Annotated in this window: 59 protein-coding genes and 1 tRNA gene (2 of these 60 cut by a window edge); 38 read left to right on the top strand and 22 right to left on the bottom strand. The window is 64.8% G+C overall.

From position 1 onward, the window contains the following. The 4 genes from ribD to ribH all read left to right on the top strand — a co-directional run. Window positions 1-473 carry the end of a bifunctional diaminohydroxyphosphoribosylaminopyrimidine deaminase/5-amino-6-(5-phosphoribosylamino)uracil reductase RibD gene (gene ribD / locus HHL26_RS16025; RefSeq protein ID WP_257721819.1) on the top strand. Its footprint begins 541 nt before the window's first position, so 473 of the gene's 1014 nt are visible here — the last part of the coding sequence; its start codon lies beyond the left edge, outside the window; the stop codon is at window positions 471-473. Between the two features lie 67 nt (window positions 474-540). Next, on the top strand, window positions 541-1155 hold the full coding sequence (locus tag HHL26_RS16020; protein ID WP_066560974.1) for a riboflavin synthase: 615 nt from the start codon (window positions 541-543) through the stop codon (window positions 1153-1155). 83 nt (window positions 1156-1238) lie between these two features. After that, the gene (ribB, locus tag HHL26_RS16015) at window positions 1239-2522 is read left to right on the top strand and encodes a 3,4-dihydroxy-2-butanone-4-phosphate synthase (protein WP_066560971.1); all 1284 of its coding nucleotides are present in this window, start codon (window positions 1239-1241) and stop codon (window positions 2520-2522) included. A gap of 10 nt (window positions 2523-2532) precedes the next feature. Beyond that, the gene (ribH, locus tag HHL26_RS16010) at window positions 2533-2955 is read left to right on the top strand and encodes a 6,7-dimethyl-8-ribityllumazine synthase (RefSeq protein ID WP_066560965.1); all 423 of its coding nucleotides are present in this window, start codon (window positions 2533-2535) and stop codon (window positions 2953-2955) included. A gap of 112 nt (window positions 2956-3067) precedes the next feature. Here the strand turns inward: ribH and HHL26_RS16005 are convergent, their stop codons facing one another. Continuing rightward, the gene (locus HHL26_RS16005) at window positions 3068-4531 is read right to left on the bottom strand and encodes a PLP-dependent aminotransferase family protein (protein ID WP_066562082.1); all 1464 of its coding nucleotides are present in this window, start codon (window positions 4529-4531) and stop codon (window positions 3068-3070) included. Between the two features lie 90 nt (window positions 4532-4621). Here HHL26_RS16005 and HHL26_RS16000 point away from each other — a divergent pair, with 90 nt between their 5' ends. From HHL26_RS16000 to HHL26_RS15975, 6 genes are all read left to right on the top strand, one after another. After that, a complete protein-coding gene (locus tag HHL26_RS16000; protein ID WP_066560964.1) occupies window positions 4622-5224 on the top strand; it encodes a hypothetical protein in 603 nt (200 codons plus the stop codon). A 106-nt stretch (window positions 5225-5330) separates the two neighbouring features. After that, entirely contained in the window at window positions 5331-5837 is a 507-nt protein-coding gene (locus tag HHL26_RS15995) for a DUF1993 domain-containing protein (protein WP_066562080.1), read from the top strand. A 65-nt stretch (window positions 5838-5902) separates the two neighbouring features. Next, a complete protein-coding gene (locus HHL26_RS15990; RefSeq protein ID WP_066560961.1) occupies window positions 5903-7192 on the top strand; it encodes a transcription antitermination factor NusB in 1290 nt (429 codons plus the stop codon). 68 nt (window positions 7193-7260) lie between these two features. After that, on the top strand, window positions 7261-7746 hold the full coding sequence (locus HHL26_RS15985) for a diguanylate cyclase (RefSeq protein ID WP_066562078.1): 486 nt from the start codon (window positions 7261-7263) through the stop codon (window positions 7744-7746). Window positions 7747-7849: 103 nt separating this feature from the next. Next, complete coding sequence (rpe, locus tag HHL26_RS15980; protein WP_066560958.1) at window positions 7850-8512, top strand: ribulose-phosphate 3-epimerase; 663 nt, start codon at window positions 7850-7852, stop codon at window positions 8510-8512. Window positions 8513-8556: 44 nt separating this feature from the next. Beyond that, entirely contained in the window at window positions 8557-10305 is a 1749-nt protein-coding gene (locus tag HHL26_RS15975) for a heparinase II/III family protein (protein ID WP_145907530.1), read from the top strand. A 117-nt stretch (window positions 10306-10422) separates the two neighbouring features. Here the strand turns inward: HHL26_RS15975 and HHL26_RS15970 are convergent, their stop codons facing one another. Then, window positions 10423-11508: an alkene reductase gene (locus HHL26_RS15970; RefSeq protein ID WP_066562077.1), complete on the bottom strand. Its 1086-nt coding sequence runs from the start codon at window positions 11506-11508 to the stop codon at window positions 10423-10425. A 187-nt stretch (window positions 11509-11695) separates the two neighbouring features. Here HHL26_RS15970 and HHL26_RS15965 point away from each other — a divergent pair, with 187 nt between their 5' ends. The 5 genes from HHL26_RS15965 (at window position 11696) to ssb (ending at window position 15800) form a co-directional block, all read left to right on the top strand. Beyond that, on the top strand, window positions 11696-12361 hold the full coding sequence (locus HHL26_RS15965) for a COQ9 family protein (protein ID WP_066560952.1): 666 nt from the start codon (window positions 11696-11698) through the stop codon (window positions 12359-12361). A gap of 88 nt (window positions 12362-12449) precedes the next feature. After that, a complete protein-coding gene (locus HHL26_RS15960; protein WP_066562076.1) occupies window positions 12450-12722 on the top strand; it encodes a FeoA family protein in 273 nt (90 codons plus the stop codon). Next, window positions 12719-14581: a ferrous iron transporter B gene (locus HHL26_RS15955; protein ID WP_066560949.1), complete on the top strand. Its 1863-nt coding sequence runs from the start codon at window positions 12719-12721 to the stop codon at window positions 14579-14581. The genes HHL26_RS15960 and HHL26_RS15955 overlap by 4 nt, the downstream gene beginning before the upstream one ends. Window positions 14582-14635: 54 nt before the next feature. Beyond that, complete coding sequence (locus tag HHL26_RS15950; RefSeq protein WP_082748734.1) at window positions 14636-15187, top strand: hypothetical protein; 552 nt, start codon at window positions 14636-14638, stop codon at window positions 15185-15187. A 58-nt stretch (window positions 15188-15245) separates the two neighbouring features. Further along, the gene (gene ssb / locus HHL26_RS15945; protein ID WP_066560943.1) at window positions 15246-15800 is read left to right on the top strand and encodes a single-stranded DNA-binding protein; all 555 of its coding nucleotides are present in this window, start codon (window positions 15246-15248) and stop codon (window positions 15798-15800) included. Window positions 15801-16050: 250 nt separating this feature from the next. On the opposite strand, the gene HHL26_RS15940 is transcribed toward ssb, so the two are convergent. Further along, entirely contained in the window at window positions 16051-16497 is a 447-nt protein-coding gene (locus HHL26_RS15940; RefSeq protein WP_066560941.1) for a VOC family protein, read from the bottom strand. A gap of 61 nt (window positions 16498-16558) precedes the next feature. Then, window positions 16559-18727, bottom strand: a complete 2169-nt coding sequence (locus tag HHL26_RS15935) for an AsmA family protein (protein WP_169576170.1) — start codon at window positions 18725-18727, stop codon at window positions 16559-16561. A 157-nt stretch (window positions 18728-18884) separates the two neighbouring features. Here HHL26_RS15935 and rpmI point away from each other — a divergent pair, with 157 nt between their 5' ends. From rpmI to HHL26_RS15895, 7 genes are all read left to right on the top strand, one after another. After that, entirely contained in the window at window positions 18885-19088 is a 204-nt protein-coding gene (gene rpmI / locus HHL26_RS15930) for a 50S ribosomal protein L35 (protein ID WP_007689506.1), read from the top strand. A gap of 13 nt (window positions 19089-19101) precedes the next feature. After that, window positions 19102-19464: a 50S ribosomal protein L20 gene (gene rplT / locus HHL26_RS15925; protein ID WP_007689504.1), complete on the top strand. Its 363-nt coding sequence runs from the start codon at window positions 19102-19104 to the stop codon at window positions 19462-19464. 92 nt (window positions 19465-19556) lie between these two features. Next, window positions 19557-20177, top strand: a complete 621-nt coding sequence (locus HHL26_RS15920) for a LysE family translocator (protein ID WP_169576169.1) — start codon at window positions 19557-19559, stop codon at window positions 20175-20177. Window positions 20178-20219: 42 nt separating this feature from the next. Further along, the gene (locus tag HHL26_RS15915; protein ID WP_066560929.1) at window positions 20220-20546 is read left to right on the top strand and encodes a GIY-YIG nuclease family protein; all 327 of its coding nucleotides are present in this window, start codon (window positions 20220-20222) and stop codon (window positions 20544-20546) included. Window positions 20547-20607: 61 nt separating this feature from the next. Continuing rightward, complete coding sequence (gene pheS, locus HHL26_RS15910; protein ID WP_066560926.1) at window positions 20608-21699, top strand: phenylalanine--tRNA ligase subunit alpha; 1092 nt, start codon at window positions 20608-20610, stop codon at window positions 21697-21699. Continuing rightward, complete coding sequence (gene pheT, locus HHL26_RS15905) at window positions 21696-24110, top strand: phenylalanine--tRNA ligase subunit beta (RefSeq protein WP_087575245.1); 2415 nt, start codon at window positions 21696-21698, stop codon at window positions 24108-24110. Before pheS ends, pheT begins: the two co-directional genes overlap by 4 nt. 694 nt (window positions 24111-24804) lie before the next feature. After that, window positions 24805-25521: a DUF4386 domain-containing protein gene (locus tag HHL26_RS15895; RefSeq protein ID WP_066560919.1), complete on the top strand. Its 717-nt coding sequence runs from the start codon at window positions 24805-24807 to the stop codon at window positions 25519-25521. On the opposite strand, the gene HHL26_RS15890 is transcribed toward HHL26_RS15895, so the two are convergent. Beyond that, window positions 25466-25993, bottom strand: a complete 528-nt coding sequence (locus HHL26_RS15890; RefSeq protein ID WP_066560916.1) for a hypothetical protein — start codon at window positions 25991-25993, stop codon at window positions 25466-25468. The two genes, HHL26_RS15895 and HHL26_RS15890, sit on opposite strands and share 56 nt — an antisense overlap. Before the next feature lie 98 nt (window positions 25994-26091). Here HHL26_RS15890 and HHL26_RS15885 point away from each other — a divergent pair, with 98 nt between their 5' ends. Both HHL26_RS15885 and HHL26_RS15880 read left to right on the top strand, forming a co-directional pair. After that, a complete protein-coding gene (locus tag HHL26_RS15885; protein ID WP_066560902.1) occupies window positions 26092-26976 on the top strand; it encodes an aldose 1-epimerase family protein in 885 nt (294 codons plus the stop codon). A 113-nt stretch (window positions 26977-27089) separates the two neighbouring features. Next, on the top strand, window positions 27090-27656 hold the full coding sequence (locus HHL26_RS15880) for an NAD(P)H-dependent oxidoreductase (protein ID WP_066560900.1): 567 nt from the start codon (window positions 27090-27092) through the stop codon (window positions 27654-27656). A 187-nt stretch (window positions 27657-27843) separates the two neighbouring features. Here the strand turns inward: HHL26_RS15880 and HHL26_RS15875 are convergent, their stop codons facing one another. Next, window positions 27844-29175 carry a dicarboxylate/amino acid:cation symporter gene (locus HHL26_RS15875; RefSeq protein ID WP_066560898.1) on the bottom strand — a complete coding sequence of 444 codons (1332 nt, stop codon included), beginning with the start codon at window positions 29173-29175 and terminating at the stop codon, window positions 27844-27846. A 171-nt stretch (window positions 29176-29346) separates the two neighbouring features. Continuing rightward, on the bottom strand, window positions 29347-29922 hold the full coding sequence (gene pdxH, locus HHL26_RS15870; protein WP_066560891.1) for a pyridoxamine 5'-phosphate oxidase: 576 nt from the start codon (window positions 29920-29922) through the stop codon (window positions 29347-29349). A 125-nt stretch (window positions 29923-30047) separates the two neighbouring features. On the opposite strand from pdxH, the gene HHL26_RS15865 reads away from it, so the two are divergent. From HHL26_RS15865 to HHL26_RS15840, 6 genes are all read left to right on the top strand, one after another. After that, window positions 30048-30992 carry a DnaJ C-terminal domain-containing protein gene (locus tag HHL26_RS15865; protein WP_066560888.1) on the top strand — a complete coding sequence of 315 codons (945 nt, stop codon included), beginning with the start codon at window positions 30048-30050 and terminating at the stop codon, window positions 30990-30992. Between the two features lie 14 nt (window positions 30993-31006). Continuing rightward, window positions 31007-31978: a YihY/virulence factor BrkB family protein gene (locus tag HHL26_RS15860; RefSeq protein WP_066560885.1), complete on the top strand. Its 972-nt coding sequence runs from the start codon at window positions 31007-31009 to the stop codon at window positions 31976-31978. Then, window positions 31975-32781 (top strand): enoyl-ACP reductase FabI, encoded by an 807-nt coding sequence (fabI, locus tag HHL26_RS15855; RefSeq protein ID WP_066560878.1) that lies wholly within the window; start codon window positions 31975-31977, stop codon window positions 32779-32781. Before HHL26_RS15860 ends, fabI begins: the two co-directional genes overlap by 4 nt. 17 nt (window positions 32782-32798) lie before the next feature. Further along, on the top strand, window positions 32799-33155 hold the full coding sequence (locus HHL26_RS15850) for a hypothetical protein (protein ID WP_140404597.1): 357 nt from the start codon (window positions 32799-32801) through the stop codon (window positions 33153-33155). Continuing rightward, window positions 33155-34231 carry a chorismate synthase gene (gene aroC, locus HHL26_RS15845; RefSeq protein ID WP_066560872.1) on the top strand — a complete coding sequence of 359 codons (1077 nt, stop codon included), beginning with the start codon at window positions 33155-33157 and terminating at the stop codon, window positions 34229-34231. The genes HHL26_RS15850 and aroC overlap by 1 nt, the downstream gene beginning before the upstream one ends. Window positions 34232-34585: 354 nt before the next feature. Next, the gene (locus HHL26_RS15840) at window positions 34586-35374 is read left to right on the top strand and encodes a PhzF family phenazine biosynthesis protein (protein WP_066560869.1); all 789 of its coding nucleotides are present in this window, start codon (window positions 34586-34588) and stop codon (window positions 35372-35374) included. 58 nt (window positions 35375-35432) lie between these two features. Here the strand turns inward: HHL26_RS15840 and HHL26_RS15835 are convergent, their stop codons facing one another. Next, window positions 35433-36554 (bottom strand): serine hydrolase, encoded by a 1122-nt coding sequence (locus HHL26_RS15835; RefSeq protein WP_066560867.1) that lies wholly within the window; start codon window positions 36552-36554, stop codon window positions 35433-35435. Between the two features lie 38 nt (window positions 36555-36592). Here HHL26_RS15835 and HHL26_RS15830 point away from each other — a divergent pair, with 38 nt between their 5' ends. From HHL26_RS15830 to HHL26_RS15815, 4 genes are all read left to right on the top strand, one after another. Continuing rightward, a complete protein-coding gene (locus HHL26_RS15830; RefSeq protein ID WP_066560866.1) occupies window positions 36593-36907 on the top strand; it encodes a hypothetical protein in 315 nt (104 codons plus the stop codon). Window positions 36908-36960: 53 nt separating this feature from the next. Beyond that, window positions 36961-38733 (top strand): DNA helicase RecQ, encoded by a 1773-nt coding sequence (recQ, locus tag HHL26_RS15825; protein WP_066560863.1) that lies wholly within the window; start codon window positions 36961-36963, stop codon window positions 38731-38733. Between the two features lie 98 nt (window positions 38734-38831). After that, window positions 38832-39260, top strand: a complete 429-nt coding sequence (locus HHL26_RS15820; RefSeq protein ID WP_066560861.1) for a TIGR01244 family sulfur transferase — start codon at window positions 38832-38834, stop codon at window positions 39258-39260. Continuing rightward, window positions 39260-40444 (top strand): NAD(P)/FAD-dependent oxidoreductase, encoded by a 1185-nt coding sequence (locus HHL26_RS15815; RefSeq protein ID WP_066560859.1) that lies wholly within the window; start codon window positions 39260-39262, stop codon window positions 40442-40444. Before HHL26_RS15820 ends, HHL26_RS15815 begins: the two co-directional genes overlap by 1 nt. Window positions 40445-40712: 268 nt before the next feature. Here HHL26_RS15815 and HHL26_RS15810 read toward each other — a convergent pair whose 3' ends face one another. From HHL26_RS15810 to HHL26_RS15800, 3 genes are all read right to left on the bottom strand, one after another. Further along, window positions 40713-41021, bottom strand: coding sequence for a hypothetical protein (locus HHL26_RS15810; RefSeq protein ID WP_087574691.1), 309 nt, complete (start codon window positions 41019-41021; stop codon window positions 40713-40715). Window positions 41022-41198: 177 nt separating this feature from the next. Beyond that, window positions 41199-42188 carry a CDF family Co(II)/Ni(II) efflux transporter DmeF gene (gene dmeF / locus HHL26_RS15805; RefSeq protein ID WP_066560848.1) on the bottom strand — a complete coding sequence of 330 codons (990 nt, stop codon included), beginning with the start codon at window positions 42186-42188 and terminating at the stop codon, window positions 41199-41201. After that, window positions 42185-42457 (bottom strand): metal/formaldehyde-sensitive transcriptional repressor, encoded by a 273-nt coding sequence (locus tag HHL26_RS15800; protein WP_066560846.1) that lies wholly within the window; start codon window positions 42455-42457, stop codon window positions 42185-42187. The genes dmeF and HHL26_RS15800 overlap by 4 nt, the downstream gene beginning before the upstream one ends. Before the next feature lie 75 nt (window positions 42458-42532). Between HHL26_RS15800 and crtY the strand changes: the two genes are divergently transcribed. From crtY to HHL26_RS15780, 4 genes are all read left to right on the top strand, one after another. Beyond that, window positions 42533-43693, top strand: coding sequence for a lycopene beta-cyclase CrtY (crtY, locus tag HHL26_RS15795; RefSeq protein WP_066560844.1), 1161 nt, complete (start codon window positions 42533-42535; stop codon window positions 43691-43693). Window positions 43694-43706: 13 nt separating this feature from the next. Further along, window positions 43707-45191 carry a phytoene desaturase gene (locus tag HHL26_RS15790; RefSeq protein WP_066560843.1) on the top strand — a complete coding sequence of 495 codons (1485 nt, stop codon included), beginning with the start codon at window positions 43707-43709 and terminating at the stop codon, window positions 45189-45191. An 11-nt stretch (window positions 45192-45202) separates the two neighbouring features. Further along, a complete protein-coding gene (locus HHL26_RS15785; protein WP_066560840.1) occupies window positions 45203-45784 on the top strand; it encodes a TIGR00730 family Rossman fold protein in 582 nt (193 codons plus the stop codon). Window positions 45785-45864: 80 nt separating this feature from the next. Further along, the gene (locus HHL26_RS15780; RefSeq protein ID WP_066560838.1) at window positions 45865-46824 is read left to right on the top strand and encodes a phytoene/squalene synthase family protein; all 960 of its coding nucleotides are present in this window, start codon (window positions 45865-45867) and stop codon (window positions 46822-46824) included. A 107-nt stretch (window positions 46825-46931) separates the two neighbouring features. On the opposite strand, the gene HHL26_RS15775 is transcribed toward HHL26_RS15780, so the two are convergent. The 11 genes from HHL26_RS15775 to rpoN form a co-directional block, all read right to left on the bottom strand. Beyond that, window positions 46932-48356 (bottom strand): ammonium transporter, encoded by a 1425-nt coding sequence (locus HHL26_RS15775; RefSeq protein ID WP_066560837.1) that lies wholly within the window; start codon window positions 48354-48356, stop codon window positions 46932-46934. 13 nt (window positions 48357-48369) lie between these two features. Continuing rightward, window positions 48370-48708, bottom strand: a complete 339-nt coding sequence (locus tag HHL26_RS15770; protein ID WP_013847864.1) for a P-II family nitrogen regulator — start codon at window positions 48706-48708, stop codon at window positions 48370-48372. Between the two features lie 153 nt (window positions 48709-48861). Next, window positions 48862-49437, bottom strand: coding sequence for a DUF924 family protein (locus HHL26_RS15765; RefSeq protein WP_066560835.1), 576 nt, complete (start codon window positions 49435-49437; stop codon window positions 48862-48864). A gap of 54 nt (window positions 49438-49491) precedes the next feature. Next, a complete protein-coding gene (tldD, locus tag HHL26_RS15760) occupies window positions 49492-50934 on the bottom strand; it encodes a metalloprotease TldD (protein WP_066560833.1) in 1443 nt (480 codons plus the stop codon). A gap of 50 nt (window positions 50935-50984) precedes the next feature. Continuing rightward, window positions 50985-51212, bottom strand: a complete 228-nt coding sequence (locus HHL26_RS15755) for a zinc-finger domain-containing protein (RefSeq protein ID WP_066560832.1) — start codon at window positions 51210-51212, stop codon at window positions 50985-50987. 57 nt (window positions 51213-51269) lie between these two features. Continuing rightward, window positions 51270-51443: a hypothetical protein gene (locus tag HHL26_RS15750; RefSeq protein ID WP_169576168.1), complete on the bottom strand. Its 174-nt coding sequence runs from the start codon at window positions 51441-51443 to the stop codon at window positions 51270-51272. 86 nt (window positions 51444-51529) lie between these two features. Next, window positions 51530-51605: transfer RNA gene (locus HHL26_RS15745), tRNA-Val, on the bottom strand. An 85-nt stretch (window positions 51606-51690) separates the two neighbouring features. Further along, window positions 51691-52695 carry a MarR family transcriptional regulator gene (locus HHL26_RS15740; protein ID WP_082748730.1) on the bottom strand — a complete coding sequence of 335 codons (1005 nt, stop codon included), beginning with the start codon at window positions 52693-52695 and terminating at the stop codon, window positions 51691-51693. Window positions 52696-52742: 47 nt separating this feature from the next. Then, window positions 52743-52904 (bottom strand): hypothetical protein, encoded by a 162-nt coding sequence (locus HHL26_RS15735; RefSeq protein ID WP_169576167.1) that lies wholly within the window; start codon window positions 52902-52904, stop codon window positions 52743-52745. A 33-nt stretch (window positions 52905-52937) separates the two neighbouring features. Beyond that, on the bottom strand, window positions 52938-53789 hold the full coding sequence (locus tag HHL26_RS15730; RefSeq protein ID WP_066562073.1) for a D-amino-acid transaminase: 852 nt from the start codon (window positions 53787-53789) through the stop codon (window positions 52938-52940). Window positions 53790-53857: 68 nt separating this feature from the next. Beyond that, window positions 53858-55077 carry the 3' portion of an RNA polymerase factor sigma-54 gene (gene rpoN / locus HHL26_RS15725; protein WP_066560829.1) on the bottom strand. The gene runs 298 nt beyond the window's last position, so only the last 1220 of its 1518 coding nucleotides appear in the window; its start codon lies off the right edge, out of view; it ends in the stop codon at window positions 53858-53860.

Genomic DNA, 55077 nt, shown 5'->3' with positions numbered 1-55077 from the left:
GGTCCAGCCGCTGGATCACCGGCGATGCGGCCCGCGCCCATGCCCATATGGAACGGGCGCGGCATGACGCCATATTGGTCGGCGGCGGGACGCTACGCGCCGATGCGCCGCGCCTGGACGTGCGACTGGCCGGGCTGGAGGATCGCTCGCCGCGACGCGTGCTGCTCAGCCATGCCGCCGTGCCCAAAGGCTGGGAAAGCATCGCCGCGCCGGAGGACATCGCCACTCTGCCCCAGGTCGATCATCTGCTGGTCGAGGGTGGCGCGCAGACCGCCGCCGCCTTTCTGCGCGCCGATCTGGTCGATCGGCTGCTGCTCTATCGCGCGCCGATCGTCATCGGGGCGGGGCTGGCGGGCATAGGCGATATCGGCCTGACCGATCTTGCCGACGCCCATGGCCGCTGGCGGCTCAGCGACGAACGGCGGCTGGGCGAGGACCGGCTGGAGGTTTACGTTCGCACGCGTAGCGCCTAGATCACGGCAAAACTCAAACATAAGTTCGTCCGGCTCGGCCCGAACGGGAAAAAATGGATCAGCGATCATGTTCACCGGCATCATCACCGACATCGGCACCATCCGTACCCATGAGCAGCGCGGCGACCTGCGCCTGGTGATCGGCTGTTCCTATGACATGGAAACGGTTGCCATCGGGGCATCCATCGCCTGTTCCGGCGCCTGCCTGACGGTGGTCGAAAAGGGCGCGGACTGGTTTGCGGTGGACCTGTCGGCCGAAACCGCCGCCCGCACCGCGCCGGGCCTGTGGGAACAAGGCGGCCGCCTCAATCTCGAACGCGCGCTCAAGGTCGGGGACGAACTGGGCGGCCATATCGTGACCGGCCATGTCGACGGCGTAGGCACGCTGGTGTCCGCCACCAGCGAAGGCGATTCGACCCGCCTTCTGATCGCCGCGCCCGCGAAACTGGCGCCCGCTCTGGCCGCCAAGGGATCGATCACGGTCGACGGCATCTCGCTGACCGTCAACACGGTGGAGGACCAGGCCGATGGCTCCGTCCATTTCGGTCTGAACATCATCCCCCACACTGCCGCCGCGACGACTCTGGACAGCCTGACACCGGGCCGCGCCTTCAATCTGGAGATCGACGTGCTGGCGCGCTATCTCGACCGCATGCAGAGCCTTCGCAGCGGCACAATGTGATTATCTCTTGCCATAATCACATCATGATGTGATATGCGACACCATTCCGTTTCGGACCCCGCCTCGGGGAAGGAGTCGTTAGCATGTCGTCAGCCCTTATCGATACCGTCCGCTCGCTCGTCACCGATGGGGGCATGTCGCGATCCGGCCTTGCCCGCGCGGCGGGCCTTCACGCCAATTCCCTGCGCAAGCTGGGCGAGGCGGACTGGAACCCGACTGCCGAAACACTGGGTAAGCTGGAAAGCTATCTCATCAAGCGCGAGGGCGGCACCGCGCTCGCTTCCCCCGAAGAGATCATCAACGAAGCCCGCAACGGCCGCATGTTCATCCTGGTCGATGACGAGGACCGGGAAAATGAGGGCGACCTAGTCATCCCCGCGCAGATGGCGACGCCCGACGCGATCAACTTCATGGCCACCCATGGCCGCGGCCTCATCTGCCTGGCGCTGACCAAGGACCGGGTCGATCATCTGGGCCTGGGTTTGATGAGCCGCAACAATGGCACGCGGCATGAAACCGCCTTCACCGTGTCGATCGAGGCGCGCGAGGGCGTTACCACCGGCATCAGCGCCGCCGACCGCGCCCGCACCATTTCCGTCGCGATCGACGGGTCCAAGAGCCGCGACGATATCGTCACCCCCGGCCATGTCTTCCCGCTGGTGGCCAAGGATGGCGGCGTGCTGGTCCGCACCGGCCATACCGAAGCGGCGGTGGACGTCGCCCGCCTTGCCGGCCTCAATCCCTCCGGCGTCATCTGCGAGGTGATGAAGGATGACGGCACCATGGCGCGGCTGGACGACCTGATCCCCTTCGCCCAGAAGCACAAGATGAAGATCGGCACGATCCGCGACCTCATCGCCTATCGCCGCCGGCATGACCATATGGTCGAACGTCGCGCCGAAACCACCTTCAACAGCCAGTGGGGCGGCGACTGGAGAGCGATCAGCTTCTACAACAAGGCGACCCAGACCGAGCAGCTTGTGCTGCAAAAAGGTAATGTCTCGTCCGATGAGCCGACGCTGGTCCGCATGCACCAGCTCTCCTTGCTTGACGATGTCTACGGATCGACTGGACCGCGCAACGGCCTGCTCGCCAAGTCGATGGAGATCATCGCGGAGGAAGGGGCGGGCATCATCGTTGCCCTTACCCCCCAATCGCCGGGCGATGTCGTCACCCGCATCCTGCGCCATCATGCCGGTCAGCCCGGCACGGGCATGGACGAATTGCGCGACTATGGCGTGGGCGCGCAGATTTTGGCCGAACTCGGCGTGCATGACATGATCCTGATCAGCAACACCCATCACAGCCTGATCGCGCTTGACGGCTATGACCTGGCCGTGGTTGGGCAGCGGTCGATCGAGCTTTAAGGAACCATCCATGGCAAAATTCCTGATCGTCGAAGCGCGCTTCTACGACCATCTCAACGACCTGCTGATCGAAGGCGCCACCACGGCGCTGGAGGATGAGGGGCATAAATATGAAGTGGTGACGGTTCCCGGCGCGCTGGAAATTCCCGGCGCGGTGGCGCTGGCGGCGGAAAGCGGCCGCTATGACGGCTTCATCGCCATCGGCGTGGTGATCCGCGGCGAAACCTATCATTTCGAAGTGGTATCGAACGAAAGCGCTCGCGGCCTGATGGCGCTCAGCATGGACGGCATTCCGATCGGCAATGGCATATTGACGGTCGAAAACGAAGCCCAGGCGCTGACCCGCGCGAAAAAGGACGAGAAAGACAAGGGCGGCGAAGCGGCCAAGGCCGCCATCGCCATGCTCACCCTGCGCGAGAAATTCAGCGCCTGAGACGCTGGATATATGAATGAGCAAAAAGGGGCTGCTTGCCGGGCGGTCCCTTTCATGTGTTCCAGATATTGAGATTGGGCAAGGGCTGGAGTTAGCCAATTCCCGCCATAGCTCAGATCAGCCGGTCCGCCTCCAGCGCGGCGGCCAGTGAATCGCGGCCGCGTGGCATGCGCGCGTGAAGCCGCGCATCGGCTTCGGCCAGCCGTTCCACGCCCGCCGTCAACTGCTCCTCGGACAGGGTGAAAGGCAAGCGCAGGAAACGTTCAAATGCACCGCTCACCCCGAAGCGCGGCCCCGGTGCCACGCGCACGCCATGGCTTTCGGCAATGGCGGCCAGCGCCGTCGCCTCCCCACGCGGCAGTTCCGCCCAGAGCGACAGGCCGCCCGCTGGGGATTCCGCGCGCCAGTGAGGAAGGTGCCGTTCGATCAGCCCGAGAAGATGATCGCGACGCCCCCGCAGCATGGCCGCCCGCGCGCCCAATCCCTCATCGCCGTCGATCAGATGCGCGACGGCAAGCTGCTCCACCACCGGGCTTGCCATGTCCATCGTGGTGCGCAGGCGACCCAGCGCCGCGACGGTCTGCGGATCGGCGCGAATCCAGCCGACGCGCAGCCCGCCCCAGAAAATCTTGCTGGCGGAACCCAGGGTGATGACCTGCCGGCCCGAAGGATCATGCACCGCGACCGGCGGCGGAGGCATATTGTCCAGCCCCATCGCCACCATGGTCTCGTCGATGATCAGCGGCATGTGCGATCGGATGGCGGCGGCCACCAGCGCGCGGCGGGTGGCCGGGTCCATGCTGCGCCCGGTGGGATTGTGGAAATCAGCGATGATATAGGCGAAACGTGGGCTTGTCTGGCGGAAGGCCGCCTCCATCGCATCGATGTCCCATCCCTGCGCGGGCAGGCCGACCGGCACCGGCACGACATGGGCGCGCTGCAGAGCCTGGATCGCATTATGATAGGTCGGGTGATCGATCACTGCCCGGTCTCCCGGCCCCGCCAGCCAATGAAGCAGCAGGGAAAATCCCTGCTGCGCGCCGTTGGTGACGATGATCTGGTCCGGACTCGTCGGGCATCCCCGCCGTTCGTAATGCGCGGCGATCGCCCGGCGCAGCGGCGGCAGGCCCAGCGGATCATAGCCCAACTCGCCCAGAAAGGTGGGAAGTGCCTCCACCGCCGCCTGATAGGCCCGGCCGACTCCCGGCGCGGCGGGCAGGGCGGCATGGGTCCAGTTCAGGATATTGCCGCCGCTGACCGTGTCGATCTCCGGCGAAGTCTGTTCCATCCGGCCGGGCGGCAAACGCGTGACGCTGCCGGACCCCTGCCGGCTCTCGAGAAAACCTTCGTCGCGCAGCCGGTCGAAGGCGGCAGCGATGGTCGTGCGGCTGAGGCCCAGTGCGGCAGCCAGTTCCCGTTCCCCCGGCAGGCGGACATTGAGGCCGATGCGACCGTCCAGCACCAGCATCCGCAGCGCCTGCGCCAATTGACGATAGGCAGGCTCGGCGCTGTCCCCGGCGCGCCAGGCGCCCAGCAGGCGGAGCAGGGAAGGGGGTCGCAGCAGGGAAGTGGACATGGCGATCAGTTCCAATCCAAGGGGTGAAGGGGGCCACTTATCCAATATTGGCTGTTTTGTAAAAGGCCATTTCGGACGATTTCGACCGTCATGATGATGCACCGCCGCCTCTTTCAGCTTTTCTGGGGTCTTGGCCTCTACGGCTTTTCCATGGCGTTGATGCTGCGCGCCAATCTGGGGCTGGACCCCTGGGACGTGCTGCATCAGGGACTGGCACCGCGCCTGGGGCTCAGCTTCGGCATGACGGTCAATCTGATCGGCGCGATCGTGCTGCTGCTCTGGTGGCCGCTGCGCCAGCGGCCCGGCATCGGTACGGTCTGCAACATATTGGTGATCGGAACCGCGGTGGACCTGAGCCTCCTGATCCTGCCGACGCCGGAAAGCTATGCCATGCGCTTTGCCTGGCTGGCGGCCGGGATCGTCCTCAACGGCATTGCGGGCGGTGCCTATATCGGCGCGGGACTGGGGCCGGGGCCGCGTGACGGGTTGATGACCGGATTCTGCCGTCGCACCGGGTTGCCGGTCAAATGGGTGCGGACCGGGATCGAGATCGGTGTGCTGGCGATCGGCTGGCTGTTGGGCGGCACGGTCGGGCTTGGCACCATATTCTATGCGGCGACGATCGGCTGGATCGTGCACCACGCTTTGCCCTTCTTCACCATCGCCCCGCCAGAGCGCCCCGCTCTTGCCTGATTTGGTTGCCCCCTGACCCGCCGGCATGGAGCTTTTATTTCGGCCGGGTATCGACAGAGGCGGTCGGAGCCATATGATGCCCCCTCAAGATGATGAGGAGAGCTTGGTGGCGACCGACCTGTATGACCTGACCGTGCCTCTATTCATCCGGGGTCTGCGCAATCTGTCCGCGATTCTTGACAAGGGGGCCGCTTATGCCGCCGAAAAGGGGATCGATCCGCTGACGCTGACGCTGGCGCGGCTGATCGAGGACATGGCCCCGCTCAGCGCGCAGGTGCAATATGCCAGCGACAGCGCCAAAGGTGCGGTCATCCGCATCGGCGCGCTCGACCCGGCGCCGATGCCCGACACCGAACGGAGCTTTGCCGATTTGCAGGAGCGGATCGCCAAGACCATCGCCTTCCTGGAATCCGTGCCCCGCGAACGGATCGACGGACGGGAGGATGCCGAGGTGATCCTCAAGACCCCGCGGGGCGATTTCGCCTTCACCGGGCGCAGCCATGCGCTCGGCTTTGCCCTGCCCAATTTCTATTTCCATGTGACGACCGCTTATGCGCTGCTGCGACAGGCGGGGGTGCCGGTCGGCAAGCTCGATTATCTGGGCGGAATCTAAACGACGGATCGTGGCCTGAACGAACAAAACTTACTTTCCCGCGCATTTTGCCCTAGGCGCGAGCGATGGCAAAATCCCCCCGCCCCGAAGACGTCCCCGGCCTCCCCGCCCGCCGCGCCGCGCTCCGCCTGCTCGATGCTGTGCTGCGCCGGGGCGATCCGCTCGAACTCGCCCTGCACGGCGCCGCCCAGGGACTGGCCCCGGCCGACCGCGCCCTTGTCCATGCCATTGCCGCCGAAACGCTGCGCCACCTGCCTGATCTCGACGCCCTGATCGACAGCGCCACGCGCCAGCCGCTCCCGCATGACGCCAAGGCGCGCATGGTCCTGCGCATCGCCCTCATTCAAGTCCTCGCGCTTGGCACGGCTCCTCATGCCGCCATCGCCACCGCCCTGCCGCTGGTCGACGGCGGCCCGCGCAAGCTGGTCCACGGCGTCTTCGGCACGCTGACCCGCGCCAACCCGACGCTGCCTTCGCCCCCGGCCCTCCCGCCCGAGGTCGCCAGCCGCTGGGCCGGGCAATGGGGCGACGCCATGCCGCAAGCCGCCGCCGGAGCCTATGCCCAACGTCCGCCCATCGACCTCAGCCTGCGCGACGCCGGCGAAACCGCCCGCTGGACCGAAGATCTGGGCGGTCAAAGCTTTGCCCCCGGCCATGTCCGCCTGCCGGAAAGCGCCAATATCCCCGACCTTCCCGGCTTCACCGAGGGCGCCTGGTGGGTGCAGGATCTCGCCGCCTCCATCCCCGCCCGCCTGTTCGGCAAGGGTGAAGGCCGCCACATCCTCGATCTCTGCGCCGCCCCCGGCGGCAAGACCATGCAGCTTGCCACCGCGGGCTGGCGCGTCACCGCCGTCGACCAGTCGAAAAAGCGCCTTGATCGCCTCCGGGAAAACCTCGCCCGCACCGGCCTGTCTGCCGAGGTCATGCAAGCAGATCTGCGCACTTGGACCCCGGACAGCCCAGCCGACGCCATCCTGCTGGACGCCCCCTGCACCGCCACCGGCATCTACCGCCGCCATCCTGACGTGCTGCACCGCATCGGCCCGCGCCAGATCGCGGAGCTGGCCGAGCTCCAGACCGAACTGCTCGCCCGCGCCGCCGACTGGCTGAAGCCCGGCGGCACGCTGATCTACGCCACCTGCTCGCTCGAACAGGCCGAGGGCGAGGAACAGGTCGCGCAATTCCTGAACGCCCATCCCGATTTCACTTCACGCCCCGCCGACCCCGCCGAACTGCCCGACGGCATCACTCCCACGGCGCAAGGCTGGGTCCGCACCTTGCCCGACACGCTGACGGACCGGGGCGGCACGGACGGCTTTTTCATTGCGCGGCTCGTGCGATCCACTAAGCCTTAACCAAGCATCCATTATGGTGCGATCAGACCGTGCCGTTGTTGTCCGAGCCGCTCCAGGAAAGACCCGCTTTGCGCCCGACCGAGCCTCTTCCCCTGAACCATAGCTGGCCGCTCTACGCCCTGCGCGAGCATCTGGCGCCGGTCATGCTGGACGACCGGCTGGCCCGCGACGACGAGGCGCTGGCCGAGCGTGGCCTGGGTCTATGGCACTGCGAGCTCAGCGACAACAGCCTGAACTGGACCGACGGCGTCTACGACATTTTCGGGCTGGAGCGGGGCATGCTCGTCCCGCGCCCGCTTGCCGTGTCGCTCTATGCGCCGGAAAGCTGTGCCGCCATGGAGCAGCTCCGCGCCTATGCCATCCGCCACCGGCGCGGCTTCACGCTGGACGTCGACATTCGCCCGGCGGACGGCGGCGAATGCGTCATGCGCCTGATCGCCGCTCCCATTGTCAAGCAAAATCAAGTGGTTGCTTTACACGGCGTTAAGCAATTCCTGCCCAAGGGCGCAGGCCCGTCCAAGGGGTTGGACCCCACGCTGTTCGTCCTGTCCTGAAGACCATCGCCACAGCCGCCAAAATCCCCGTCATCAAAAGCCTGTGGATAGCGCGAATCGGGCGTTGCCCTTAACCACGGCCAAGGCTAAGGCCGAAGGTCAAATGACCAGCCCCATCCTGATCTCGCCCTCCATCCTGTCCGCCGATTTCGCCCGCCTGGGCGAGGAGGTCCGCGCCATCGACGAAGCCGGCGCCGACTGGATTCACATCGATGTGATGGACGGCCATTTCGTGCCTAACATCACCATCGGCCCCGGCGTGGTGAAGGCGCTGCGCCCGCACACGAAGAAGCCGTTCGATGTCCACCTGATGATCTCCCCGGTGGACCAATATCTGAACGCCTTTGCCGAGGCGGGCGCTGACATATTGACCGTCCATCCGGAAGCCGGGCCGCACATCCACCGCTCAGTCCAGCATATCAAGTCGCTGGGCGTGCAGGCGGGCGTGGTGCTGAACCCCGGCACCCCGGCCAAGATGCTGGATTACCTCATCGACGACGTCGACCTGATCCTGGTGATGAGCGTCAACCCCGGTTTCGGAGGCCAGAGCTTCATCACCAACCAGCTTCGCAAGATCGAGGCGATCCGCAAGATGATCGAGAAATCGGGCCGCGACATCCGCCTGCAAGTCGATGGCGGCATCGACTTCACCACCGCGCCCCTTGCCATCGAAGCGGGCGCCGACGTGCTGGTGGCGGGCACCGCGACCTTCCGGGGTGGGGCGTCCGCCTACGCCGGCAATATCCGGACTCTGCGCGGCGGGTGAGCGACCGCCGCCGCCTTTCCCCTCAATCCGTCCCGCCTCATTCTTTGGGGAATGCGGCCGAAACCGACCGGCCGGAAGACGGAATCGAACAGGGCAAGCGGCTCATCCGCATCGCGGATGACAAGGGGCTTTCGCTGGCCCAGCGCGTCGCCAACCGCTTCTACCTGCTCAGTTGGAAGACGCCGATCCACGGCCGCCGCTTGAAGGGCAAATATCCGCTCAAGCTGCTCGCCGTTCCCGATGACGAAATCCCCGGCAACGCCCATGCGGGCCAGGCGATCCGGGCCGGCTATTTCCTGTTCCGGGGTCTGAAACAGCCCTTGGGCAAATTGGATTTCGCCAATCCGGGCCAAAATTCCGGTATGTCGCCCGGCTTCACCGATTATCTGCACGGCTTTCACTGGCTGCGCGATCTCGCCACCGTCGCCACCCGCGAACAGGCCGCGCCACTGGCCGAAGGCGTGATGCGCAAATGGCTCGACGCCCATGCAGAGACGCCCAGCGAACCCGCCTGGCGCGCCGACAATGCGGGGTGGCGCCTGCTCTTCTGGTCGGCCCATGCGCCGCTCATCCTGTCGTCCAGCGACCTCGTCTACCGCTCGCTGGTGCTGAACTGCATCGCTCGCACCGCCCGCCATCTCGATCGCGGCGCTGACAAGGCGCATATCGGCCTGCCTCGCCTTGTCGCCTGGGGCGGCATCGTCGCGGCGTCGATGCTGCTGCCCGGCGGCGCAGCGCGCAAGCTGTTCGGGGAAGCGGGCCTGAAGCGCGCGCTCGACAGCGGCCTTCACACCGATGGCGGCATCATCTCCCGTTCCCCGCTCGACCAGTTGGAAACGATCATGCTGCTGACCATGGTCGCCGCAGTCTATGAGGTGCGCCGCGAACAGGCGCCGGCCTTCCTGAAGGACGCGCTCGGCAAGGCGGTTCCGGCTTTGCTCGGCCTCACCCATGGCGACGGGGGTCTGGGCAACTGGCAGGGCGCGGGCGCGATCGATCCCGCCACCATCGAAGCCGTGATCCGCGCCAGCCGCGTGCGCGCCCGTCCGCTGCGGCAGGCCAATGGGTGGGGCTATCAGCGCCTTGCCGCCGGCGGCACAGTGGTCCAGATCGACGCCGCCCCGCCGCCGGTCGCGCAATTGGCCGACGCGGGCTGCGCCTCCACCGGCGCGATCGAGATCAGCGACGGCCCGCAGCGGCTCGTCATCAATTGCGGCGGCGCCGCGCAGGTAGGCGCATGGATCGGCCGCGATCTGGCGCAGGGTCTGCGCACCACCGCCGCGCACAGCACTTTGGTGCTCGATGACAGCAATTCCACTGCCCTGTTGCCCGACGGCACGCTGGGCAAGGGCGTGACCGAGGTCGAGATCAACCGTCAGGAAAGCGAAAGCGGCAGCCGCCTCGATCTTTCCCATGACGGCTATGTCCGCCGCATGGGCTATGTCCACCGCCGCCTGCTGATGATGAGCAGCGACGGCAAGGAGGTCCGGGGCGAGGACATGCTGACCCCCGCCGCCCGCAGGCGGAAGCCGGTGAAGCTGCCGGTCCAGCTCCGTTTCCATCTGGCGCCGGGCGTCGAACCCACGTCCACCGCCGACGGCATGGGCGCGCTGCTGCGCATCGACACGGGCGCCACCTGGCAATTCCGCGCCAATGCCGGAAAACTGGCGATCGAGGAAAGCCTCTGGACCGATGCCGAAGGCCGTCCCCACGGCACGCGGCAGTTGGTGGTCACCAGCGAAGCGCTTCCCGGCGGCTCCTCCATAGGCTGGCTTTTCAAGAAGGTGGGCTGACCGGCCAGAAGGGCTGTTTGGGGTGAATATTCAGCCGAAGCATTTTATCTGCTCCTGCGAATGCAGGAGCAGGGTGCACTCAAACGGAATGAATGTTCGCCCTGCCCAGACCACGCCTCAGGCGGCCGCTTCCTCCAACGCCGGATAATCGACATAGCCCTCGGCACCCTGGCTATAGAGCGTCGCCATGTTCGGGCTGTTGAGCGGCGCGTCGATCTGCAGACGCTTCGGCAGGTCCGGATTGGCCAGGAAGGCGCGGCCAAAACTCACCCCATCCGCCAAACCGCTGTCCAGATCCTGCTGCGCCCGTTCCAGGTCATAGTCGCTGTTCAGGATCAGCGGCCCGGAAAAATGCCGGCGGATGACAGGCGACTGACGCGGCACGTCGGTCCGGCCGAAGGTGCCGTCCGGTCCCGGTTCGCGCAATTCGAGGAAGGCGATGCCGATCTGCTGCAATACCTCCGCCGCCGCCGCGAACAGCGCGGAAGGATTGCTGTCGTCGACGCCCTGCGAGTCCCCATTGGGCGACAGGCGTACCGAAACGCGATCGGCGCCTATGGCATCGGCCACCGCCTGCGTCACCTCCCGCAGCAGGCGTACGCGGTTCTCGATCGATCCACCGTAACTATCGTCCCGATGGTTGCTGCCGTCGCGCAGGAACTGGTCGATCAGATAGCCGTTCGCGGCATGGATCTGCACGCCGTCGAAACCCGCTGCAATGGCGTTACGCGCGGCATGGACATAGTCCGCGATCACGCCCGGAATTTCCTCGATGGCCAACGACCGCGCCGGTTCATAGGGCTGCTTGCCCGCATAGGTGTGGGCATCGCCAGGCCCGGTGGTGGCGCTGGCCGACACCGGCTGTTCGCCGGTCACGCTGCTGTGCACCACCCGGCCCATATGCCAGAGCTGCGCGACGATCCGTCCGCCCGCCTCATGCACGGCCGCCGTCACCGGCTGCCACGCCGCCGCCTGTTCATCCGACCAAAGCCCCGGCGCATAGGGCCAGCCCAGCCCCTGCCGGGAAATGCCCGTCGCCTCGCTGATGATCAGGCCCGCCGAAGCGCGCTGGCGATAATAGTCCGCCATGATCGGCGTCGGCACATGGTCGCGGGTTGCGCGGCCGCGGGTCAACGGCGCCATCAGCATGCGGTTGGGCGCATGGATCGCGCCGAGCTGCACCGGTTCGAACAGATTGGCCATGAAATATTCCCTCTTCAAAGTTGCAGATTGCAACGGGATGTGCCTGCCAAAGCCAACTAGGAAGCCGCCATGGCCGCTTCAACCCCTCTTCCCGCAGAAGATGGGCAAGATTTGCTTTCCCCGCGCTGATTCCGGCTAATCGGCGCGGGTGCTTGTGCGCCTGCCCGGCCGGGCTTAATAGCCTGTCATGACCCCGACGCACCAGGACATGACGCTGGACGAAGTCCGCGCCGCGCTTGCCCCGATCCTGCCCCGTCACGCCGCCTTCGACGGCTGGCGTCCGGAGGCCGTGACGATGGCGGCGGAGCAATGCGGCATCGATGCCGATATCGCCGCGCTGGCCTTCCCCGACGGCGCGATGGACATGATCGATGCGTGGTTCGAAAGCATCGACACGCGGATGCTGGCAGCGCTGCCGCCGGAAAAGCTGGCCGCGCTCTCGATTCGCCAGCGCATCATCGCGCTTGTCGAAACCCGCCTCACCCTGCTCGCGCGCGACCGGGAAGCGCTGCGCCGGGCCCAGGCGACCCTGGCCATGCCGCGCAACGCCGCCCGCGCCGCCAAGCTCGGCTGGCGCGCCGCCGACGGCATGTGGCGCGCCGCAGGCGACGAGTCGACCGACCTCAACCACTATACGAAGCGCCTGACGCTGGCGGGCGTTTATGCCGCGACCCTGCTGGTCTTCGTCGATGACGAGAGCGAGGATTGGACGGAAACCCGCGCTTTTCTGGCCCGGCGGATCGAGGGCGTGATGCGGTTCGAGCGCGCCAAGGCCCAGTGGAAGGGCATAGGCGGCGGCGAACGGCTGAGCTTCGCCCGCTTCATCGGGCGGCTGCGTTACCCCGCCATATAATCTGCCGCGCCGCCGCGCCGATTCGCGCTGGCCTTTTCCAATCGGTATTGATAGTCACTCGCAGAAGTAAATGACGAGTGCCTTACCCTTGCGCCTGACCGAACTGCCGTTGCGCCAACCCGCTTATGTGGACCTGATCGACTGGAAAGCCTTGTCCGCATCCGACGGGCAGAGATTGCGGGAATTCGGCCTGTGCGAAGGCGCCAGCGTGGAGGCGCTGCACCATGGCGGCCTGCTGGGCCGTGGCCCCATCGCCTGCAAGGTCGGCCGCATGACCATCGCCATGCGCCGCAACCATGCCGCCGCCATCACGGTCCGCACCGGGCCGCAGGACGACATCGCGACGGAAAAAGGCGCATGACCGGCCTGCCGCTGATCGCGCTGGTCGGCAATCCCAACGCTGGCAAGAGCGCCCTGTTCAACGCGCTGACCGGCGCCCGCCAGAAGCTGGGCAATTATCCCGGCGTCACCGTGGAGCGCAAGGCGGGCCGCTTTTCCCTGTCCGATGGCCGCCCGATCGAACTGGTCGACCTGCCCGGCACCTACAGCCTCAACCCCACCAGCCCCGACGAACAGGTGACGCGGGACGTCATATTGGGCAAGCAGGCGGGCGAACGCCTGCCCGATGCACTGGTGGTGGTGGTCGACGCCTCCAATCTCGACAATCATCTCCGCTTCGCGCTGGAACTGATCGGACTCGGCCTGCCGACCATCGTGGCGCTCAACATGGTCGACCTCGCCACCCGTGACGGGCTGGAGCTGGACGCCAATATCCTCTCCCGCGAGCTGGGCGTGCCGGTGATCTCCACCGTCGCGGTCCGCAAGCGTGGCTTGGACCATCTGCGTACAGAACTGGAATCGATGCTCGACGGCAGCGTAGGCAGGGTCCGCGCTTCAGGCGAACAACGCGATTTCGACGGCCTGCGCCAGGAAGCGCGCCGCATCGCCCGCGCCGCCATCGTGCGTGAAACCCCCTCCCGCCGCCTGACCGCCGCGGTCGACCGGGTGGCGCTCCATCCGGTAGCGGGGCTGATCCTGCTGCTCGCCCTGCTCTTCATCATGTTCCAGGCGGTTTACGCCTGGTCCGAAGCACCGATCGCCATGATCGAGGGCTTTGTCGCCAGCGCCAGCGATGCCGTGATGGCGGCACTGCCCGGCGGACTGCTGCGCTCCTTCCTGGTCGACGGCGTGCTGAACGGCGTCGGATCGGTCATCGTGTTCCTGCCGCAGATCCTGATCCTCTTCTTCTTCATCCTGATGCTGGAGGCGACCGGCTATATGGTCCGCGCCGCCTTCCTGATGGATGGCATCATGGCGAAGGTCGGCCTTTCGGGCCGCGCCTTCATCCCGCTGCTCTCCTCCTTCGCCTGCGCGGTGCCGGGGATCATGGCGACCCGCACCATCGCGGACCCGAAGGATCGGCTGACCACCATATTGATCGCGCCGCTGATGACCTGCTCGGCGCGGCTGCCGGTCTATGCGGTGATCATCGGCGCCTTCATCCCGGCGCGCACCGTGGCGCTCGGCATCGGCCTGCAAGGGCTGGTCCTCTTCTTCCTCTATATTTCCGGCATCGTCGGCGCGATGCTGGCCGCGCTGGTCCTGCGCCGGACCGTCACCAAGGGCGCCAGCGGCGGTTTCCTGATGGAGATGCCCAAATATCAATGGCCCCGGTCGCAGGACATATTGCTCGGCCTGTGGCAGCGCGCGGTGATTTTCCTCAAGCGCGCGGGCACGATCATCTTCACCTCGACCGTGATCCTCTGGGTGTTGCTCAGCTTCCCCAAGGCGCCGGAGAATAGCGGCGTCAGCCAGGTCAATTATTCGATTGCGGGCCGCGTCGCCAACGGCCTCAACCTCGTGCTGGAGCCGATCGGCTTCAACCGCGACATTTCGCTGGCCCTGATCCCCGCCATGGCGGCGCGAGAAGTCGCCGTTTCAGCCCTCGCCACCGTCTATTCGCTCGACGCGGACGAGGATGAGGCGAAGTTGGAACGCAGCCTGGGCGACCGGCTGAAGGATAAGTGGCCGCTGCCGACCGCACTCGCCTTCCTCGCCTGGTTCGTGTTCGCGCCGCAATGCATCTCGACCATCGCCGTGACGAAGCGGGAAACCAATGGCTGGAAATGGCCGCTGTTCATGATCGGCTATCTGTTCGTGCTGGCCTATGTCGCGGCGGGCCTCACTTATTGGACCGCGACCGCCATCGGGCTGGGTTGAGAATTTTGCGCCCGGTCAAGGCGAGGCGAACCAAAAAAGCCTAGCCCGCCGGTCATGGCCAGCCCCCTTCTCTTCACATTCGCCCTCTGGGCCTTGCTGCTGACCCCCGGTCCCACCAACAGCCTGATGGCGCTGGTGGGCGGGCAGAAGGGTCTGCGCCGCGCGGCATCGCTGATCCCTGCGGAACTCGGCGCCTATTTGATCGTGGTGATCCCGCTCGCCATGCTGGGCAAGGATGGCATCGCAAGCTGGCTCTCGCAGGCGATCAAGCTCGGCGCCGCCATCTGGGTTCTGCATCTGGCGCTCAAGCTCTGGCGCGCCGCCATGCCAACCGGCGGAACCGCCGACATCACCGCCCGGCAGCTGTTCGTCACGACCCTGCTCAACCCCAAGGGGCTGATCATCGGCCTTGTTCTCCTCCCCGCCGCAACCCGCCCTGCCTTCGCGTCCGATCTGCTGATCCTGGCTCTGTCCGTGATTGCCGCAGCCCTGCTTTGGGCGGGACTCGGCGCCGGAATCGGCCGCGTGCGCTGGCTTCCCCGGATCGCGGCTGCCTGGCTGGCGCTGCTCGCGGGAGGCCTGGCCCTTGGCGCGATGGCGCATTGAGCCGGTTCCATTCCGGAAACAGCCCGCTATAAGAGCCTGCTAACGCTTCGGAGGAAACATGGCGGGTTCGGTCAACAAGGTCATTCTGGTGGGCAATCTGGGCGCGGACCCGGAAGTGAAGAGCTTTCAGAATGGCGGCAAGGTGTGCAACCTGCGGATCGCGACCTCCGAAAGCTGGAAGGACCGCAATTCGGGCGAGCGCAAGGAGCGCACCGAATGGCATAGCGTCTCGATCTTCTCCGAAGGCCTGGCTGGCGTTGCCGAACGCTTCCTGCGCAAGGGCAGCAAGGTGTATCTGGAGGGCCAGTTGCGCACCCGCAAATGGCAGGACCAGTCGGGCAATGACCGCTACACGACCGAAGTCGTGCTGCAAGGGCCGGGCGCGGTGTTGACCATGCTGGACGGCGCACCGGGCGGCGGCTTCGGCGGTGGTGGCCGCTCGCAGGGCGGCAGCGACTGGAGCGGCGGATCGAGCGGTTTTGGCGGCGGTGATTATGATGATTTCGGCGGCGGCGGCTCTGGCAGCGGTTCCGGCCGCTCCTCGGGTGGCGGTCGCGGCAGCGCGGGCGGGCCGAATTTCGACAATGACCTGGATGACGAAGTACCGTTCTGACGGCTTTTACCTTGGATAGAGAGACGCGCTCCGACCTTCCGGCCGGGGCGTTTTTCTTTGGCGGTTAAGGGTGGAGGGCGCACATTGATGTCGATTCTAGTGCGCCATGCTCCTGCCCTCGCAGGAGCAGTGATCGTTTAGTGGCGGCAACCGGCCATTGGCTAATATGGCGTTCCCGCGAACCGGGAGGGGGCGATCACAGTAATCCACGCTGAAGCGAATATATTTCAAAACCCGGCGCGAACGCTCATCACGACGCACCTTGATCGGACCGCTTGATCGGACCGCCGATCGACCAGACATGGCCATAGGGATCGGTCAGTTGGCCATAACGCTCGCCCCAGAATTGGTTTTCGATCGGGAAACGGACGCCCGCCCCCGCTTCGATCGCGCGTTTCCACCAGGCGTCGGCATCGTCGACCGCCAGATGTAGAGTGACGCCCCTGGGCGCCTCGGCCGGGGTGCCGCCACTCATTTCAGGGAAATGGTCGTTCAGCATCAACGAACCGCCATTGATGCGCAAATGCGCGTGCATGATGCGCTGGCGACCCTCCGCGACATGGCGCATCAGTTCGGCGGCGCCAAAAGCGCGGGAATAGAAGGCGATGGCTTCGGCCGCCTTGTCATTGCCGATGGTCAGGTGCGGGACGACGCCTGCTGTGGGACGTATGGCCGTGGGGCTTTGTGCTTCTGTCATGTGCGGCTTCCCCTCTTCAAAAAGCGTCGGACCGGCGCAGGATAGGCGCTTTGCAGGCGGATCAGAAGATGCCCAGGAATTTCTTCTCCTGACTCTTTTTCTCTTTTTGGCTGCCCTTGCCGGCTTCGTCCTTGGCCGTGGTGCCGTGGCCGACATCGTCGCGGGGCTTGCCGCCCTTGGTGCGTTGGGCGGTAGCGGTCGCACCGGCAAGGACCGGACCGCAGGCCGCGCTCTTCGCGTCGCCTATGTCGACAAAGGCGAGAACGGCAGCGAGTGGGCTGGCGGCGACGCCCAGCGCCGCTGCCGCGCCGCCGCGCGCGATCAGCTCGGGGCTGATGACGTCGATATGGGGTTTGACGAAAGTGCCGTCGAGGCTGACCGGGGACTGGCCGGAGAAGAGGCTGAACTTCTTGCCGTCGGCGCGGAAGGAGAGGTCGAGGCTTTCATTGCGGAAGGAAAAGCCGCCTCGGCCCAGCAGCACATTTTTTTCGGTGTCGATGATGATCGGGTCCGCCGCCGCCACGCCGTTGCGAACGGTGAAGGCGATGAGGCCGCAATTGATCTGGACCGGCTTCTTGAGTTTGCCCGAGAACATCTTGGTGATGAAGGTGCCGATATCGAGCTCGGAAAGCTGGATGTTGCGGGTCCACATCGATCCGGCGGGCAGGATGACGGCGATGCGCCCGTCGGATGTGCTGAGCGAATCGTGCAGCGTGTCGCCCAGGCCGGTCATCTGGACACGGGCCTTGATCATGCCGGTGGTGCCGGATTCCTCGACGCCCCAGCGGGCGAGCAGCTTGCCCATGGGCGTGGGAGACAGGCGGATGTCGTAGGTGGTGCGCACCGGCTGGCCGCGCGCATTGATGGAAATATCGGAACTCAGATGGCCGCCGGACATGTCGAAGGTCAGCGGCGACAGCTTCAGCAGGCTGTGATCGAGCGCCAAAGTGAGACCGATATTGGAGATCGGCACATGTTCCGCGCGGATGCGGCGAACGTCATATTGGAGCCGGGCGTCGAAATTGCGCAGCGCTTCAACCCGAAGCGGCGCGTCAGGCAGGATGCGCGGCGTGCCGCCCACGGTGCTGATCGCGCCGTCCGCGCCCTGGGCCTCCAGCTTCTGCGGGTCGTAGCCGATGAAGGGACCGATATCGAGGATGTCGAGCGTCTGGGTCGTCAGGGCAGCCTTCAGCAGCAAGCGGTTATTGGGGAGCGAGACGGTCAGCCGCCCGGCGAGGTCGCTATCGCCAAAGCGGCCCTTGAGGTGCGTGAATCGCCATTCGCCGCCTTGCCTGGTGAGTGCGGAGGTCAGGCGGTAATCCCGGGTCTCGGGAATGGCGACGCCCAGGAAGTCGAACAGCCGGGCGAGATTGGGACCGTGGGTGATGAGGCGCAGATCGGCGCCCTTGATCTCGGTCGCGCCGGGGAGGGTGCCGCTGACTTCGAGAATGGTGGCGCCAGCCTCGGCATGAAGGGCTAAGCTGTTTTTGCCGCCCATCACCGTTTCATTGGGCGAGAGCAGGCCGCCGCGCAGGGTGAAGGGTCGCTGCCGCATCGTGCCGGTGCCCGAAAAACGCACGTCGCTGGCAAAGCGGCTGTCCTGCGCCTTCACCGTTTCGAAGCCGATATCGGTGGCGAGCTGCATCCGGGGATCGCGATAGCGCAGCGTCGTACCCGCCAGCAGTGCGCGGCGGATCAGGGGAAGGTTGAGCGGCTCGCCCTTCCTGTTGGGGTCGCCGAAAGTCCATGTATTGCTCTTGCCGTCGCGGGACCATTCGAGGTCGGCCGCCGCATTGCGCAGTTCGAGCCAGCCGACGCGATATTTGTCTCCGAAGAGGAGGCTTAAAGGCGCGATTCGGCTGTCGATCAGGTCGGCGCGGAAGAAATCGGGGCGGCTTGCCCATTGAGTGTTCGCGACCGTCATCTTTTCGGCGCGGAACTTGATGGTGACGGGATCGAAATAGAGCTGGAAGTCGCCGCCGACCTTGACGGGGCGTTCGAGGCGGCTGGTCAGGAAGCGCTCGAAGGGGTGTTTGAGGAAGCGGCCCTTGGTGACGAACAGGATCAGCCACAGCGCGAAGATGATGCCGACGATCCAGAGCAGGACGCGGAAGGGCAGCGGGATTTTGCGCCAATGTTCCCGGGCACGGTACAGGTGATAGCGCGCGCCGCCGGGGCGCGGCACCTCGTTCGCCGGCATGTCCGGCCGGAGGGGATCGGCGTCGGCCATGGCGGTTCAACGCCGGGCAGCGCTTTTGGGTCCGAATCGCTTGCTTTGGCGCGATCTTCCGACTATGGGCCGCCCTTCGCGATATTCGGAAGGACCGCCCGGCTAACTAGGGCTGCCGTGGCTGTCCGTAATCGTCGCGCTGAAGAAGGAGACGAAAATGCCCAAGCTCAAGACCAAGAGCGGTGTGAAGAAGCGCTTCAAGTTCACCGCTTCCGGCAAGGTCAAGCACGGCGTCGCTGGCAAGCGTCACCGCCTGATCAGCCACAACGCCAAGTATATCCGCCAGAACCGCGGCACCTCGGTCATGTCCGACGCCGACGTGGCACATGTGCGCCTCTGGGCGCCCTACGGCCTGAAGTAAGGAGTAGAGGCACATGGCACGCGTAAAACGTGGTACGACCACCAAGGCGAAGCATAAGAGGATTCTGGATCAGGCGAAGGGCTATTATGGCCGTCGCAAGAACACGATCCGTATCGCTCGCCAGGCCGTCGAAAAGGCCGGCCAGTACGCTTATCGCGACCGCAAGGTCAAGAAGCGGACCTTCCGTGGCCTGTGGATCCAGCGCATCAACGCTGGCGTCCGCGCTGAAGGCCTGACCTATTCGCAGTTCATGCACGGCCTGAAGCTGGCCGGTGTGGAGCTGGACCGCAAGGTTCTGGCCGACATTGCGATGCACGAAGGCGAGGCGTTTAGCGCCATCATCGCCCAGGCGAAGGCTGCGCTGCCCGCAGCCTGAGCCGGATCGGTCGCAAGATCGTCCAAAGGGGCGCCGGGGCAGATGCCTTCGGCGCCCTTTTTCGTTTCTGCCTTTTTCGGAGGCTTGATCCCATGTCGTTGCATGTCTGGTGGTTGTACGTCACGGCGGTTTTCCTGATCTCGGCCACGCCGGCACCGAACATGCTGCATGTGATGACGCAGAGCATTCACCATGGGCCGCGACGGGCCATCGCCACCATGGCGGGGCTGATGAGCGCGATCCTGCTCTGCCTGATCGCTTCGGCGCTGGGGTTGGGAGCGTTGCTGAAGGCCTCGCCTCGACTGTTCGACGGGCTGCGCTATGCGGGGGTCGCCTATCTGCTCTGGCTGGGCGTCAAGGCTTGGTGTGCGCCGGTGGGCGAAGCGGGCGAGATCGGCGCCACGCGGGCGCGGTCGCTGCGGGCGCTCTATGGGACCGGGCTGTTGACGGGATTGTCCAACCCCAAGCTCATCATCTTCGCCGCCGCGCTGTTTCCGCAGTTCATCGATACGGACCGGCCCTTTGCGGTGCAGTTGGCGATATTGGTGATGAGCTTCGTCGCGATCGAGTTCGGCTGGCAGTGCGTCTATGCGCTGGGCGGGGTGAAGCTCGCCCGCTGGCTGACGCCCGCGAACCGGCAGCGGCTGTTCAACCGAGGGACGGGGCTGATGTTCATCGGTTTCGGTGGGGCGCTGCTGGGCGCGCGGGCTTAATCGTCATTCCCGCGAAGGCGGGAATCCATCTCCGGACTGGCCATGCAACGCGACTTCGATCCGACAGTCTACATTTTGGCCAGTCATAAGAATGGCACGCTGTACATCGGAGCCACTTCAAACCTCATTCAACGGCTGCATCAGCATCGTTCCGGCTTGATTGATGGCTTCACAAAAGACTACGGCGTGCACCGGCTGGTCTGGTTCGAGAGCGGCGGTTCGATGGAAGAGGCGATCCGGCGCGAGAAGCAGATCAAGAAGTGGAACACGCAGTGGAAGATCGACCTGATCGAGCGGGATAATCCCGAATGGCGTGATTTCGCTCTCGATTTGGGTTTTGAGGCTTTGGAGAGTCGGCGCATCGATTGAGCGCCTTGGAATTTGGATAGTGCGGGAGATGGGTTCCCGCCTTCGCGGGAACGACTTTAAGATGAGTGAGATTGCCAATCTGAAAGCCGGCCTGATCGCCGACATCGAGGCTGCGGACACGCTGGAGGCGCTGGAAGCGCTGCGTGTGGGCGCCATGGGCAAGAATGGAGTGGTGACGGGGCTGCTCAAGACCCTTGGGCCGATGAGTCCGGAAGAGAGGCTGGAGAAAGGCCCGCCGATACAGGACTTGCGCGAGAGCGTGACAGCGGCGCTGACGGAGAAGAAGGCGGCGCTGGAGCAAGCGGCGCTTGATGCGAAGCTGGCCGCCGAGAAGATCGACATGACGCTGCCTGCTGAGCTGGGTGCGCAGGGGTCGGTTCATCCCGTCAGCCAGGTGATGGACGAACTGGCGGAGATTTTCGCGGACCTGGGGTTCTCCGTGGCGACCGGGCCGGAGATTGAGGACGACTGGCATAATTTCACCGCGCTCAACATCCCGGAGACGCATCCGGCGCGGGCGATGCATGACACCTTCTATTTCCCCGACGCTGAGGACGGGAAAAAGATGCTGCTGCGCACCCACACCTCCCCGGTGCAGATCCGCACGATGATGAACGGGGAGCCCCCGATCCGTATCATTGCGCCGGGCCGGGTCTATCGCTCGGACTCGGACGCGACGCATACGCCGATGTTCCATCAGATCGAGGGGCTGGTGATCGACAAGGGGATCACGCTCGGTCATCTGAAGTGGACGCTGGAAACCTTCTTGAAGGCTTTCTTCGAGCGCGACGATATCGTGCTGCGGCTGCGGCCGAGCTATTTCCCCTTCACCGAGCCTTCGGTCGAAGTGGACGTGGGCTATACGCTGACCAACGGCCAGCGGGTGATCGGCGGCGACGGCGATGCGCCGGGTGGCGGCTGGCTGGAAGTGCTGGGCAGCGGCATGGTCAACCGCCGCGTGATCGAGGCGTGCGGACTGGACCCGGATGAATGGCAGGGCTTTGCCTTCGGCACCGGCGTCGACCGGCTGGCGATGCTGAAATATGGGATGAACGACTTGCGCGCTTTCTTCGACGGCGATCTGCGCTGGCTGAAACATTATGGCTTCTCCGCGCTGGATGTTCCGACGCTCAGCGGAGGAGTGGGCGCATGAAGTTCACGCTGAGCTGGCTCAAGACGCATCTCAAGACCGATGCCGACCTGCCGACGATCCTTAAAGGTCTGACGAACATCGGGCTTGAGGTCGAGGGTGTCGAAAATCCGGCGGAGAAGCTGGCCCCCTTCCGGATCGCCCGAGTGCTGACCGCCGATCCGCATCCGCAGGCGGACAAGTTGCAGGTGCTGACCGTGGACGCGGGCGACGGCGCGTTGCAGGTCGTGTGCGGCGCACCCAATGCGCGTGCCGGTCTGGTCGGCGTGTTCGGGACCGAGGGCGCGGTGGTGCCGGTCAACGGCATGGTGCTGAAAAAGACCGCCATTCGCGGGGTCGAGTCCAACGGCATGATGTGCTCGTTCCGGGAGCTGGAACTGGGCGAGGATCATGACGGGATCATCGAGCTGAACCCGGATGCGCCGGTCGGGCAAGTCTATGCGCAATGGGCTGGGCTGGACGATCCAGTGATCGATGTGTCGATCACGCCCAACAGGCAGGACTGCATGGGCGTGCGCGGCATTGCGCGCGATCTGGCGGCGGCGGGCCTCGGCACGCTGAACGCCATTGTCGTGCCGACCGTCGAGGGCGTTGGGCCGGGGCCGGATGTACGGGTCGAGGATGAAGAGGGCTGCCCGGCTTTCTTCGCGCGGACCGTTCGCGGCGTGACCAATGGCGCGTCGCCCGAATGGATGGCGAAGCGGCTGAAGGCCATCGGGCAGAAGCCGATCAGCGCGCTGGTCGACATCACCAACTATATCATGATCGACCTTGGGCGGCCGCTGCATGTCTATGACATGGCGACGCTGAAAGGTCCGCTCGTGGCGCGCAAGGGCAAGGCCGGCGAAGAGATACTGGCGCTCAACGGCAAGAGCTACACCGTCGATGAGACGATGACCGTCATCGCCGACGATGAGGCCGTGCATGACATTGGCGGCATCATGGGCGGCGAGCATTCGGGCGCGCAGGACGGCACGACCGACGTGCTGATCGAATGCGCCTATTTCACGCCGGAGCGGATCGCAGTGACGGGGCAGAAACTGGCGCTGACCTCAGACGCCCGCGGGCGGTTCGAGCGCGGGGTGGATCCCGCCTTCCTCGATGACGGCCTGTCGATCGCGACCGATCTGGTGGTCAAGCTTTGCGGCGGCACGGCCAGCGAGGCGACGCGGGCGGGTTCGCCGCCCGTGGCGAACAAGACCGTGACCTACGAGCCGTCACAATGCCTGGCGCTGGCGGGCGTCGATGTGTCCGAGGGCGAGCAGAAGCGCATCCTTGAAAGCCTTGGCTTCGGCATTCAGGGCAATGATTCCACCTTCGAATATCAGGACGGCATGCCGGTGACGACGCCGGCCAACTGGACCGTCAGCGTACCGAGCTGGCGGCGGGACGTCGACGGCTGGCCCGACATTGTCGAGGAAGTGGTGCGCATCGTCGGGCTGGATCAGGTGCCCTCCACCCCCCTGCCCCGCATGCCCGGTGTCGCCAAGCCGACCGCCACACCCGAGCAGAATGTCGAGCGGCGCGTGCGCCGGACGGCGGCGGCGCGGGGTCTGGCCGAGGCGATCAACTGGTCCTTCATTTCGGAGAAGGAAGCGGCCTCGGTCGGTGGCGGCGACTGGACGCTCGCCAATCCCATTTCCGAAGATCTGAAGGTGATGCGCCCCTCCCTGCTGCCGGGCCTGCTGTCGGCCACGCGGCGGAACATGGATCGCGGCGCGGCTGCGGTGCGGCTGTTCGAGCTGGGACGGCGCTATTTCGCCGACAAGGAGCGGGCCACGGTCGGTTTCGTGCTGGCGGGCGAGAAGGTTGCGCGGGGCTGGCAGACGGGCAAGGCGCAGGCCTTCTCCGCCTTCGATGCCAAGAGCGAGGTGATCGCGCTGCTGGCTGCTGCCGGTGCGCCGGTGGCGAATTTGCAGAGCTTTGTTGAAGCTTCGGCCGCCTATCATCCGGGCCAGTCGGGCACGCTGCGGTTGGGGCCGAAGGTCGTGCTGGCCGAGTTCGGGGTGCTGCATCCCAGCCTCGCCAAGCAGTTCGGGCTGACCGGCACGGTGGTCGCGGGTGAGATCTTCCTCGATGCGATCCCGACCAAGCGGAACAGCGGCTTCATGCGCGCGCCCTATGCGCCGCCCGCGTTGCAGGCGGTGAAGCGTGACTTCGCCTTCGTCATCGATCAGGCGGTCGAGGCCGATGCGCTGGTACGTGCAGTCAAGGGCGCGGACAAGAAAGCCATTGTCGATGCGCGGCTGTTCGACGTCTTCGTGGGCCCAGGCGTGGAAGAGGGCAAGAAGAGTCTCGCCATCGAAATCACCCTGCAACCGGGCGAAAAGAGCTTCTCCCAGGAGGAGCTGGACGCGATCAGCGCGGCGGTGGTGAAGGCGGCCGAGAAGCTGGGCGGCAGTCTGAGGGGGTAATATGAATCGGTCGGCTTGGTGTAAAAGCATGCTGCTGTTTTGGGCGATATGCTGCTTGGGCCAAGCGGTTAGCGCTTCATCATCCGCGCTGGTCGTGAGGATTCAGAGGAATGACTATCCTCCAGAAGCACTGATAAACGGGCTTGCCGGTGATATTCCGATCCGGGTGCGGGTTGAGCCGGATGGCCAAGTGCGGTGCGAAGTAATGGCCAACGAAGGACCGGAAATATTACGCAAGCCAAGTTGCTCTCTCGTTGCACATAGATGGCCCTTTTCGCCTGCTTTGGACGCGAACGGAAAACCGGAATCCGTTGATATCCCTCTCGTTGTGAGATGGGCGAGGATGAGCAACGGGCCGGCGGCAAAAGACAGCGCCGATGCTCTGGGTTTCGGAGGAGCAACGCCAATTTCACCGGAGAATTGGCTTGACACATTATATCAAGAAAGACCGGCTTTGGCGGCTTTCCAGGGTAGGGACGTGCTGATTCGCTTCATTGTCACTACCGCCGGTCGGATGCACAATTGCCTTGTCGAAGATAGGGCCAGAGCTTCGTTCTTTACTGAACAGCTATGCCCCGTTCTCGAAAGGCATGCTTTGCTCTTGCCCGCCATCGACAGCGAAGGCCGCGCCATACCGACCAGAGGAACGATCCGATTCACTTTTGGGTGAACGGGCTGGAAAGGCACGCCGCGCATGAAGCTGTTCGCCGGGGTTGACGGAAAAGCGCGGCTCGCCGGACTCTTCATTCTCGGCGCGATGGCTGCCCGCATCCTTGGCGATGCGGTGGCGCGGGCGGCGCTGGTCGTGCCCGGCAATGGGCGGGAGACGGCGCGCAATATCGCGGATTATCCCTGGCTCTATCGGATCGGGGAAGCCGCCGATGTCGTCGTGTTGTGCGGGATGGCCGTGGCGACGGCGCTGCTTTACGCGCTGTTCGCGCCTGTTGCGCGCAATCTGGCGCGGGTGGCGGCTTTGATGTCGCTGACCGGGATTGCCACATTGGCCGCGAGCAGCCTCATGACCATGGCGCCGCCGGTCCTGCTCGACAGCGCGCCGCATCCAGGGATCGGCATGGCGGAAGTGCATTCGCTGGTGCAGATTTTCCTTGCGCTGGGGCAAGCCGTGCAGGGGATCGGACGCATCTTCATCGGGCTTTATCTGCTGCTGATCGGCTTGCTTGCCTTTCGATCGGGGCGGCTGCCCAAAGCCGTCGGCGTCGGGCTGGCGCTGGGCGGTTTCATCCAGATGGCGGTGCGATCGGTCGCGCTGATCGCGCCTGACCTGGCCGATGCGACGGTGATCCAGGCGGACATCGTCGCGTTGCTGGCCGAAGCGGTATTTGCGCTATGGCTGCTTATTTCCGGGGCGCATCCTCGGCATTTTCCTGCGGAGTCGGCGGCGGGCTCATGATCTTGCAACCCCTTTCGGCCGCAATCCCGCGCAGATAGCCGCGCCGGGCTATGCCGGCGGTGACGGCGGCTTCCAGACGGCGCTCGGCGGGGGCCGCGCCGCTGATCTCCCGCACCAGGCCGCGAAAGGGGATGATTGAATTGACGATCGTCTTGCCGACCGCCTCCGCGATCTTGCCGGTGCGGTTTTCATTGGCCTTTTGACCGACAGTGAAGTCGGGACCGAGGACGGCGTTCAGTTCGTCCAGCGCCGCCTTGAGGTTCTTGCAGCTACGCGATGCTGGGCGTCCATAAGGGTCTTCGACCGCCCTTTGCAGGACTTGGGGAATCTTATCCTTGTCGATGCCGACATCCCGCGCCGGTTGCGTGGCGATGCTGCCGGCTTTTTTGAGGGTGTCGTCCTTCTTCTCCTGCACCTGCGCCGGAGCGGCAGTCGAAAAAAGCAGCGGCGCAGCCACGAATATCCATTTCATCCCTTTTTCTCCCTGACTTTCAAACCTTTAAGATAGGGCGTGGTTCCCGGCCTGCTTCGCCGCTATGCGGGGGCGTGGCAATGGGAGATTCTTGGCGCATGGCGGACGAATTCATCACCATCGGTTCAGACGGCCTGAGCGCCAGCGTCCATCCCCTCGGCGCGGAGCTTTGGTCGCTCAAGGACAGCCAAGGGCGCGAGTTGATGACCGATGCCGATCCGCGCTGGTGGGCGGGGCATGCGCCGTTGCTCTTTCCCTTTGTCGGGCGATCGCGAGGCGACGTTTATCGTTTCGAGGGGCAGGACTACCCGATGCTGCAGCATGGCTTTGCGCGGCTGAGAAATTTTGCGGCGGTGGAGCGGAGCGCCGATGCCGTGACCTTCCGGCTGGAGGCGGATGCGGAGACGCGGGCGGTCTATCCCTTCGATTTCCGGATGGACATGCGCTTTGCGATCGAAGGTTGGACGCTGCGGATGGCCGCCATCATATCGAATGAGGGTCAGGCCGACATGCCCTTTTCCTTCGGCTATCATCCGGCCTTCGCCTGGCCGCTGCCCTATGGCGGCGCGGTGGAAGAGCATCGGGTGCTGTTCGAGAAGGCCGAACCCGCGCCGATCCGCAAAGTGGGCGAGGAGCCGGGGCTGATTGCGCTGGAGAATGTGGCGACCCCGGTGGAGGGGAATGTGCTCGCGCCGACCCATGCGATGTTCGAGGCGGACGCGTTGATCTGGGACCGGCTGGAGAGCCGCAGCCTGTTTTGGGGCGTGCCGGGGCGGACGGGTTTGAAGATCGACTTTCCCGATACGCCCTGGCTGGGGCTGTGGCAGAGGCCGGGCGCGCATTATCTTTGCGTTGAGCCCTGGGCGGGGATGGCCGATCCGGTCGGCTTTTCCGGCGATGTGTGGGAAAAGCAGGGGATCATGCGGCTCAGGCCGGGGACGGAGCGGGCATTCCGGATGGATGTGACGGTGGTCGAGCGCTGAATTGGGGATTTCGTAATCCTGCCTCCGCAGGAGCACGATCCACTTCAACTCACTGGACGTCATCGAGCGTCAGTGAGACACTCCCTCCACCCATTCAGGGAAGGGAGTCTCCCATGGCGCTCGATATCCTCGTCCTTTACGGCTCCTATCGGCGGGGCCGCCTCGGCATCCGCCTGGCCGATTATCTGATCAACGGCTTTCAGGCTCTGGATCACAAAGCCGAACTCATCGACGCAAAGGCGATCGGTCTGCCGATGCTCGACCTGCGCTACAGCGACTATCCGCCCGGCGAAGCGCCCGCCGCCATGACGGCGCTCTCGCAGCGCCTCAAGGCTGCGGACGCCTTCGTCTTCGTCGCGGGCGAATATAATCGCGGCGTCCAGCCGGGGCTCAAGAACCTGACCGACCATTTCCTCAAGGAATTCGATCGCCGGCCCGCGGGCATCGCCAGCTATTCCATGGGCCGCTATGCCGGCGTCAACAGCCACGCCGCCTGGACGGTGACGCTGAACGCCATGGGCATGACCGTCATCCCCGAGCGCCTCAGCGTCGGCCAGATCGGGGATACGCTGGACGCCGAAGCCCGCCCCCATGGCGAAAGCGGCGCCGCGCTGGAACGCGGCTTCGCCAGTTTCGCCCGGAGCCTGGTCTATTGGGCTGAGGCGGTGAAGAAGCCTTAGGGCCAATCGACATTCAGCCCTGACGGCCTGCAAATGACGCTTTTCCGAGCTTCCGGTGCTCACCTACTTTTAGTACGCTGCATTGAAGCGAGGCACGTGACTCGCTTCAAGGGTCACGAAAAACCACCATCTTCGGCACGTCATCATCTGAATGTCGATTGGCCCTAAAGGGGAGTGGCGTGACGTCTTAGCTGCGCTTTTCTTCCTCCACCATGTCCGACGCCAGTTCCAGCCCGGCGCGGCCATGCGCGGGCGTGTGCGACGGCGCCTTGGGATGGGCCACATATTCCGGTTCCTCGACCTCCAGCATGCCTTCCCATTTGGTGATGACGGAGGTGGCGATGGCATTGCCCAGCACGTTTGTCGCGGTGCGGCCCATGTCCATGAAATGGTCGACGGCCAGAATGAAGGCCACGCCCTCCACCGGCAGGTCGAACTGCCCCAGCGTCGCCGCCACGACGACGAGTGAAGCGCGGGGAACGGCGGCGATGCCCTTGCTGGTGACCATCAGCACCAGCAGGATCGTGATCTGCGTCGCGATCGGCAGGTCGATGCCATAGGCCTGCGCGATGAAGATGGTGGCGAAGGTCGAATACATCATCGACCCGTCCAGATTGAAGCTGTAGCCCAGCGGCAGCACGAAGCTGTAGATCCGCCGCGGCACGCCGAAGCGGTCGAGCTGCTCCAGCATCTTGGGATAAGCCGCCTCCGACGAGGCAGTCGAGAAGGCGATCAATATCGGCTCGCGGACATAGCGGATCAGCTTCACCATCCGCTTGCCCAGGAAGATCGATCCCGCCGCGAACAGCAGCACCCACAGCGCGATCAGCGACAGGTAGAATTCGCCCACCAGCTCACCGAAGGTCTTGAGCACGCCCAGACCCTCGGTCGTCACCACCGACGCGAGCGCTCCGAACACGGCGAAGGGAGCCACGCGCATGACATAGCCGGTGACCTGCAACATCAGTTCGACCATCGCCTCGATCACGGTGATGATCGGCTTGCCCTTCTCCCCGATGGCGGTCAGCGCGATGCCCACGAACAGGGAAAAGACGACGATCTGCAGGATCGAATTTTCCGCCATGGCCCCGACCATGGAGGTCGGGAAGACATGCAGCACGAAATCCTGGAAATTGAGCGCTTCGGTATTGACCCCCGCATCCGCGCCCGATCGCACGAGGTTGAGTCCCTCGCCCGGCGCGAAGAAATTGACGAAGATAAGGCCCAGGGTCAGCGAGATCAGGCTGGCGATGATGAACCAGGCAAGCGCGCGCCCGCCGATCCGCCCCAGCGCCGCGCTGTCGCCCATATGGGCGATGCCCGCGACCAGCGTGGAAAAGACCAGCGGCGCGATGATCATCTTGATCAGATGCAGGAAGATGTCGGCCAGCAGATGATAATAGCCTGCCACATCCTTGGCCAAGCTCTTGTCGCCGCCCGCCCAGATATTGGTGGCGAAGCCCACGATCACCCCCAGAACCATGCCTGTCAGGATGAACGCCGTCAGTCGATTTCGCATCTCGTTCCTTTAACCGGCGCGTGGGCGCGCCGCATTCATGGTCTGTCCTGCAAGGCTGCCACACCTAACAGGCACCCGCAGCGCCCGCAATCGGAGGCGCCCCGAGCCGTCATCGCATTAAACGAATGAAGGATCATATTCCGCGCCCATCCCGCGCCCAAATCCATGCCCTCAGGGGTAGAGCAGCCCCTCGCGCCAGCCGTCGGCGGTCCGCTCGAACAGGCGGCGCTCATGCAGGCGATGTTCGCGATCCTGCCAGAATTCGATGCGTTCGGGGGCAACGCGGAAACCCGACCAGTGGGGCGGACGCGGCACCGGCCCGCCTTCGAACCGCAGGCTGACTTCCTCATACCGCGCCATGAACACATCGCGCGATTCCAGCGGGCGGGACTGGTCGGACGCCCAGGCGCCCAATTGGCTGTCGCGGCTGCGCGTGGCGAAATAGGCGTCGGCGGTGGCGTCGTCCACTGGACCTACCGACCCTTCGATACGGACCTGCCGCCGCAACGACTTCCAGTGGAACAGCAGCGCCGCATGGGGATTGGCGTGCAGTTCCTCCGCCTTGCGCCCCTCGAAATTGGTGTAGAAGATGAAGCCGTCGGGTCCATGCCCCTTCAGCAGCACCATCCGCAGCGAGGGCCGACCGCGCGCGTCGGCGGTGGCGAGCGCCATGGCGTTGCTGTCGTTGATCTCGGTTTCGCGCGCCTCGACATACCAGGCATCGAACAGGTCGAAGGGATTGGTCATGCGCGGTGATGTACCCCCCTCATAAAGCCGTGTCGATAAGGCTTTACCACGCTTGAACGATCCCGCGCCTTTCGCCACATAGAATGCGAACGGGTTTTTCTTCGAACAAGGATGCATGAACGGCGATGGCTGCTGATCCCTACTCCATTTTGGGCGTCGCGCGCGGCGCGAGCGAGGCAGAGGTCAAGTCCGCCTATCGCAAGCTGGCCAAGGAACTGCATCCCGACCGGAACAAGGACAATCCTAAGGCGGCGGAGAAATTTTCCGCCGTTACCAGCGCCTATGACCTGCTGTCGGACAAGGACAAGCGCGCGCGCTTCGACCGGGGTGAGATTGACGGGGAGGGCAATCCGACCTCGCCCTTCGGCTTCGGCGGCGGGGGGGCAGGGGGCTTCCGTGGCCGGCCGGGACAGGGCGGCGGCTTCGAATTTCAGGAAGGCGGCGGGGATTTCGGGGATATTTTCGAAGGCCTGTTCGGTGGCGGCGCGGGACGCCGGGGCGGAGGGGGCGGGGGCTTTGGCGGCTTTGGCCGTGGGGCGCCGCCGCAAAAGGGCGCCAACGTCACCTATCGCCTGGCCGTCCAGTTCGTCGACGCCGCCACGCTCGCGCCGCAGCGGATCACGCTTCAGGACGGCAAGACCATCGACCTGAAACTGCCCGCGGGGGTCGAGACGGGCACGCAGATGCGGCTTTCCGGCAAGGGCCAGCAAGGCTCCGGCGGCGCGGGCGACGCGATCGTCACGATCGAGGTCAAGCCGCACGCCTTCTTCACCCGCGACGGCGACAATGTGCTGCTGGACCTGCCGATCACGCTCGACGAGGCGGTGAAGGGGGCGAAGGTCAAGGTGCCCACGGTCGATGGCCCGGTGATGCTGGGCGTGCCTGCGGGCGCATCCTCCGGCAAGACGCTGCGCCTGCGCGGCAAGGGGTTTACCGGCAAGAACGGCGGCCAGCGCGGCGACCAGCTCGTCACTTTGCTGATCGATGTGCCCGCCGACGATCCGGCGATCAAGGCGCTGGTCGAAGGCTGGCAGGACAGCCGCGCCGTGCGGACCCATCTCGGCGTCTAGGGTGTTAGAGGGGGATGCCGCAGCCTTCGCCTTATTCCCCCGAATCCCGCCGCCAGCGGCTTGCCGACGAAGCCCGCGCCCATTTCAACCGCCATATCGATCGGGTGCGGCCGGGCAGCCATGCCTTTGAAATCGCCAAGCGCGTGGCCGTCGGCACCTATAGCGACGGTTTCATTCATGCCGGGAACCTCGCCTATCTCTCGCTGATGACGCTGTTCCCCTTCTTCATCGTGGCGGCGGCGGTGGCGAGCATCTTCGGCCATTCGCAGGACGGGCTGGCGGCGGTCGGCGCCTTTCTGGCAACCGTGCCGCCGGGGGTTGCCGACGTGGTGCGCCAGCCGATCATCGACGTGCTGAACGCGCGCACGGGGCCATTGCTCTGGTTGGGCGGGCTGGTCGGGCTGTGGACGGTCGGCAGCCTGATCGAGACGATCCGCGATATCCTTCGCCGCGCCTATGGCACGAAAAGCACGCGGCCCTTCTGGCATTATCGGCTGACCGCCATCGGCATCACCCTGATCAGCGTCTTCGCGGTGATGTTCGCCTTCTCGATGCAGGTCATCATCACCGGCATCGACCAGTTCCTGCACCAGATCCTGCCCTTTGCCGACGAGGCGATCCAGATCGTCGCCTTCACCAAGCTGGTGCCGATGGCGATATTGTGCGTCGCGCTCTATTATCTCTACGTCTCGCTGACTCCCAGCCTGTACAAGGATCCGCGCTTCCCCAAATGGCCCGGCGCCATCGCCACGGCCCTGTGGTGGTATGGCGTCACATTGTTGCTGCCGGCCACGCTTTCGCTACTGGGCGGCTATGACATGACCTATGGCAGCCTGGCCGGCGTGATGATCACCCTCATTTTCTTCTTCCTTGTCGGGCTTGGCGTGGTAATTGGCGCGGAATTGAATGCGGCGCTGGCGGAGTTCCCGGAAGAGGAAGCCGCCGCCGCCGCGCAGGTCGACAAAGGGAATGGGACGACGAGATGACAGGCTTGATGGCGGGAAAACGCGGTCTGATCATGGGGCTGGCGAATGACAAGTCGCTGGCCTGGGGTATTTCGAAGGCGCTGCATGCGCAGGGTGCGGAACTGGCCTTCTCCTATCAGGGCGAGGCGCTCGCCAAGCGGGTGAGGCCGCTGGCGGAAGAACTGGGTTCCGATTTCCTGATCGACTGCGACGTGTCGGACATGGAAAAGCTCGATGGCGCCTTCGACGAGGTCAGGGCGCGCTGGGGCAAGCTGGATTTCGTGGTCCACGCCATCGGTTTTTCCGACAAGAATGAGCTGCGCGGCAAATATGTCGACACCAGCCTGGAAAATTTCCTGCTGACGATGAACATTTCGGCCTACAGCTTCGTCGCCGTCGCCAAGCGCGCGCGCGAACTGATGGCGGAGGGCGGCAGCCTGCTGACGCTGAGCTATTATGGCGCGGAAAAGGTCATCCCGCATTATAACGTCATGGGCGTGGCCAAGGCGGCGCTGGAAACCAGCGTCAAATATCTGGCGATGGACCTGGGTCCGGAAAATATCCGCGTCAACGCCATCTCTGCCGGCCCGATCAAGACTCTGGCGGCCAGCGGCATCGGGGATTTCCGCTACATCATGAAGTGGAACGAGCTGAACAGCCCGCTCCGCCGCAATGTGACGATCGAGGATGTGGGCGGCGCGGGCCTGTACCTGCTGTCCGATCTGGCATCGGGCGTGACCGGCGAAGTCCACCATGTCGATGCGGGCTACAATGTCATCGGTATGAAGGCCGAGGATGCGCCCGACATCGCACTGGACAAATGAGTCCATTGCTCATCTCCATGGCAATGACGGTTGCTCAGCCGGATGCTCCCGTTTCGCTATGCGGGCGTGAAGCCATATCTCTCCAGCTCTTTTCCCAGGCACTGGATGATGCGGTGGCGAAGCGATCCATGGTGCGCATGGATGAGGCCGGCCTGCGGATCTATAATCTGGATGAGCGGTCCATCCCGATGCCCCGGACCCGTATCTGGATGGCGACCTCCGCAAAGGACAAGGCGCATCCGGCCATTGCCTGCTATGATTATCATTATGGAACCGATGGTCTCGAGATCACGACGGACTTCCGCTGTGATGGAGAGGCTGCCGCCTGTGCAGCGCTCGCTGAGCGTTTGAAGATCAAAAAGGATCCAGGCTGATGTCGTTTAACAGCTTCGGCCGCGTCTTCCGCTTCTCGACCTGGGGCGAATCCCACGGTCCCGCCATTGGCGCGATGGTCGACGGCTGCCCTCCGGGCCTGCCTCTGTCCGAAGCCGACATCCAGCCTTTCCTCGACAAGCGCAAACCGGGCACGTCGAAATTCACCACCCAGCGCCGCGAACCGGACGAGGTGCGCATTCTCTCCGGCGTGTTCGAAGGCAAGACCACCGGCACCCCGATCAGCCTGATGATCGAGAATACCGACCAGCGGTCCAAGGATTATTCGGAGGTCGCCAAGGCCTATCGTCCCGGCCATGCCGACTATGCCTATGACGCCAAATATGGTTTTCGCGACTATCGCGGCGGCGGGCGTTCCTCGGCCCGGGAGACGGCCAGCCGCGTGGCGGCGGGCGCGGTCGCCCGGCTCGTCATCCCTGATGTCGACATCTTCGCCTATGTCAGCGAGATCGGCGGCGACGCCATCGACCTTGCCCGCTTTGACGCGAGCGAGATCGACAACAACCCCTTTTTCTGCCCCGATCCGGAAGCGGCCAAGCGCTGGGAGAAACTGGTCGATGACGCCCGCAAGGACGGCTCGTCGCTCGGCGCGGTGGTCGAATGCATCGCCAGCGGCGTGCCGGCTGGTTGGGGCGCGCCGCTCTATGCCAAGCTCGACAGCGAACTCGCCGCCGCGATGATGAGCATCAATGCGGTCAAGGGTGTGGAGATCGGTGACGGTTTCGCCGCCGCCCGCCTGCGCGGGGAGCAGAATGCCGATCCGATGCGGCCGGGCAATGACGGCAATCCGGTCTTCCTCGCCAATCATGCGGGCGGCATTGCGGGCGGCATCTCAACGGGGCAACCCGTCAAGATTCGCATCGCCTTCAAGCCTACCAGCTCGATCCTGATCCCGGTCGAAACCGTCACCCGCGAAGGGGGTGCGTCGGACATCATCACCAAGGGCCGCCATGACCCCTGCGTCGGCATTCGCGGCGTGCCGGTGGTTGAAGCGATGATGGCGCTGGTGCTGGCGGACCAGAAACTCCTTCACCGGGCCCAGTGCGGCGAGGACTGAACGCGTCGAATGGAGCCATAATTCGGGCAAAGGCGCGATTCCCGCGAGACGACTCGCCCAATCTACGGTAACATCCCCGGCATGGATCGCCCGCGGGAGGGCGAGCGGCAGTGCGTAAGCCTGGGGAGCGCCATTCCTCTGCAACCTTCGGGTTCAGCATGGATTGACGGTCAAAACGTCCCCTTCAGCCGCGAACACGGGCCAGCCATCTTGCATGGCTGGCCCATTTCGTTTTTCGATTGCGGGCGGATGGGTCTGCGCATGCACGGCACTCAAGACCAGTTCCGCCCGATCGGCCCTGTCCCGGCGCCGATCGCAACGGCATGATGACGGGAAAATGCCAAAGGATCGCCCGTGACCAGCCTGCCTTTCATCCAGGTCGACGCTTTTGCCGGCGCCCCCTTCACCGGCAATCCGGCTGCTGTCATGCCGCTCGGTCGATGGCTGGACGACGACACGCTTCAGGCGATCGCGGCGGAAAACAATCTTTCCGAAACCGCCTTCACCATGCCCACGCCTGATGATCCGGATGCAGATTACGCGCTGCGCTGGTTCACCCCCGCCGTGGAGGTCAAGCTTTGCGGCCACGCCACGCTGGCGAGCGGCCATGTGCTGATGGGCGGCCGCACCGCCGTGCGTTTCCGCACGACTCATGCGGGGGTGCTCACCGTATCGCGCGACCGCGACGGCTATGCGCTCTCGCTCCCCGCCTGGACGACCGAGCCCAAGCCGTTGCCGGACCTTGCCATGGCCATGGGTGGCGATGTCCTCGAAACCCATTGGCGGGAGGGCGGCTATGCGATCTTCGTCTATAGCGACGCCGCTGCGATCCGGGCGCTGCAACCCGATTTCGCTGCGCTCAAGCAGGCGGGAGACATCCTCCTCATCGCCACCGCGCCCAGCGAGGACAGCGACATCATCAGCCGGGTCTTCGCGCCCGGCGCGGGCATAGACGAGGATCCCGTCACCGGCTCGGCCCATTGCCTGCTCACACCTTATTGGGTCAAGCGCCTCGACAAGAGCGGGCTTACCGCATTTCAGGCGTCCAGGCGCGGTGGTCGCCTGACCTGCCGCCTGTCCGGCAACCGGGTGATCCTGACCGGGGCTTGCCGGACGGTGATAGAGGGCAATTTCCTGCTTTAGCGTGGCTGCAATCACGAGATCCCAGCGAAAGCTGGGATGACGGACGGAAGCTCCACCTTCAACGCGAATAAAGTCCGACTAGCTTCGCCAGCCCCGCCTTCAGGGCATCGCGCTGCTCTTTGCCGGGCGACATGCCCAGCCGCACCACGGTCAGGCGCTGCGAAGGCGACACAAGAATATATTGCCCATCATGCCCCACGCAGCCGAACAGGCTCCGCGGCGCCCGCCCCGGCATCAGCGCGCTTTCCTCGCTATCCCGGTTGAGCCACAGATGCGCCCCATAAGCCGCATTGCGCGGCGATGGCGCGCGCATAAAGTCGATCCACTTTTCCGGCACGATCTGGTGCCCCACCACCCCGCGCCCATGGTTGCGCAGCAGCTCCCCGAAGCGCGCATAATCCCGCGCCGTCATATGCATGAAGCTGCCTCCGATCATCGTGCCCGCCGCATCATATTCGACGGTCAGGCTGTCGAGGCGCGCCGGAATCTTCAGCCGCCCGTCGATGAACATCTGCATCGCCCGCCGCCGCGCATCGGGGTCGGCGCTGTTGGTCAGCATCCGCGCCATCAGGTCGGTGAGGATGATCGTGCTGCCGGTCGAATAGGAGAAGACCGACCCCGGCGCATGGGCGAGCGGCTTGGCCTCCGCAAAGGCGCCCATATCCTGCGCGCCGTCGGTGAACAGCATCCGCACCGTATCGGCCTGCGCCACCGGCTCCGCATCCTCGACATGATCCAGGCCGGAGGTCATGGCCAGCAACTGCCGCAGGGTGATTCGTCCCCTTGGATCGCCCGGCTGGCCCCAGGCCGCCACCGGCACCGGCGAATCGAGCGCCAGCCGCCCGTCGGACACCATCAGCCCGATCAGCACCGCCGTCACGCTCTTGGCGGTGGACCAGGACGGCAGCCGGGTCTGCGGCCCATAGCCCGGCGCATAGCGCTCGGCCACGATCTCCCCATCGTGCATGACGACCAATGCCCGCGTCTCGCCAACCGAATCGTCGAACAGCGGATCGATGGCTGCACCCAGCGCCGCCGCATCCACATCCGAATCGCCTGCTATGTGGACGACCGGCTCTGGCCCGGCGGCGCGCACGGTCCACAGGCCGGCCACCGCCAGTGCGGCCAACATGCCGCCAATCGCGCCAAGGCGCTTTACGCTTTCCCGCTCAAGCCTCATAAGCCGCGGCCTTAGCACGGAGCGCGGGAAAGGGGAGTATGTCCGGTCGCCGGAAATGGATTTATGGGGCTTTGGCGGTGGCCCTGTTGCCGCTGGCGCTGTTTGCGTGGAACTGGAGCGACCTGCGCGCCCATGCCCAGGTCGGCGCGGGCTTCGGCGCGCGTGTCACCTGCTCCTGCCGCTATGTCGAGGGCCGCTCGATGGAGAGCTGCAAGGGCGACAAGGAACCCGGCATGTGGGCCGTGTCGTTGAAGGACTTGCCTGAATCGCAATCGGTCAACGCGGCGGTTCCCCTGCTTGCCTCCCGTACGGCGCGTTATCGCCAGGGCTGGGGCTGTTTGCTGGAGCCCTAGACTCAGACCCTTGGGCTGGCCCTCTGCCGATTGAGCCGCTAGAGCCATCCCGCATGCGTCCCGACATCCCGACCCTCCTCCACGACGTTTTCGGTTTTCCCGGCTTCAGGGGCGTGCAGGAACAGGTGGTCAGCCGCATCATGGCGGGCCAGCCGACGCTCGCGATCATGCCGACCGGCGCGGGCAAGTCGCTCTGCTACCAGCTTCCTGCCGTCGCGCTCGACGGCTGCTGCGTCGTCGTGTCCCCCTTGATCGCGCTGATGCACGACCAGCTTCGCGCCGCGCAGGCAGTCGGCATCCGCGCCGCCAGCCTCACCAGCGTCGACGCCGACTGGCGCGAGACGCAGGACCGGCTGCGCAATGGCGATCTCGACCTGCTCTATGTCGCGCCCGAACGCGCCAGCGGGGAGGGGTTTCGCAACCTCCTGCGCAGCGCCAAAATCGCTCTCTTCGCCATAGACGAGGCCCATTGCGTCTCCGAATGGGGCCATGATTTCCGCCCAGACTATCGCCTGCTGCGTCCGTTGCTGGATGAATTTCCGGATGTCCCGCGCCTTGCGCTCACCGCCACCGCCGACCATCACACCCGCGACGATATCCTGGTCCAATTGGGAATCCCCCGCGACGGCCTGATCATCGCGGGCTTCGACCGTCCGAACATCCGCTACGCCGTCCACCCCCGCGACGGTTTGCCACGCCAGCTCTCCGACCTGATCGCCAGCCGGACCGGCCCCGGCATCGTCTATGCGCCCACCCGTGCCGCGACCGAGAAACTGGCCGAGACTCTCGCCAAGACGGGCCGCCCGACCCGCGCCTATCATGCCGGGCTGGAGCCCCAGCTCCGCGCCGCCAATCAGGCCGCCTTCATCGCCAGCGAGGATATGGTGATGATCGCGACCATCGCCTTCGGCATGGGTATCGACAAGCCCGACGTCCGCTTCGTCGCCCATGCGGCGCTGCCCAAGTCGATCGAAGGCTATTATCAGGAATCCGGCCGCGCAGGCCGCGACGGCGAACCCGCCGAAGCGCATCTTTTCTGGGGCGCCGACGATTTCGCGCGCGCCCGGCAAAGGATTGGGGAACTCCACCCTCTCCGCCAGCAGGGCGAGCGCGTCCGCATCACGGCGCTGGGCGGGCTGGTCGAAACCGGCACCTGCCGCCGCGCCATATTGCTCCGCCATTTTGGCGAGAATCCTCCGCCGGGCTGCGGCAATTGCGACAATTGCCTCAATCCGCCGCCCAGCATCGACGCGACCCAGACCGCCCGCAAATTCCTGTCCGCCGTCTATCGCACCGGCCAGAGCTTCGGTGTCGGCCATATCGAGCAGGTGCTGACCGGTGCCGTCAGCGACAAGATTCGCGAGCGCGGCCATGACAAGATCTCGGTCTATGGCATCGTCGACGGCGAGGAGACGGCGCTGCTCCGTCCCGTCTCCCGCGCGCTGTTGGTTCGCGATGCGCTCCAGACGAACGAACATGGCGGCCTGGAATTCGGTCCCAATGCCCGCCCGATCCTGCGCGGCGAGGAAGAGGTCAGCCTCGTCCTTCCGCCCCGCAAGGAACGCCGCCGCAAGAACGCCCGCAACGGCAGTGCCGAGAACCCCGTGGGCGACCCGCTGTTCGACGCCCTGCGCGCCTGCCGTCGCGAACTGGCGCAGGAAGCGGGCGTGCCGCCCTATGTCGTCTTCCACGATTCGACCCTGCGCGAAATGGCGGAGCAGCGGCCCACCACGCTCACCGAACTGGGCCACATCAGCGGCGTGGGCCAGCGCAAGCTGGACGCCTATGGCGACGCTTTTCTCGCCGCGATCCGGTCTTATCTTTGACCGGAAAGCAAGGGATAGGAGCATGGCATTTTACAGCCTTATCCCTTGAAACGCTCGCTTCTTAGGAGCATGGCACGTCCGAAGAAGGAGTCCCGCCCATGTTCCGCCAGCTCACGCCTAATCTCTACGTTGCCCCGCAGATAAGCGTCGATCAGGTGGCGGAGGCCAAGGCGCTGGGCGTGACGATGATCGTCAACAACCGCCCCGACGACGAGGAACCGGGCCAGACCAACGGCGCGGAAATCGAAGCCGCCGCCAAGGCCGCCGGAATCGCCTACGCCGCCGTCCCGGTCGCCCATGGCGGCTTCGCCCCCTGGCAGCTCGACGGCATGGCCGCCGCGCTCGAACAGGCGGGCGAAGGCAAGGTGCTGGCCTATTGCCGTTCCGGCACGCGCAGCACCCTGCTCTGGGCGCTGACCCGCGCCCAGGCAGGCGATCACCCCGCCGCCCTCACCGAACAGGCCGCGTCGGCTGGCTATGACGTCGCGCCGGTCCGCCAGATCATGGACGCGCTCGCCGCCGGTTGATGCCCGCAACACCGGAAACCTATGACGCCATCGTCCTGGGCGCTGGCGGCGCCGGCCTCATGTGCGCGGCCATGGCGGGCCAGCGGGGCAAGCGTGTCCTCGTCATCGACCATGCCGACCAGCCGGGAAAGAAAATCCTGATTTCCGGCGGCGGCCGCTGCAACTTCACCAATATCCACACCGCGCCCGACCGCTATCTGTCGGCCAATCCTCATTTCGCCAAATCGGCGCTGGGCCGTTACACCGCGCAGGATTTCCTCACGCTTGTCGAACGCCATGGCATCGCCTGGCATGAAAAGACGCTGGGCCAGCTTTTCTGCGACCAAAGCGCGCGCCAGATCGTCGCCATGCTGCTGGCCGAATGCGAAGCGGGCGGCGTCGCGATCCGGCTCGACCAAGCCATTTCCTCCGTCACCCACGCCGACGGCCGTTACAGCGTCACCCATGGCGACAGCACCGCCACGGCCCCCGCACTCGTCATCGCCACCGGCGGCCCTTCCATACCGAAGATCGGCGCGACGGCCTTCGCCTACGACCTTGCCCGCCAATTTGGGTTGAAGGTCGTCGAACCCCGACCGGCGCTCGTCCCCTTGACCCTGGGCGGCGAAGACCTGCTTTTCCGCTCGCTTTCAGGGGTGTCGACCGAAGTCATCGCCCGCCATGGGAAGACCGCCTTCCGCGAAGCCGCGCTGCTCACCCATCGAGGCCTGTCCGGCCCGGCGATTCTGCAGATTTCCTCCTATTGGCGGCATGGGGAAGCCATCACCCTCGACTTCCTGCCCGACCGGCCGCAAGGCTGGTTGACGGAGGTGAAGCGGAGCAAACCCCGCGCCACGGTGACGCAATCCTTGCGCGGTCACCTGCCCGATCGCCTGGCCGATGCCCTGGCGGAGCGGCTCGCGCTTCCCGGCGATCTCGGCAATATCCCGGACCGCAAGCTCCAGGACGCCGAACGCCGCCTCTCGGCCTGGTCCTTCACCCCCAATGGCACGGAAGGCTTCGCCAAGGCGGAAGTCACCATCGGGGGCATCTCAACCGCCGGATTGTCTTCGCAGACGATGGAGGCGCGGCACCTCCCGGGCCTTTACGCCATAGGCGAAGCGGTCGACGTCACCGGCTGGCTGGGCGGGTATAATTTCCAATGGGCATGGGCAAGCGGCTGGGTGGCGGGCCAGTTTATTTAGGGCCAATCGACATTCAGCCCTGACGGCCTGCAAATGGCGCTTTTCCGTGCTTCCGGTGCTCACGTACTTTTAGTACGCTGCGCTCCGGGTCACGAAAAACCACCATTTTCGGCACGTCATCATCTGAATGTCGATTGGCCCTAGCGAAACCGGCTCACCCAAAAAAAGCCCCGGCGCAAGGGGACGCCGGGGCCACAAAGAGGGATGTCCCGGCGGAAGGGGGGAGGAGAGCCGGGACAAGAACGAAATAGGAAAGTCTTTTTCCGTTTCAAGATGCTACGGAGAATATTCTCGAACAGGATTCTTCACGGCGTTGCTTTCCGCTCGAAAGGGTCGACATCCGCGCCGACGGAGCCGCGCCGAGGGCCATCAGGGCTGCGTTGATCATCTGCCGGTGCGCATCACTTCCCTTGGCCACATCGCGCCAGTCCTGCCCGGTCATCGATCCATGGCTGTCCTGCCAGATCTTGGAAGCGACCGAGTCCACCTCATCGTCGGTGGGCCGTCGCTGTTCGGCCAAACATTCCATCAGGAGGGCGTGGAAAATCCTTCCCGCAAAGGGCTTCGCAACAGGCATAAGGCCTCCTCTCCGACGGTATTTTCTTTGTTTCCGTAGGGGAAATTGGATGGCTGCCTGAGTCGAGTCAAGCCATTCCCAACCCGCTATCGCAGGAAATTCTCTGTGTGTCCGGTAGTTTCGGCATCCTAACCCTTAGGGATTACCTCTTCGGGGTAAGGGTGTCGGGCGCGCTTCCTATCCGCACTCCACCGTCACATGCTCCATGCGCGGCAAGGCGTGGACCTGACGGCGCACGGCGGCGACATCGGCGCCGGGGGCCAGGCTGATGATCGCGGCATGGGCATGCGGCCCGATGCGCCAGACGTGCAGGTCGTGGATGGTCGCCCCTTCCGCCTCGGCCAGTCTCTTGATCCGCGCCATCAGCGCCGGTTCGGCCGTGTCGAGCAGGATCGCGGCGGTATCCTGCATCAGCCCCCAGGCCCAGCGGGCAATGACCACCGCGCCCAGCAGGCCCACGGCAGGGTCGAGCCACCACCAGCCCATATAGCGTCCGGCCAGCAAGGCCACGATCGCCAGCACCGACGTCAGCGCATCGGTCAGCACATGCACATAGGCGGCGCGAAGATTATTGTCGGCATGGCCCGGTTTGTGATCATGATCGTGGGAATGGCCATGGTCATGGCTATGATCGTGCCCCAGCAGAAACGCGCTGATCAGGTTGATGATCAGGCCGATCACCGCGACCAGCGTCGCCTCGCCAAAGGCCACCTTCACCGGCTCGAAAAAGCGCATGGTCGATTCGACGGCGATGAACAAAGCGGTGAAGGCCAGGATCAGCGCGGAGGCGAAGCCGGACAAATCCCCGACCTTGCCGGTCCCGAAGGTGTAGCGCGGATTGCGCGCATGCCGCCGGGCATAGCCATAGGCGGCGGCCGCCACCGCCAGCGCGCCCGCATGGGTCGCCATGTGGAAGCCGTCGGCCAGCAAGGCCATCGACCCGGTCAGCCAGCCGAAGACGATTTCGACCACCATGGTCGCCGCGGTCAGCCACACCACCCACATCGTCTTGCGGGCATTTTCGTCATGCCCATGGGCCAGGTAGATATGGTCGAAATAATGGCTTTCCTCGCCATCTTCCATATTGGCCACCGGGACGTCATGCGCGTGGTCATGACCTTCATGATGGTGATGGCCGCCATGGCGGTGATCGTCATGCATGCTCATTTCCCGTAACGCCGGATCAACGCCAGCATTTCCTCTGCCGCGGCCTGTCGCGTTTCATCGCTGATGCCTGGGCGGGCGACATGTTCCCGCATATGCTGCTCGATCAGTTCTTCCATCAGGCTGCCCACGGCCCCCCGGACGGAGGCGACAAGTTGCAGCGTTTCCGAACAGCCCGCATCGCCCGACAATTGCCGTTCGACGGCGCCGATCTGCCCGGCGATGCGCCGCACCCGCGCCAGCAGCTTGTCCCGATCCGCTATGATATGCATAGGGTACCCCTCTATCCTATATTCTACCGGAAATCAATCCGTGCATTTCCCCGCGTACCCCCTAACAAGGGTGCGATGGCGACCATGACCGATTGCGACCTGGCGATAGTGGGCGGTGGCCTTGCCGGCAGCCTGACCGCGCTCGCCTTCGCCGCGCGCCATCCCGATGTCTCCCTCCTGCTGCTGGAAAGCGGCGACACGCTGGGCGGCAATCATATCTGGTCCTTTTTCGACAGCGATGTGGATGCCGGGGATCGCTGGCTTGTCGAGCCCCTGATCGCCCATCGTTGGCCCGAAGGCTATGAGGTTCGCTTCCCTGGTCACAGCCGTCGGCTTGCCATGCCTTATAACAGCATCACATCGGCACGGCTCGACGCCCATGTCCGCGAAGTTCTTGGCGATGCCGTCCTGACCGGCGCACAGGCCGCTGAACTGACGCCCACCACCGTCGCCTTGTCCGACGGCAGCATCATCTGCGCCAAGGCGGTGCTCGACGCCAGGGGCGGGGGCGATCTTTCCGTCCTGCGCTGCGGCTGGCAGAAGTTCGTCGGCCAGACCCTGCGCCTGCATGCCCCGCACGGCCTTGCCTGCCCGGTCATCATGGACGCCACCGTCGAGCAGTTGGACGGCTATCGCTTCGTCTATCTGCTGCCCTGGGATGAGCAAACCCTCTTCGTCGAGGATACCTATTATAGCGACACCCCGGACGTTGACGGGCCCGCGCTCGATGCCCGGATCGCCGCCTATGCGCAGGCGCAGGGCTGGCAGGTCGAGGCGGTCATCCACAGCGAGAACGGCGTCTTGCCGGTCGTCCATGGCGGCGATTTCGACCGCTTCTGGCCGGAGGCGGACCCTGTGGCGCGGCTGGGGGTGAAGGCGGCCATGTTCCAGCCCATGACCGGCTATTCCCTGCCCGATGCGGTGCGCTTCGCGCTGCGCCTGGCGGACGAATGGCCGATGGAGGGGCGCCTGCTGGCGCATGTGACGCGTGAATGGGCCGCCATCCATTGGCGGCAGGGGCGCTATTACCGGCTGCTCGGCCGCATGCTGTTCGGCGCGGCCCGGCCCGGGCAACGCTGGCGCATCTTCGAGCGTTTCTATCGGCTTGGCCCTTCCCTGATCGGTCGATTTTATGCGGGGCGCTCCACGCTCGGGGATCGCATCCGCATCTTGTGCGGGCGGCCCCCGGTGCCCATAAGGGACGCCATGCGAGCATTGCTGAACCCTCCCGCCTGATGCACAGGCTCCGATGAACCGGAAAGCGATCGTCATCGGCGCGGGCTTTGGTGGCCTTGCGCTCGCCATCCGCCTGCAATCCGCCGGAATCGATACCACGCTGGTCGAAGCGCGGGACCGGCCGGGCGGTCGGGCCTATATGTGGGAAAAGGACGGCTTCGTCTTCGACGCCGGGCCGACCGTCATCACCGATCCCGATTGCCTGGGCGAGCTTTGGCGCCTTTCCGGCCATGACATGGCGGAGGATGTCAGCCTCGTCCCCGTCTCGCCTTTCTATCGGCTCAACTGGCGTGACGGCACCAATTTCGACTATTCCAACGACGAAACCGCGCTCCGCGCCCAGATCGCCAAGCTCAATCCCGAAGATATCGCAGGCTATGAAAGCTTCCTCGACTATGCCGACGGCGTGTATGAGGAGGGCTATCGCAAGCTTGGTTCGGTCGCCTTTCTCGACTTCGCCTCCATGGTCCGGGCCGCACCCGCGCTGATGAAGCATCAGGCGTGGCGATCGGTCTATTCGGTCGTTTCCTCCCATGTGAAGAATGAGAAGCTGCGTCAGGCGCTCTCCTTCCACACGCTGCTGGTCGGCGGCAATCCGATGCAGACCAGTTCGATCTACGCGCTGATCCACAAGCTGGAGAAGGATGGCGGCGTCTGGTTCGCTCGAGGAGGCACCAATCGCCTCGTCCAGGGGATGGCGACGCATTTCGAGCGCTTGGGCGGCACGCTGCGCCTGGCCGATCCGGTGGTGCAGATCGAAACCTATGGCGACCGCGCCGTCGCCGTGCGCACCGTTTCGGGTTGGCGGGGGGAGGCGGACGCCGTTGCCTCCAATGCCGACCTGATGCACAGCTATCGCGACCTGATCGGCCACCATCCGCGTGGGCAGAAACAGGCGGAAAAGCTCGCCCGCAAGCGCTGGTCGCCCAGCCTGTTTGTCCTGCATTTCGGCATCAAGGGAAGCTGGCCGGGTATCCCGCACCATATGATCCTGTTCGGCCCGCGCTATGAAGGGCTGTTGACCGACATTTACGATTATGGCGTGCTGCCGCAGGATTTCTCGCTCTATCTGCACCACCCGACCGTCACTGACCCAAGCATGGCACCGGAGGGCCATTCGACCTTCTACGCGCTTGCGCCAGTGCCGCATCTGGGCAAGCTGCCGATCGACTGGGAACGGTTCGCGCCGGTCTATGCTGAACGTATCCTCGACGAGATCCAGCACCGCCTGATCCCCGACATCCGCTCGCGCATCGTCACGCAATTCCACTATGCGCCGCCTGATTTTCGCCACGACCTGTCGGCGCATCTCGGCAGCGCCTTCAGCCTGGAGCCGCTGCTCACCCAAAGCGCCTGGTTCCGCGCGCATAATCGCGACGACGTCATTCCCAACCTCTATCTGGTGGGGGCGGGCACGCATCCGGGCGCAGGCATCCCCGGCGTGGTCGGCAGCGCCAAGGCGACGGCCGCGCTGATGCTGGAAGATCTGGCTCAATAAGCGAAGGATTTATGAAGAGACTGGCTGTCTATTGCGGCTCGGCTAACCCCGCTGATCCCATCTATGTCGAGGCCGCCCGCCATGTCGGGCGCGTCCTTGCCCGGCGCGGCATCGGCGTCGTCTATGGCGGCGGCCGCCTCGGCCTGATGGGCGCAGTGGCTGACGCCGCGCTGGAAGCGGGTGGCGAAGTCATCGGCGTTATTCCCGAAGCGCTGGTGGGGGCCGAAGTCGCCCATCGCGGCTGCACCGAACTGCACGTCGTCCAGACCATGCACCAGCGCAAACAGCTCTTCACCGACCTGTCCGATGGTTTCGTCACCCTGCCGGGCGGCGTCGGCACGATGGACGAATTGTGGGAAGCGATCAGTTGGGCGCAGCTTGGTTATCACCAAAAGCCGGTCGGCCTGCTCAACGTCGCGGGCTTCTATGACCAACTTATCGCCTTCAACCAGCATATGGTCGGCGCGGGTTTCATCCGTGCCCAACATGCCCATATCCTGATCCATGCCGATGCGATCGAAGCGCTGCTGGACAAGATGGGAGCCTATCAACCGCATGAGACGATCTTCGCTATGAAGGCTGGACGTCTCTGACTTTTTTCCCTCCCCTCCTGCTTGCGTCGCGGTGAGGCAAGTGACTCGACGCGAGGGTCGGGGGAGGGCATGTCCAGAACATGCCTCCTCTCACCTCTCTTCCTGACCGCTCCACCCTCGTTGCTCAAGCCCGCGAGAGCATCGCTCGCGGCTCCAAATCCTTCGCGCTCGCCTCGAAGCTGTTCGACCGCCAGACCCGGGAGCGGGCCTGGCTGCTCTACGCCTGGTGCCGCAAATGCGACGACATAGCCGACGGCCAGGACCATGGTGGCACGATGCGCGGGGTCGCGGACGGTCAGGCCCGCCTTTCCACCATCCGCGTCCTCACCAGCACAGCCCTCCGGGGCGATCCCACCGGCGATCCAGCCTTCGACGGCTTCGGCCTCGTCATGCGCGAATGCGCGATCCCGGAGCGCTACGCCCATGACCTGATCGAAGGCTTTGCCCTCGACGCCCGCGAATGGCGCCCCCGCAGCGAGGCGGACATGCTGCGCTATTGCTATCATGTTGCGGGCACAGTCGGTTGCATGATGGCGATCCTGATGGGCGTCGACCCCGGCGATGAAGCCACGCTCGACCGCGCCTGCGACCTGGGTCTGGCCTTTCAGCTCGCCAATATCGCCCGCGACATCAGCGAGGATGAAGCCGGCGACCGCTGCTACCTGCCGGAAGAATGGCTGGTCGAAATGGACATCCCGCCCGGTGAGCATATGAAGCCCTGGGTCCGCCCGCGCCTGGCGATCCTTGCCCGCCGCCTGGCCGACATGGCCGCCGCCTATGAGGAAAGCGCCCGCCACGGCACCGGAGCCTTGCCCCCCCGTTCCGCCTGGGCAGTCCTCGCCGCCGCCGGCATTTATGGCGATATCGCCCGCCAAGTCGCCCGCCGGGGCGAACATGCCTGGGACCACCGTGTCACCACCCCAAAGAGCGACAAGCTGGGCTGGGTGCTGCGCGCGGGTCTCCAGGTTCCAGGCCGTGCCCACCGCTGGCCTGCCGCGACGCTTCGTTCGGCCACGCTCTGGACCCGCCCCCGAAGCTGACAGGCAAAAAAAAGGGACCGATACTTGCGTACCGGTCCCGAGGCATGTTCGCAGGAGGAACATCGTGAGGCGGGCGGGCCGTTCTTTCCGGCCCGCCCTGCCGAAGCTTAATAGTTGTAAGCGCGTTCGCCGTGGCTGGAGAGGTCGAGACCTTCCATTTCGGCTTCCTTGCTCGGACGCAGACCCAGGGTCTTGTCGATGATGAAGTAGAGGATCGCGCTGCCGATGCCGGAGAAGAGCAGGGTGAAGACCACCGCCTTGACCTGGATCCAGACCTGGGCCGGGATGCTGTAGGCTTCCGGATGGAAGGCCGCCGGGAAGACCGTGTAGTCGAACACGCCCTGACCGCCCAGCGAGGGAGCCGCGACGATGCCGGTGCCGATGGCGCCGACGATCCCGCCGATGCAGTGCACGCCGAACACGTCCAGACTGTCGTCATAGCCGACCTTGCCCTTCACGAACGCCACGAAGATGTAGCAGATCGGGGAGACGACGAAGCCGAGCGCGATCGAGGTCATCGGAGCCGCGAAGCCCGCAGCCGGGGTGATCGCGACCAGACCGGCCACGGCGCCCGTGACCGCGCCCAGCAGCGAAGCCTTGCCATGGTGGACCTGTTCGACCAGCGACCAGCTCACCGCCGCCGCGCAGGTGGCGACCATGGTGTTGATGAAGGCGACGCCGGTGACGGCATTGGCTTCCAGGTTGGAGCCGGCGTTGAAGCCGAACCAGCCGACCCACAGCAGGCTTGCGCCGATCATGGTCATGGTCAGCGAGTGCGGCGGCATGGGTTCCTTGGGGAAGCCGACGCGCTTGCCGATCATCAGCGCGCCCACCAGACCGGCGATACCGGCGTTGATGTGCACCACGGTGCCGCCCGCGAAGTCGAGCGCGCCCCAGCCCCAGAGCAGGCCGTAGTCGGTAGGCGCATCAACCAGGAAGTCCGGGCCAGCCCAATACCAGACCATGTGGGCCATCGGGAAATAGATCACGGTCAGCCACAGCACGACGAACACGATCAGCGAAGAGAATTTCACGCGCTCCGCAAAGGCGCCGACGATCAGCGCCGGGGTGATCATGGCGAAGGTCATCTGGAAGACCACGAACACGAATTCGGGCAGATAGACGTTGTTGCTGAACGTCGCGCCATAGGTCGTGCCGTCGACGCCCATCAGGAAAGCCTTGGAAAGGCCGCCGAAGAACGGGTTCGATCCGCCCGAGGTGAAGGCCATCGAATAGCCCCAGCAGCACCAGACCAGGCCGGCGACGGAGACGATCATGAACACCTGCATCAGGATGCTCAGCATGTTCTTGGTGCGGACCAGGCCGCCGTAGAACAGGGCGAGGCCGGGAACCGACATCATCAGGACCAGAGCGGCCGAGACGAGCATCCAGGCGACGTCGCCCTTGTTGACCATAGCGGCCATGGCGGCGGCGTCTGGCCCCTTGATCGGCGCGGCCAGCGCCGGTGCGGCTGCGAGCAGGGACAGGCCGACTGCCCCCATCACGCCGCAAAGCTTCTTGGAAAAGGTCATCAATTCCCCCTTCTTACAGTGCGGTTTCGCCGGTCTCGCCGGTACGGATGCGCACCGCCTGCTCGACATCGAGGACGAAGATCTTGCCATCACCGATGGCGCCCGAATTGGCGGCCGCCTGCGTGGCTTCCACGACGCGCGGCGCAAGGTCGTCGTCGCAGACCACCTCGATCTTGATCTTCGGAACCATGTTGGTCGAATATTCGGCGCCGCGATAGATTTCGGTCTGCCCCTTCTGGCGGCCGAAGCCCTTCACTTCGCTCACCGTCATGCCGGCGATGCCAAGCGAGGAAAGTGCCTCGCGGACATCGTCAAGCTTGAACGGCTTGATGATAGCCATGACAAGTTTCATGTCGCCCCCTGTTACTGGTGTGCGGCGACATACTCAGCAAGAGGCGTGCCAGTTTCTTAAAGGCGCGTTAATGCGGGGTTTTCATGCGGCGGCTTAGAACGCGCCGCCAAAAAAACAGGCATATAGGCCCGCCTGCCTAAAAATTGGGCAGCTTTACCAGCCTGCGCCCCGTGCCGCCGCCTCGGCCTCTTCGGGCAAGGTTGGACGTCCCAGCAGGGCGTTGCGATGCGGAAAGCGGCCGAAGCGCTCGATCGTGGCATAATGTTCCTGCGCGAACGCTAGGGACCGGGCATCGCCCGCTCCCTCGAACAGGCTGATCGACAATTTCTGATCGTCCAGCGCCTCGCTGTGCTGGAACGGCATGTAGAAGAACAACCGCCCGGCTCCGCCGATCTGAATGTCATAGCCATGGGCGATGGCCCCGCGTGCCACATCGCGCGCCAGCGGATCGGTGGCGAAGGCGGCCGGCGAACCCCGGAACATATTGCGCGGCAACTGGTCGAACAGCAGCACCGCCGCCAGCGCGTCATCGGCGCGCTCCAGAAATTCCTCGGCGGGCAATTGCCGCTTTTCTTCCCATAAGGCGCGAAACCTTGCCTGGCAGATTTTATCGAACGCCGGATCATGACTCCACCAACCCTGCTCGCCTATCTGATTGAACCAGAAATCCAGCAAAGCGGCCGCCCAGTCGGCAGTCACTGCATCATGGCTGTCGGTCAACATGTTCATGAAAGGATAAAGACGGACCGTGACGCTGGTTCCTCCGTCCGTGGCGTTGATGCCTCAGGTCGCCGTGCCGCCGACAGTGAGGCCCTCCATCAGCAGGGTCGGCTGGCCCACGCCCGCGGGCACGCTCTGTCCGGCCTTGCCGCACATGCCTATCCCTTCGTCCAGCGCCCAGTCATTGCCGATGCCGATCACCTTGGTAAGCGCCGTCGGCCCGTCACCGATCAGCGTCGCACCCTTGATCGGCTCGCCCAGCTTGCCATTTTCGACCTTATAGGCTTCGGTGCAGGAAAAGACGAACTTGCCCGACACGATGTCGACCTGCCCGCCGCCGAAGCTTTTCGCGAAAATGCCCGACTTCATGCGGGAAAGCAGCTCTTCCGGATCGTCATTGCCGCCCTTGATGAAGGTGTTGGTCATGCGCGGCATCGGCGCATGGGCATAGCTTTCGCGGCGGCCGTTGCCGGTCGGCTCCACGCCCATCAGCCGGGCGTTCAGACGATCCTGCATATAGCCCTTCAAAATGCCGTCCTCGATCAGCACATTTTCCTTCGTCGGCGTTCCCTCGTCATCGATGGAGAGCGAGCCGCGCCGGCTCAGGATCGACCCGTCATCGACCACGGTAACGCCCGGCGCTGCGACCCGCTCACCGACACGGCCCGAGAAAGCGCTGGTCCCTTTGCGATTGAAGTCGCCTTCAAGGCCATGGCCGATCGCCTCGTGCACCAGCACGCCCGGCCAGCCCGGTCCGAGCAGCACGGTCATCTCGCCCGCCGGCGCCGCGACCGAGCGCAGATTGACCCGCGCCTGCGCCAGCGCCTCGTCAATCGCCCGGTTCCAGATCGCAGGGTCCATCACCTCATCATAGAGATAGCGCCCGCCAATCCCGAACACGCCCGTCTCGCGGCGGCCATTTTCCTCCAGGATGACGGAGACGTTGAGCCGCACCAGCGGGCGGATGTCGGTCGCGGTGAAGCCGTCGGCGCGTACGATCTCGACCACCGACCAGCTTCCTGCCAGGCTCACCGACACCTGCGCGACGCGCGGATCGCGGGCGCGGGCAGCGGCGTCGATCGCGGCGCAGAGCGTCACCTTCTCGGCAAAGGGCACGATCTCCAGCGGATTGACGTCGGTGTAGAGATGACGGTTGGTGTGTTGCGGCGGCGGGGCGGGCTGGCCCTTGGCGGGATCGAGCAAGGTCAGCGTCTCGGCAGCGCGGCGGATCGCGGCTTCGCTGATGTCGTTGGCATGGGCGAAGCCGGTCATCTCGCCCGACACGCCGCGCAGGCCAAAGCCCGCATCGGTGGAATAATCGGCGGTCTTCAGCCGTCCATCATCAAAGCCGAAGCTCTCGCTCGCCCGATATTGCAGGTACAGTTCGCCATCGTCGCAGCTTTTCAGCGCTTCGGCGGTCAGGCGGCGGGCGCCATCGGGATCGAGCAGGCCCGGGCGATAGAGCAGGCCACGGGCATCAGTGAACTGGGGAGCAGCGTCGGTCATGCCGTCCGATATAGGAGCGGCATGGCGCGAGCCCAATCAAAATCGTAGGCTTAAAGGCTGGCGCCCGAGGAAATATCCGGCAACCCGGCGATTTCCGGCGTGTCGGCGGCGCTGCCGATCAGCACGAACCGGCGGTCGCAATAGCCGCAATCGATATAGCCATGCTCATCGATCTCAAGGAAGACGCGCGGATGGCCGAGCGCTGCGGGAATGTCGCCCGAACCGTCGCAGGAGACGCGGGACTTGGTGACTCGGATGATTTCAGGCGGCTGGATCATGGCGGCACCGATTAGCAGCGCTGGCGTTGCGCCGCAATATCCGTGGCGAAAGGAGCCTTACATGAGCAGGAAGGGCGGCTTCCTTTTCGGGCAGGGCTTTTCCGCAGCGATGTCCACCGCCTTGGCTGGCGCGTTCCAATCCAGGCAATCGCGGGTGACGGCCAGCGAAACCGGCGACACCATCAGCAGAAAGGGCGCTATCGTTCCAGCAAAGAGAAGCGTGAGAGACATGATGCAACTGCCTCACCAAAGCGTTCCGGTGCCGGAACCCTACGCCATTGCGCCCCAAGCGGGAACAGATTTCTCCGGGGAAGGCATGGTGGGCGATGACGGGCTCGAACCGCCGACATTCTCGGTGTAAACGAGACGCTCTACCAACTGAGCTAATCGCCCGATGCCCGTCCTGACCGCAGGCGTCCGGTGCGCGCCTATCTACGGCAATCGGGGCGCGGGTCAAGCGGGGATGACGGCATATTCGTCATGCACACAGGAAACGGCGGCTGGCGGTGAACCAGCGGCTCAACGCTTCGGCAGTGTGATCGGCAAGCGCGATGAAGACGCGGCGCCCGTCATGCGGATCGGCCTGACGGTCGACAAAGCCCTGTTCGGTCAGCGTCCGTATCCAGCGCAGCGCGGTGGTCGGCGGCACCGCCGACGCGATGCACAGGCTGGACACGGACACGCGCTCATGCTCCAGCCGCGCCGCCAGCAGGTCCAGCAGCATGTCCCAGGCGGGGTCCGCGAACAGATCGGCGGGCAGGAAATCGTCGCGCAGCCGCCGCGCCCGCAGCAGGTCGCGCACCTGCGCCGCATCCACGCTCGCGGCGTCGGCGGATTTGGCGGCGCTGCCGATCGGCTCCAGCGACGGCATGCCGATATAGTCGTTGGGCTCATCCGATATGCGCGGGCCCAGGTCGAAGGACGGCGTCGCATGACGGGGGCGAAGCGTCAGCGCCTCCAGCGTGCGGGCGAGGCGGCTCACCTCATCGCTCAATTGCTGCAACCGCAGACCCTCATTGTCCCGGTTGGCTTCGTGGAAGGATCCGGACGGCGTCTGGCGGGCGGCGGCCAGAAGGGCGGCGGCCAGGTCCGTATGGCCCGGCCTGCAAAGCAATTGCGTCCGGTCGCTGCGCAGGCAGGCATAAGCAAGGTCGACAGTTTCCATATCAGCCACCAGGATGACCGGCATGTCGTTCTGCAACGCCAATGTCTCGATCTGCACCAGCAGCCGCTCGATCATCGCATCGGGCGACGGGCAGAAGCACAGGATGATGTCGCAGCCGATCTGCACATCCAGCCGGGTCGATGCCTGGTCCAGCGGCACCGTGCCCAGCAGGCGAAGGCCCGCGGCCCGGCTCAGCAGCGCGGCATCGTCCAGATAGATGTCATTCGCCAGGATCAGCAGTCCCGGCCGCTCATCCCGCGCGCCAAAGGGTTGGTCCAGGGATGCGCCGAAACCGATCTCATCATGATCCAAACCCACGCCGAAAATCTCCGTCCTGTTTGTTCCAGCTTATCGCAATGCCGTCGTTACGCAGCCAGACCATTCTCCATTATGGAGATTCGTGCCGCCCATTGCGTCCATCGAGCGCCCTGTAAACGGGTCTTTTCCGGCAACGCCATAACGGACTGCCAAAATGGAGCCTTGATCCCCGCCGAAATGGCGGAAATGACGGCGGCATCTTTTTCCATCCGAAATGGATCAGCTTTTGCGCGTTGTTTTGCTCAAACGGCGGTGCGCCGGGCAAAGTCGATATAGAGTGCGCGCAATCGCATCGCCACCGGGCCGGGCGTGCTGTCCCCGATGGGCTGGCCGTCGATCCGCACCACCGATTGGCAGAGGGTCGAGGCGCTGGTGATGAAGGCTTCCCTTGCCGCCAACGCCTCGGCAACGGTGAAGGGGCGGCGGATGATGGCGATGCCGCTTTCTTCCGCCAGCGCGGTCAGCGCCGCGCCGGTGCAGCCCGCCAGCACCGCCTGGCTATAGGGCCGGGTGACGATGCCTTCCTGCGTGACGATGAAGGCGGTGGAGGAGGCGCCTTCGGTCACGAAGCCATCCTCGACCATCCAGGCCTCCTGCGCGCCCGCTTCGGCGGCGGCGTGCTTGGCCATGGCCTGGGCCAGCAGGCCGACGCTCTTGATGTCGCGCCGCGCCCAGCGCAGGTCGGGCATCGTAACGACCGCTATGCCGTTGCGCACGGCGGGCACGTCGAGAAAAGGCTTGGCTTGGGTGAACATCACCAGCGTCGGCTGGATATCGGGCGAGGGCAGGAAATCGCGGGTCGCGTCGGCCCCCCGCGTGATCTGGAGATAGACCAACCCTTCGGTGAGCGCATTGCGGGCGACGAGCTCCTTCTGCGCCGCCTCGATCTCCGCGAGGGAGAGTGGCAGGGCGATGCCGATCGCGCCGGTAGATCGCTCCAGCCGAGCGAGATGGGACGCGCTGTCGACCAGCCTGCCGTCGATCACCGCCGCGACTTCATAGATGCCGTCCGCGAACAGGAAACCGCGATCCAGCACGGAGACCTGGGCTTGCTCCAGCGGCACGAAACGGCCGTTCAGATAGGCGACGGACATGATGGCGTTCCTTGATATGGGGCGGCCGATCTGGCTTGGCGGCGCATCCTGGTCAAGCATAGGTTTCGTCAGGCCGCTTGCCCGCGCAAAGCCTTCTGCCGCCGCCGCTGCACGGAGGATCCGATTCCCATGGCCTCGCGATATTTGGCGACGGTGCGGCGGGCGATATCCATGCCCTTGGCCCGCAGCAGGTCGACCAGCGTGTCGTCGGACAATATGGCGTCGGCCGTTTCCGCCGCGATCAGCGCCTTGATATGGCTCTTGACCGCTTCGGCCGACACCGCGCCGTCGCCACTGGCCGCCGAAACGCCGCTGGTGAAGAAATATTTGAGTTCGTAAAGCCCACGCGGGCAGGACAGATATTTGTTCGACGTCACCCGGCTGACGGTTGATTCATGCATCTGGATCGCATCGGCCACGGCTTTGAGCGTCAGCGGTTTCAGATGCTCCACGCCCTTGCGGAAGAAATCTTCCTGTTGACGGACGATCTCGCTCGCGACCTTGATGATGGTCTTCTGCCGCTGGTCCAGCGCCTTCACCAGCCAGTTGGCGCTGGCGAGGCAATCGGCCAGCCAGGCTTTCGATGTCCTGTCCTGCGGTCCGGAAGCCAGCTCGACATAATAGCTCCGGTTGATGAGGACGCGGGGCAGGGTGGTGCTGTTGACCTCGATCGACCAGCCCTCGCGGGTCTGCCGCACGAACAGGTCGGGCGTCACCGGCGCGGCGCTTTCCGTGGAAAAGCGCAGGCCGGGCTTGGGATCATAGCCGCGCAGTTCGCGGATCATGTCCGCCATATCCTCCTCATCCACGCCGCAGATCCGGCGCAGCTGCGGCAGCGCGCCCCTGGCGAGCAGATCGAGATTGGCGAGCAGCTTCGCCATGCAGGGATCATGGCGATCCGCCTCCTTGGCCTGCAAAGCCAGACATTCCGCCAGCGATCGTGCCCCGACGCCCGTGGGATCGAAGCTCTGGATCACCGCCAGCACATGTTCGATCTGGTAGAGCGGCACCCCCATGCCATGGGCGGTTTCCAGTAGATTGGCCTCCAGATAGCCCGCCTCGTCAATCTGTCCGATCAACTGGGTCGCTATGGTCAGGTCCATGCCCGACAGGGCACTGCGGGCCTGATCCATCAGATGTTCCTGAAGACCCTGTTCCGGATTGGCGAAACTGTCGAAATCGGGCGCTTCGCCGCTGCCGCCGGACAGCATGTCCAGGCCGCTGGAGCCGATAGCCGCGCTCGCTACCCGGTCGCCCGGCCCATCGTCGATGAAGGTTTCCGCGCCAT

It is taken from the genome of Sphingobium sp. TB-6, from assembly GCF_012927365.1.
In the GTDB taxonomy this organism is placed as follows: domain Bacteria; phylum Pseudomonadota; class Alphaproteobacteria; order Sphingomonadales; family Sphingomonadaceae; genus Sphingobium.
This window is presented reverse-complemented; position numbering and strand designations above follow the sequence as displayed.

Excerpts from the sequence above, each read along its gene's own strand:
- HHL26_RS15875 (WP_066560898.1), bottom strand. The coding sequence starts at position 29,175 with ATGCGAAATCGACTGACGGCGTTCATCCTGACAGGCATGGTTCTGGGG.
- pdxH (WP_066560891.1), bottom strand. The coding sequence starts at position 29,922 with ATGACCAATCCCTTCGACCTGTTCGATGCCTGGTATGTCGAGGCGCGC.
- recQ (WP_066560863.1), top strand. The coding sequence starts at position 36,961 with ATGCGTCCCGACATCCCGACCCTCCTCCACGACGTTTTCGGTTTTCCC.
- ssb (WP_066560943.1), top strand. The coding sequence starts at position 15,246 with ATGGCGGGTTCGGTCAACAAGGTCATTCTGGTGGGCAATCTGGGCGCG.
- HHL26_RS15865 (WP_066560888.1), top strand. The coding sequence starts at position 30,048 with ATGGCTGCTGATCCCTACTCCATTTTGGGCGTCGCGCGCGGCGCGAGC.
- HHL26_RS15815 (WP_066560859.1), top strand. The coding sequence starts at position 39,260 with ATGCCCGCAACACCGGAAACCTATGACGCCATCGTCCTGGGCGCTGGC.
- pheT (WP_087575245.1), top strand. The coding sequence starts at position 21,696 with ATGAAGTTCACGCTGAGCTGGCTCAAGACGCATCTCAAGACCGATGCC.
- ribB (WP_066560971.1), top strand. The coding sequence starts at position 1,239 with ATGTCGTCAGCCCTTATCGATACCGTCCGCTCGCTCGTCACCGATGGG.
- HHL26_RS15775 (WP_066560837.1), bottom strand. The coding sequence starts at position 48,356 with ATGACCTTTTCCAAGAAGCTTTGCGGCGTGATGGGGGCAGTCGGCCTG.
- HHL26_RS15970 (WP_066562077.1), bottom strand. The coding sequence starts at position 11,508 with ATGGCCAATCTGTTCGAACCGGTGCAGCTCGGCGCGATCCATGCGCCC.
- HHL26_RS15755 (WP_066560832.1), bottom strand. The coding sequence starts at position 51,212 with ATGATCCAGCCGCCTGAAATCATCCGAGTCACCAAGTCCCGCGTCTCC.
- HHL26_RS15770 (WP_013847864.1), bottom strand. The coding sequence starts at position 48,708 with ATGAAACTTGTCATGGCTATCATCAAGCCGTTCAAGCTTGACGATGTC.
- HHL26_RS15920 (WP_169576169.1), top strand. The coding sequence starts at position 19,557 with ATGTCGTTGCATGTCTGGTGGTTGTACGTCACGGCGGTTTTCCTGATC.
- HHL26_RS15940 (WP_066560941.1), bottom strand. The coding sequence starts at position 16,497 with ATGACAGAAGCACAAAGCCCCACGGCCATACGTCCCACAGCAGGCGTC.
- HHL26_RS15830 (WP_066560866.1), top strand. The coding sequence starts at position 36,593 with ATGTCCGGTCGCCGGAAATGGATTTATGGGGCTTTGGCGGTGGCCCTG.
- rpmI (WP_007689506.1), top strand. The coding sequence starts at position 18,885 with ATGCCCAAGCTCAAGACCAAGAGCGGTGTGAAGAAGCGCTTCAAGTTC.
- fabI (WP_066560878.1), top strand. The coding sequence starts at position 31,975 with ATGACAGGCTTGATGGCGGGAAAACGCGGTCTGATCATGGGGCTGGCG.
- HHL26_RS15895 (WP_066560919.1), top strand. The coding sequence starts at position 24,805 with ATGAAGCTGTTCGCCGGGGTTGACGGAAAAGCGCGGCTCGCCGGACTC.
- HHL26_RS16005 (WP_066562082.1), bottom strand. The coding sequence starts at position 4,531 with ATGTCCACTTCCCTGCTGCGACCCCCTTCCCTGCTCCGCCTGCTGGGC.
- HHL26_RS15885 (WP_066560902.1), top strand. The coding sequence starts at position 26,092 with ATGGCGGACGAATTCATCACCATCGGTTCAGACGGCCTGAGCGCCAGC.
- rplT (WP_007689504.1), top strand. The coding sequence starts at position 19,102 with ATGGCACGCGTAAAACGTGGTACGACCACCAAGGCGAAGCATAAGAGG.
- HHL26_RS15790 (WP_066560843.1), top strand. The coding sequence starts at position 43,707 with ATGAACCGGAAAGCGATCGTCATCGGCGCGGGCTTTGGTGGCCTTGCG.
- HHL26_RS15835 (WP_066560867.1), bottom strand. The coding sequence starts at position 36,554 with ATGAGGCTTGAGCGGGAAAGCGTAAAGCGCCTTGGCGCGATTGGCGGC.
- HHL26_RS16000 (WP_066560964.1), top strand. The coding sequence starts at position 4,622 with ATGATGATGCACCGCCGCCTCTTTCAGCTTTTCTGGGGTCTTGGCCTC.
- HHL26_RS15850 (WP_140404597.1), top strand. The coding sequence starts at position 32,799 with ATGGCAATGACGGTTGCTCAGCCGGATGCTCCCGTTTCGCTATGCGGG.
- tldD (WP_066560833.1), bottom strand. The coding sequence starts at position 50,934 with ATGACCGACGCTGCTCCCCAGTTCACTGATGCCCGTGGCCTGCTCTAT.
- dmeF (WP_066560848.1), bottom strand. The coding sequence starts at position 42,188 with ATGAGCATGCATGACGATCACCGCCATGGCGGCCATCACCATCATGAA.
- HHL26_RS15890 (WP_066560916.1), bottom strand. The coding sequence starts at position 25,993 with ATGAAATGGATATTCGTGGCTGCGCCGCTGCTTTTTTCGACTGCCGCT.
- crtY (WP_066560844.1), top strand. The coding sequence starts at position 42,533 with ATGGCGACCATGACCGATTGCGACCTGGCGATAGTGGGCGGTGGCCTT.
- HHL26_RS15955 (WP_066560949.1), top strand. The coding sequence starts at position 12,719 with ATGACCGGCCTGCCGCTGATCGCGCTGGTCGGCAATCCCAACGCTGGC.
- HHL26_RS15780 (WP_066560838.1), top strand. The coding sequence starts at position 45,865 with ATGCCTCCTCTCACCTCTCTTCCTGACCGCTCCACCCTCGTTGCTCAA.
- HHL26_RS15765 (WP_066560835.1), bottom strand. The coding sequence starts at position 49,437 with ATGAACATGTTGACCGACAGCCATGATGCAGTGACTGCCGACTGGGCG.
- aroC (WP_066560872.1), top strand. The coding sequence starts at position 33,155 with ATGTCGTTTAACAGCTTCGGCCGCGTCTTCCGCTTCTCGACCTGGGGC.
- HHL26_RS16020 (WP_066560974.1), top strand. The coding sequence starts at position 541 with ATGTTCACCGGCATCATCACCGACATCGGCACCATCCGTACCCATGAG.
- ribH (WP_066560965.1), top strand. The coding sequence starts at position 2,533 with ATGGCAAAATTCCTGATCGTCGAAGCGCGCTTCTACGACCATCTCAAC.
- HHL26_RS15860 (WP_066560885.1), top strand. The coding sequence starts at position 31,007 with ATGCCGCAGCCTTCGCCTTATTCCCCCGAATCCCGCCGCCAGCGGCTT.
- HHL26_RS15950 (WP_082748734.1), top strand. The coding sequence starts at position 14,636 with ATGGCCAGCCCCCTTCTCTTCACATTCGCCCTCTGGGCCTTGCTGCTG.
- HHL26_RS15935 (WP_169576170.1), bottom strand. The coding sequence starts at position 18,727 with ATGGCCGACGCCGATCCCCTCCGGCCGGACATGCCGGCGAACGAGGTG.
- HHL26_RS15990 (WP_066560961.1), top strand. The coding sequence starts at position 5,903 with ATGGCAAAATCCCCCCGCCCCGAAGACGTCCCCGGCCTCCCCGCCCGC.
- HHL26_RS15965 (WP_066560952.1), top strand. The coding sequence starts at position 11,696 with ATGACCCCGACGCACCAGGACATGACGCTGGACGAAGTCCGCGCCGCG.
- rpe (WP_066560958.1), top strand. The coding sequence starts at position 7,850 with ATGACCAGCCCCATCCTGATCTCGCCCTCCATCCTGTCCGCCGATTTC.
- pheS (WP_066560926.1), top strand. The coding sequence starts at position 20,608 with ATGAGTGAGATTGCCAATCTGAAAGCCGGCCTGATCGCCGACATCGAG.
- HHL26_RS15800 (WP_066560846.1), bottom strand. The coding sequence starts at position 42,457 with ATGCATATCATAGCGGATCGGGACAAGCTGCTGGCGCGGGTGCGGCGC.
- HHL26_RS15810 (WP_087574691.1), bottom strand. The coding sequence starts at position 41,021 with ATGCCTGTTGCGAAGCCCTTTGCGGGAAGGATTTTCCACGCCCTCCTG.
- HHL26_RS15750 (WP_169576168.1), bottom strand. The coding sequence starts at position 51,443 with ATGTCTCTCACGCTTCTCTTTGCTGGAACGATAGCGCCCTTTCTGCTG.
- HHL26_RS15915 (WP_066560929.1), top strand. The coding sequence starts at position 20,220 with ATGCAACGCGACTTCGATCCGACAGTCTACATTTTGGCCAGTCATAAG.
- HHL26_RS15820 (WP_066560861.1), top strand. The coding sequence starts at position 38,832 with ATGTTCCGCCAGCTCACGCCTAATCTCTACGTTGCCCCGCAGATAAGC.
- HHL26_RS15880 (WP_066560900.1), top strand. The coding sequence starts at position 27,090 with ATGGCGCTCGATATCCTCGTCCTTTACGGCTCCTATCGGCGGGGCCGC.
- HHL26_RS15730 (WP_066562073.1), bottom strand. The coding sequence starts at position 53,789 with ATGTCCGTCGCCTATCTGAACGGCCGTTTCGTGCCGCTGGAGCAAGCC.
- HHL26_RS15785 (WP_066560840.1), top strand. The coding sequence starts at position 45,203 with ATGAAGAGACTGGCTGTCTATTGCGGCTCGGCTAACCCCGCTGATCCC.
- HHL26_RS15735 (WP_169576167.1), bottom strand. The coding sequence starts at position 52,904 with ATGGAAAAAGATGCCGCCGTCATTTCCGCCATTTCGGCGGGGATCAAG.